Raw genomic sequence first — 57,671 nt, forward strand, 5'->3', positions numbered from 1 at the left:
TGGAACATCGAAAAATGTACGCCATTGCCTACAGTTATCTGCGAACAGAGGCGGATACGCTGGAAGTGATCCAAGAAGCATCATGCAGGGCATGGATGAAACGTAAAAAATTAAAGGATGAACAGTCCTTCACACCCTGGCTGATTCGAATAACGATCAACTGCTGCATGGATGAGCTACGGCGCAAAAAGCGTGTGGTTGTAGCGGAGAAGATGGTGGAGGAAGCGGCACAGGAAATGAAGAGTAATGACCGAATTGACCTGGAGCGTGCGATGAATCGGATAAAGCCTAAATACAGGCATGTCGTAACGCTTAAATACTACCATGACATGACCACTGTCGAAATTGCCAAAGTGCTAAAAAGGCCAGAAGGTACGATTAAGACTTGGCTGCGCGAAGGACTCAAACAGCTTCGAAGTTATCTATAGCGATATTGGAGGTGAATGGAATGACAGAAAAAGAAGAACGTATTCTACGTAAGAACGTCGATGATATGCAACAGAATGTCGAAACAATACAGGAGATGAAAATCTACAACGCTATGAAAAAGGGAATTGTGGAAGGGAAGAAGCGAGAAAAACGACGCATCTATACTACAGGTATGGGCGTGGTTGCAGCTGCAGCGGTTGCGTTACTGTTTACATACTCAACAATCGGATTACCGAATAAGGGAGTGGCACAACCTTCAGTACAATCGGCAAGCACAAAAAACACGGATAATTTCAAAGCTTATCGCTCGTTCTCAAGGTTAGAGCCTGCGCTGGCCAGTGCACTTGAGCAGAATCTCGTTGTGCCAGTTGGACAGAGCGCTGAAAACAAGGGTTACCGGATAGATGTGACAGGTGCCGTTACAGATGGACGGAAGGTTTATGTTTTATACAGTGTACAGAACAATACGGACGAAGTGATTATACACGCGGATTTTGAGCTTCAATTTGAAGGGATACAGGAGTCGCCTCTTCACAAAGGCGCATCATTAAGTATGCTCGCTAGTGAGAGTAGAATTCAACCCGGACAGTCTATGGATTTTATATACTCCACTAATCTTTCATCATCGGTAAAATATCCAAAGAAAGTCAACTATAATATAATTCTTACCGAAACTTCAGATAAGGCTCTCCTATCCAGTAGTAATAAGTATCGAACTAGCCTAGATGTTGCTTTCGAGCTTGATCCTGACATGCTCAAAGCACAGGAACGTATGCTGGATACAGACGGAACACTGACAGTGGACGGGCAAAAGATTAAAGTGAATCAAGTTCAATATACTCCGCTTAGCACTTATGTAGATCTGGAGTATGATCAAAACAATGCTAAACAAATTTTTCAATTAATTAATCCAGTACTGATTAGTAAAAAAGGGGACACAGTTGAGAAGTTATATTACCCCTATATCATCAATTCTGACAATTCTGAAGTCTATACGGACAACTCCAAGTTTACGTTAGTGTTCAAGAATAGTAAGGGCAGCCAGCAGCCGGATTCTGTGACGCTGAAAGCATTCGGAATTTCGGCTGTCGAAAAGGATCAAATGAAAATTGTCGTGGATCTTAACAAATATCAGCTTATTGAAGCGCCCGGAACTGGACTTGAGTTAGTCACGCCAAAGCAAGAGAATAACGTAGAGGAAGGAGAAATCCTCCTAAGACGTAATCTTGAGAATGCTCAATATTTAGAAGGCTCTACTAGACTTGCTGAGACTTTTACTGACGCAAAAGGGAAGGTACATAATAGAGCACCTTCCACAAGCAGCTTCAGCAGCTATACGACTTCTAAGGATGGGTCAGCCGTGAACGAGTTTGGATATAATTTTGGCGCGAATGCGAAAAACTATCCTCAGCCATTAACGATTACGTTAGAGAAATATACAAATCCAATTATGGATACGCAGGCTGTGGAGTTGTACTCGATTAACCGTTGATATTTCATCAACGGTTTTTTTGTGTTCTCAGAGAATTTATTCCTTGAAATTTAAGAAATACTTAATATATACCATACTTCTTTTTAAAAAGTTTTGCTTATTCTAAGTACAGGAAGGAGGTTACTGAAAGAATGATAAACCTAATTATGAAGAAATGGCTCCGAAAGGATGTCTCAGCGGCAATAATGTTCCTGGCACCAAGCGGTATCGGATTCGCGATGTTTTACCTTATACCGTTTGTTATGGGAGTATTCTATTCTTTTATGGACAGCACGATAGAGGGCCACTTTGTAGGGTTTGATAATTACCGAGAGCTGCTAGATAGCGATTCTTTCCGTAAAGCAGCATCTAATACATTTTATTTTAGTGTGATAAGTGTTCCACTAATGCTTGTGCTCTCGTTAGGATTAGCAATGCTATTGAATAAAAATACATATCTTCGGAATTGGCTGAGGACTGGATACGTGTTGCCGCTTGTCGTACCTGTCGCCTCCATCATTCTGATCTGGCAGATGCTCTTCGATTGGAATGGCTCGCTTAACGCCTGGCTGAACAACTTCGGTATCGATCGTGTGGATTGGATGAAGACGGATGCAGCTAGAAATGTAATCATTGTTGTTTATTTATGGAAGAACATCGGTTATAACGTGATTTTATTCTTGGCGGGATTGCAGCAAATTCCAAAGGATTATTATGAAACGGCTCAAATTGAAGGTGCTGGACGATTACGGCAGTTTCGCAGTATTACGCTTGTCTATCTAACCTCTTCGATGTTTTTTGTAATCATCATGTCGATTATTAATTCATTCAAAGTGTTTCGAGAAACGTATTTAATCGCTGGTGATTATCCGCACGACAGCATTTACATGCTGCAGCATTATATGAACAATATGTTCATGTCGCTCGATGTTCAGAAGCTGACTGCCGCGGCGACCTTGATGTTTGGTTGTATTTTATTGATTGTGTTGGGATTGTTTGCATTTGAACGGAGGCATAGACAATTCATGGAATAGGGGTGAAAAGGTTGTGCCAGTTGTCAAAGTGTTGCGAAAAGGGGCATTAACACTCGTCATGGCTGTTATTGCAGTCTTGTTATTATTCCCGATTGTGATCACATTCACAAATTCGCTTATGACAGAGAAAGAAATTGAGATCAATTATGGACCTATCGGGCAGATGAATGAGGTGATTGAAGGGAGAGAAGATCCTTTTGTAAATTTAAAATTGCTGCCTGATCAAGTGTCCTTGGACCAGTACACTAAGGTTCTCCTAGACAACCCTAAATATCTGACGATGTTCTGGAACTCAGTATTCATGGTCGTACCCATCATTGCAGGACAGACTTTAGTAGCAGCACTCGCTGCCTATGCTTTCTCGAAGCTGAAATTCCGGGGGCGAGATCCTTTGTTTCTTATCTATGTCCTAACGATGCTCATGCCTTTCCAAGTGACGTTAGTGCCGAACTATATTATGGCGGATAAGCTTGGAATACTAGATAGTCCAAATGCGATTATATTACCTGGAATTTTCGCAGCTTTTGGTGTGTTTATGCTCAGGCAATTCATGCTGGATATACCATACGCCTATATCGAAGCGAGCAAAATGGATGGAGCCGGACATTTGCTGATCTTTTACAGGATTATTATTCCGATGATTAAACCTGGTCTGGCAGCACTCGTCATATTATTGTTCGTGGATTATTGGAACATGGTGGAGCAGCCGCTTATTTTTCTGGATGATCCGTTTAAGCAGCCCTTGTCAGTCTTTTTATCGAGGATCAATGAAGGGGAGCGAGGAATCGCTTTTGCTGCATCCATACTCTATATGGCTCCAATGGTGTTGCTGTTTTTGTATGCGGAATCGTATTTTATTGAAGGCGTTCAATTGTCTGGTATCAAAGGTTGATTGGAGGAGAATGACGGGATATGGAGTTAGGTATAAAGCCGACTGATCGTAGACGTAAACGAAATATTCAAGTCGTCTTCATGGTTTTTATGGGATTATTGTTGTTTTTTACATTGTTCAGTAACACGATACAAACTTTGACCTTGCCGAAAGTTAGAACCGAAAAACCAACAAAGGGAAATCTTTTATTTACGATTGAAGGTAGTGGGATATTGCAGCCACTTGCTGAAGTTAAACTTTCGAATACTTCCGGACTAAAGGTCGAACAAATTCTAGTGAAAGAAGGACAACGTGTAAAAAAGGGACAAAAGCTTATTATCTATGAGAGCAAAACGGCTGAGCAAGAATTGAAAGAAGAAATAACAAATTTAGAAAAGCAGAAAATTGATCAACAGAATAGGCAAGATCAGTACATCCAATCCGCGCTGGAGGAGGATGAATTCAAAATCAGAAATGCAAGACGTGATATCGAAAAAGGTAAGTTAGATATCTTAGCTCAGGAAAATAAGATTAACGGACTAAAAATTCGTCTAACAAGCGAAAAAAAACTATTTTCTCCTTTCGATGGTCTAATATCAAAACTGAGTGCCGTCGAAGGGTTAGCTGCAATGGGAGAACCGGATGTTATTGTATCGAACAGCAGTCGGGGTTACAGATTGGATATTATTGTGGATTCCGCGCATTTGTCCAATTTAGGGATTTCTGCTGGAGAAAAGATAGAGGTGGAGATCGATATGAATCATGGGCAAGAAGCCCGGATCCTAAGCGGCTCCATAGAAGAGGTTGCGAATTCAGAGTCGCTTGCTGATAGCCCCTCTAGTAATGAGTCCGGGAAGACTCAAACCATTCCTCAAAAGAATTTGAGAATAAAAGTCGTTGATCCAGAACTTAAAGGAGGTGAACAGGCTCGGATCAAAATCGAAAAACATTCACTCCAAGAGGGGTTACTCCTATCCAATGAAGCTATTCATGAGGATCGCGAAGGTTTGTTTATCTATAAAGTTGACGAGCAGCGGGGGGCATTAGGCAATGTCTTTGTCGCTCAAAAAGTTCGTATTCACTCCAGTGAAAAAAACGAGAAAGAAACGATGATTCAATCGGATATTCTCTATGAGGAGGATTCAATTATTCTGGAAAGTAATGAACCTCTTGAAGACGGGAACCGAGTTCGACTGCAATAAGAAATCATATAAACGAGAAAATAGGAGGAGGAAATCAAATGATTAAAAGGTCTATTTTTGTACTATTAATGGGTGCTTTGATAATGACAACGGCATGTAACTCCGGAGGTAATGAGAAAGTGGAAAGCAAGGGGGAAACGACAACTGAAGAGGGAAAGACAATCTTGACTCTATCCCTAGCAGAATCGAGTGCATTCTATCAGGCGCTAGAGAAAAAGTTTGAAGCGAAATACCCGGATATCGACCTACAAATTAAGGCATATAAAGAAGTAGGAAATGAGTGGGGGGAGAATGGTTATGTAGAATATAAAAAAACAACGAATACAGCCCTACTCTCTGGAAAAGGTGCAGATATTTTTGATGTAAGCGCCTTTTCAATCAATGATTATGTGAGTAAAAAGTTGCTTGTGAACATGAATGATATATTTGAACACGATAAAACGGTAAATAAGAGTGATTTAGAAATGAATGTTTTGGACGCAATGAAGGTAAACGACGGCCTATATTTCATTCCTACCGGGTTCGCTTTTAGAGCGTTCATAGGTGATGGGAATATGATTAAGAACTCAAATGTGAAGATTGACGATAAGAATTGGACTTGGAAAGAGTTTGGGGAGCAATCGAAGGAAATTATACAACAGGCTGGGAAGGACGCTAAAAACAAACTTTATGCCCTAACGAATTACCCGCCGGAAGTCACACTGCAAGAAATGAGCGTGGATAATTATAATTTTTTTGTTGATAGTGACGCGAAACAAGCGAAGTTCGACTCTCCTGCTTTTGTAGAATTGTTGGCACAAATCAAGAAAATGTATAAAGAACAAGTTATGACTTCGGAGCCAGCGGAAATAGGCAATCAACTATTTAACTCCATCGTTATAGGGTCACCAACAGACTTTATCGATGGTCCATATTCTTACTTTGAAAATCCGGTGTACCTTCAGAAGCCACATGCAGGGAAGACTGGTGGTATGAGAATCATACCTTCATCTTCGCTCGCCATACAAGCCAATACTCTGGTGAAAGAAGAAGCTTATAAGTTTATGACCTTCTTGTTATCTGAAGAAGCACAGTCATTGCAAGATAGAGAAGGATTCTCTCTGCTCCAATCCGTGAATGATAAGAATTTGGACGATATTCAGGAAAAGATGAAAAGTGGAGCATATAAGCTTCCAACCGGAAAAGCCGCTAAGGTTTCTGATGAAGAATTTACTAGGTTTAAAGAAATCATTCATACAGTAGATCAATATGCGGATCTGAATACTAAAGTGCTTTCTATTATTGGAGAGGAGTCCTCATCATTCTTCAGTGGACAAAAATCTGCGGAAGCTGTTGCAAAGCTGATCCAGAATCGAGTAACAACCGTTCTAAACGAATAGATGTATTGAACAGGATTTTGTATAAGGAGGGGGACTCATGCACAAATCACTAAAGACATATGCTGTAGTTCTGCTCAGCGCAATGCTATTAAGCCAACCTTTTGTAAACAGCACATATGCAGCATCGACAAGTGCTTCAGCTACAGCGGTATTCACGTTGGACAAACTTGGTACGATCGCTTTAAAAAACAATGTCAACGTGAAGCTAATAGATATGGATATTTTTGAGCAACCGAGCGGCAATATACTTATATACACACTTAGTTATAGCAATGGTAGCAGTAATAGTGTAGCTCACGTTGATTATTTCTCAAGGGTTACTACAACTGGGGGGGCTGTCATTCAAGGCAAACCTATCACGAGAGATGTCACCAAAAAATACATCCCTCCAAAGAGTAGCCAAATTGTAATTTACTATGTGAATATTGGACAGTCTACAAAATTAAACGGCACTAAAGTGACCCTGTTGAAGTGGGATTTCAGTAGCCAGGATTATCAGAAAAAGCTAGGTGAATTCTCTATTCCGGCTAGTTACGCAGTTATCATTCCTCAAGGCCAGAGTAAGAAGCTCACGATGGATAATCTACCAGTAAATATCAAGGCGGAAAGTCTGCAAAGGCTTAAGACGAATGGAAAAGTCTATATGAGAGTAGGCGTTAGTTTCACGAATTTGGGTAAAAAAGTGCTTAGCCATTCCGCTTATAAAACTTACCTGAAATCGGCAGGTGGTTCGGTGTTCGAACTTAAGCTGGAGGACGCCAGTGGCAGTTTCAATGTACAGTCCCAAGAGAAGAAGACAGTTTACTATTTAACGGAAGTTCCTTCCTATATGAAGACTGAACATATGATATTGCAATTTGCGCAAGAAGATGAAACATTGAAAATAATACTTCCAGTTAAATCTTTCAAGCTTCCTACAGTAACAACTTCTGACTTTGCTGTGGCTAATTATGCTGTTAAGAAGATTACTATTAAGAATAACACCATTGAAACGCAATTGAAGAGTGCTTCCGTATCTTCGGAAAATAACTCCGCGAAATGGAATCTTCAATTCCGTCTTAAGAATTTTGGGAATAAAGCTATCACACTACCTGCCTACGAGCTTACGGTTAAAGCTGCTGAAGGATTTAGTATTCCGGTAGATTCAAAAGCACTTGCGAATGTAACATTGAAACCGCTTGAAGAGAAGCTTATCAACCTCAGTGCGAATGTGCCATTAGAACTTAATCAAGGTAAGTTGCAGCTGCAATGGACGGAACCCGCTGTTGATGACAAGGTTGTTTTTCCAACTGCTCAGTTTAACATACCTTATTCTCTGGAAAACAATAATCTGATGGGTCAAGAGTATAGGGTCGAGAACAGGCACGGGAAATTCATGGTGAAGCTGAACTCCTATCAGCGTTTGCCTTGGGATGATGGTGATCAAATCGTAACTAAGCTCAGCATCCGCAACATCGGCTTAACCTCAGTACAGCTCCCTGTTCTAAAAGCTATAGTTAAAGCAGAAACGAGTGATCTTAGCAGCACAGCCCAGATCGTGACCACAAATGCGCAAACGTCGATAGCTCCTAATGAAACGACAGAGATCTATGTGATAGCGAGAGTCCCATATTCTTATAGTTTCAATCAGCTAAAGATAGTGCTACAAGATACCTCTGGTGATGAAATCACGAAGTTTCTCTCTATGAATACAAACTCGCTAAATAATGTGATAGATACGATTGCTGTAGGTGAATCTCATCATATGAATTCGCTAGGCAAAAAAGCAGAAGTCCGTGAGCGTCGGACAACCACATATTATGTGAACAATTCTAATTTGATCTATACTGAGCTGGAAATGATTAGCGAAGAACCACGCCAGGCGAAACCGGCTCAGCTTGTGGCTTATTACAAAACAGCTGATAACCAATTTTTCAAGGCGGTGGTTAGCCAATCTACAACTGCAACAAGCCCAAATGGTAAAAATTTGGTTACAATCTGGAGTAAGCTTCCGCAAGGTGTGAGTACGTCTGAGCTTGCGCTTTATATTGGGGAAGGGGTTGCTGAAGGTAAGCTTACAGATTTAGGGGGAGCATCAACTGGATTTATCAATAGTGTTAAATTAGCACTTACCCCTAAAGCAGTAATCCCACTAAATAATCTAACAAGTGTCGAGCTATTCCCTTACAACCTTTCGGTTGCAAATGCAGTCGGTACGATTACTGAGGAGAAGGGCACGTTAGATGTAGTAGTAAATTATAGCTTATCCGAAACAGAAGATTTTGAAGCAGGTGCCTATGAGCATAAGCTGGTATTAGAACTTATTGATCCTTACGGACAAACCATGGAGAAGACTTTGGAACTGGGGTCTGATTTACCAATGGGCAAAAATAAATCATACACAACTTCATTTAATAGTAACTTTCACAAAATATTAAGGGGAGGAAGTATTCGTGTAAATCTATATGATGAATTCCAGGGGCATAGGGTGTTGCTAGGGAGTCAGTCTTACCCGTTTACTTACATTGCTTCAGAATCGAGAACATCTAACAGTACTGGTAACACAAGCAATTAAAATAGGGTAAAGTATCAAGTCAAAAGTGTTGGCATAACTGCCAGCACTTTTTTTAGTGCGCCCAGCATGGGCGCTATCTATAGGGTTGAAGTCCCGAATGGCGAAGGCAGTAGTAGCCATTAGTCTAAGGCAAGGGTGTCCACCGTGAGGTGGAATCTGAAGGAAGCCGGCGGCAAATCTCCGGTCTGAGGAACACGAACTTCATATAAGGCTAGCGTACGTTGGGTGAGGTTGCTAAACAAACTAAAACCCTTACTGCCAAAGGTGTGCGAGAGTAAATGAAGCAGATAGATGGAGAGGAAGATAGCGTTCTTACCTGGGGAGATCTGTACGGAACGCGGAACAACTTCCGTAACCTTACCTGTGAAGGTAAGCTGAACGTACAGAAGTCAGCAGATGCCATAGTACGCCCCGTGGTGCAACACGGGCGGAAGGGCTGAACATGAAATAGGTATTTGTATATCCAGGCGTTCGAGATGAGTGATGAAAGCAGAAAAAAAAAATCCGTAAGGACCTAACTGAAGAAGGAAGCGGTGAATCCCGTGGGGGACTTCAGCAGGGCTGAATTCATCTTTGGCACAAGAGGAAGATGCAAATCACGTAAAGAGAGGTAAAAAAAAATGTTGGAGCAGTTGCTGTCACGGGAAAATCTTCTGCAAGCCTTAAAGCGTGTTGAAGCCAATAAAGGAAGCCATGGCGTAGATGGCATGTCCGTAAAATCCTTACGAAAACACATCGTACAAAACTGGCAAACCCTACGGCATGCGATAGAAGAAGGAACCTATGAACCGAGCCCCGTACGACGGGTCGAAATCCCGAAACCGAACGGCGGAGGTGTCCGGATGTTAGGGATACCTACCGTGACAGACCGAATGCTTCAGCAAGCCATTTCGCAGGTGGTAACCCCATTGTTCGATCCACAGTTTTCCGAGCACAGTTATGGATTTCGTCCCAAAAGGCGGGGACATGATGCGGTGAGGAAAGCTAGAGAATTCATGAAAGAAGGATATCGATTCGTAGTCGACCTAGACTTGGAGAAATTCTTTGACCGCGTCCACCATGACCGTCTTATGTTGAAGATTGCGGAGAAAGTGAAGGACAAGAAGGTCCTCTTACTTATTCGTAAATATCTTCAATCGGGCGTGATGGAGAATGGATTAGTAAAGCCGACATTAGAAGGAACGCCGCAAGGGGGGCCCTTGAGTCCGTTATTAACTAATATTGTACTGGACGAACTGGATAAGGAACTGGAGAAACGTGGACACCGATTTGTGCGCTATGCGGACGACTGTAATATCTACGTGAAAACTCCGAGAGCAGGTGAACGAGTCAAAGCATCCGTCACTGGGTTCATTGAGGGAAAGCTAAAACTCAAGGTAAACCAAGGCAAGAGTGCGGTAGACCGCCCCTGGAAACGGAAGTTTCTGGGTTTTATTTTTAGTGTGGACCAAGTGCCAAAGGTGAGGATAGCACAGCAATCCTTGCAGAAAGCGAAGGTTAGAATTCGAGAGATAACCTCTCGAAAGAAGCCGATGAAGATGGAAGAGCAAATCCAGAAACTAAACCAATATCTTATGGGATGGTGTGGGTACTTCTCGCTAGCGGATACACCAAGTAGCTTTCGAGACATGGATAAGTGGATACGAAGAAGGCTAAGAATGTGCCTATGGAAGCAATGGAAGAACCCGAGAACCAAAGTCAAAAGACTAATATCCTTAGGCGTACGCAAGGATAAAGCGGATGAGTGGGGAAATACCCGAAAAGGGTACTGGCGAATTGCAGGGAGTCCAATTTTGTCACGAGCATTGAATAACCGATACTGGGAAACCAATGGACTTAAGAGCTTAATGGACAGATACAACTTACTACGGAATATTTCATGAACCGCCGTATACCGAACGGTACGTACGGTGGTGTGAGAGGTCGGGGGCTCACCGCCCCCTCCTACTCGATTATAGTTATGAACTTTTTATGGAAAATCCTTCAATGTATGTTCTTTACATTGACTGTTCTCAGTCTTTTCGTTAAGATTACCTCTGCGCTTCAATGCCTAAAAGCTTAAAAGTGTGGAAGTTCTTATCAATAGGTTTACCCAATACAATGTTAAGGAGCATTATCTTCATGGAACGACAGCTTAGTTTCTCAAAAAGCATGATCATCATCGCTTTTATTCTAGCCACTTTATTTGTATCTATCTTTCTTTTAAAAGCGGAGCCACATTTACCGCTTCTTGCAACTACAGTAGGCACAGCTGCCTTATTAGGAATGTTTGGATTCTCTTGGAAAAAGATCGAATCTGCTATCATACAAGGTATACAAACTGCCATCATGCCGATTCTTATCCTCATGCTGATCGGAATTCTGATTGCTGTGTGGATGATGAGCGGTACGGTGCCGTCGCTTTTATACTATGGAATGGACTATATTAATCCAAATTATTTTGCGGTGAGCGCATTATATGTCACGATCATCGTCTCGATGTTCACTGGAAGCTCATTCACGACAGTAAGCACCATCGGCGTTGCTTTAATGGGAATTGCAGTAACTACGGGGATTTCACCAACTCTGGCTGCTGGAGCGATAATCTGCGGGGCTTGCTTTGGTGATAAAATGTCGCCACTATCGGACACAACGAATTTTGCTCCTGCAGTGGCCGGGATCTCCTTATTTACACATATTCGTAATATGGCATACACTACGGTGCCAGCCCTTGTGATTACCACAGTCTTTTTTCTGCTCGCTCCAAAGGGCAACTCGATCGACTTATCCTCAATTAAGGATATCAAGCTTGCCTTACAAGATGGATTTCATATTCACTGGCTAACGCTACTATCTCCACTAGCTGTTATTGCTTGCTCGATCAAGCGGATTCCGATCCTACCTACGTTAGTTGTAGGTATTGTCAGTGGTCTACTAGTGACGGCTTTGATTCAGCAGCAGACAGAAGTCGATGTCTGGTTTAGTGTAATGCAGAGCGGATATAACACTAATATCGCGAATGAAATGGTTGCTTCTATCGTCAATCGCGGAGGGATGCAATCGATGATGTGGTCTGTATCTCTAATCTTAATTGCCTTATCTTTAGGTGGTTTGATTCAGCATTGCGGTGTCATCGAGGCCTTTTTCCGTATACTCATTCAACCACTCAAGCGTAAAAGCAGCATTGTTCTTATGAGCGGAGCGTCATCCATTGCTGTAAATGGCATGACGGGTGAACAGTATCTGTCTATCCTTTTGCCAGGTCAAATGTTCAAAGATGAATATACTCGCCGTGGTATTCCAGCCAAGACACTGTCCCGTACATTAGAAGATTGCGGAACGCTGGTTAATCCATTGATTCCATGGGGCGTCAGTGGGGCCTTCTTCGCAGTGACTTTGGGTGTGCCCGTTATAGAGTATGCACCTTATGCAACCTTCTTATGGTTAAGTCCATTCATCACGTTTGCTTACGCGTTGATCCCTAGATTGCAAAGGAACTCACTGGGTAAAGATTAAGAAATCTCAAGATAATGGACACCTAATGCATTGATTGAACGTATATAAAGAATACTATGCGTTGAATCAATGTGATCAAGCTAGTATTCTATGCTGAAAAAGTGGACAATTTATCGGAGGTAATAACAGTGAGTCGCAGTAAGTTACAGGATCGAATCAGATTAGCCAATGTCGAGACCAAGCACGCAGAGCAATTTAATAATCTATTACGTTATGTATTTCAAGTGACCAATCGTGATTTGCAAATCTTTGGCTGGGAGAATCGTGAAATCACTCAGGCTAAGTTGCCAGTCCTTAAGTACGCTGATGTTGTAGGTTGGTTTGATGGAGACAAGCTCATCTCTCAGTTAGCTGTATACCCATTTCAGGTGAATATTTTTGGGCATATCTATGAGATGGGTGGACTAACGGGTGTTGGAACCTATCCTGAATATGCCAATTTGGGTCTAATGAATAAACTGATGCTTCATGCTTTAACTAAAATGCGGGATCGTAAACAATCGATATCTTATCTTTATCCGTATTCAATCCCTTATTATAGAAGAAAAGGTTGGGAAATCATCACCGATAAAATCTCATTTGAAGTCCCGGATACCCAGTTGCCAAAAATGAGAAATGTCCCGGGAAATGTGGAACGCGTGTCTATTGAGCATCCAGATATCAAAGTGATTTACGATCAGTTTGCCGTGCAGCATCATGGGGCGATGATTCGTAATGACCTAGCTTGGGAAGAATATTTGCGGTGGGATTTGGATGATATGACAGTGGGTATTTACTATAATAACAACGATGAACCTATGGGATACTTGTTATATTGGGTCGCCGAAGAAATATTTTATATCAAAGAAATGGTATACATTGTTGAAGAGGCTCGAACGGGTTTGTGGAATTTTATTAGTGCGCACTTTTCAATGATTAAGCTGGTTAAAGGGGATATTTATAAAGGGGAGCCGTTGTCATTCATATTAGATGATGGGGATATCAAGGAAACGATTGCTCCATACTTTATGGCTCGGATTGTGGATGTCCGTTTATTTATCGAACAGTATCCTTTTAAACGACAGGATAAGGACTGTGAGCTTATTTTTAACTTGAGTGATCCGATGCTGGAATGGAATCGAGGAACATTTACATTAACTGTAGATAAAGAAGGGAAGGGGACCCTACAAGAAGGGGGAGTGAATCCTTCACTTACGATTGATATCCCTACCTTAACAACCCTGTTAATGGGCTATAAGCGGCCAACCTACTTGGCTCGTATCGGACGTATTCAGACGAATGAAGCCACGATTCATTTGCTGGAAGGACTGATTAGACCAGAGTATCCTTATTTCTCTGATTATTTTTAAAAATATGTGAACCTTTGAAGCATACTCTAATGAGTGTGCTTTTTTGATCTTTTTATAGTAGAATAGTCTCTCAGCAACACAATATGATATGAGGTGTAAGAATGGCAATTAATTTTACTAAACCAATGATCACTAAACTACAACTAGAAATTACGGAAATCGAAAACAAAATCAAGAGCACACAGAACAAAAAAGAAAAATCTAAAATCAAAATTAATCAATTAGAAGAGGATATGAAATTTAGCAAGTCTCACACGGATTTGAGTAGTAAAATGTCACGAATCAAAAAGTTAAACGATGAGATAAAGACCTTAAATCGTATGCAAGCTGATCTTTCAAAAGAGTTAACCGCGAAGAAAAACTCGCTAAAGAAACTCCAAGTGAACGAAACCGCATCTGTTACGAATGATCCTGCAAAAGGATAAATTGATTATAGCTTATAGCATAAACGCTTAGCATCCTTATAAGGACACCGAAGGCGTTTATGCTTGTTTTATCGGCTCATCCGTTTCTCCTCGTAACAATGAAATCTCATGCTTATAGGGCGGGTTGACATATTTCTTTTCACCGATGGAGGGGGTCTCTAGGAGCTTGGGAATGGATGTTAGCTGCGGGTGATGGACTACATATCGAAGCGCCCGAAGGCCGATATATCCGTGTCCGATATTTTCATGTCTGTCTTTTCGCGAACCCATGGTATTCTTTGAATCATTTACATGAATGACCTTTAGGCGCTCTATTCCAATTAAGCGATCAAATTGATCCAATATGCCATCAAAATCTTCCTTCACATTATAACCAGCATCATGGATATGGCAAGTGTCCAGGCAAATAGACAGGCGCTCGTTATAAGTAACCCCATCAATGATCGCTGCTAATTCCTCAAATGTAATTCCGCATTCACTACCTTTTCCCGCCATGGTCTCTAATGAAACCTGAACATTTCGTTTATCGGCTAACACTTCGTTTAAACCTTCTACGATCCGAGAGATTCCGGCCTGTGGACCTGCACCAACATGGGAACCGGGATGTAGGACAATTTGTGTAGAGCCTAAAGCTTCCGTTCTAATAATCTCTGATTGAAGAAACTCAATACTATGTTCAAAGACCTGACTCGATAGCGTATTCCCTAAGTTAACAATAAATGGAGCATGTACAATGATATTTGAAATGCCGTTATCTCTCATGTGAGCCTGTCCTGCTTCAACATTCAAAGCTTCAATGGGCTTACGGCGAGTATTATGAGGAGCTCCGGTATATATTAGGAAGGTGGTCGCTCCATAAGATGCTGCCTCTTCACTGGCTCGAAGGAGCATCTTTGGTCCAGTCATAGATACATGTGACCCTAGGAGTAAAGTCATCTGGTGTAACACTTCCTTTCTTCGTCAATTAATGTTTGTAAAAGGCCCTAATAATATGTATTTCAGCGCAGGGTAGGTTGTCTCATCCTACTAGCTCTTAAGGGAGACAACCTTACCCACCAAGAATGATCGTTATTCAGTAGCGGTAATCGTTTCGCCTTGGATCGGCTTCAATCCGTTCTCCCACCTAACAGGAATTGAACGAGAGTTGAATAAATCCACTCCGTCAGAAATCTGGAAATGCAAATGGGGCTCACTAGTGTTGCCTGAGTTACCTGTCAGTCCAATGACATCGCCTTTTTTAACGTTATCGCCCGCCTTAACTGTAATCGAACCTTTCTTTAGATGAGCTAGATGGCTGTATTCACCACCATGATCAATGACCACGTTATTGCCGGTTGCCTGGTTTGGATTCATAACACCGACAGGTTCATTATCTTTAATATCGTTCACTACCGATACGATTGTACCATCCGCAGGGGCGAGAATTTTTTCCCCAAAGGCATAATAGCTTTTGTTTTTCAGCGGATCCCCTTTATAAGAATAGTTCTCCTTGGCTTGGATAAAATCATAAGCGTATCGCTGGATCTCTACTTCATAATGGTAATTTACGAGAACATTCTCTCCGCCCCAAAATACAAACCAGTCACCTTCGAAAGGCAATGCGTATTCATGCTTGCTAAGTTTCGAGTCGATTTCAGGGGAGGATATCAGTTCTTGAATCTGGATTAATGAAATGGTTCCATCCGGATCAAACATTCCGATAAGCCCTTTATTACCTGCATCACTTACCCAAGTACGACGATCAAATCCATTAAGCTGCATATCAGAAGCTTGGTTTAGTGTCTGGATATCCTTAGTGAATTCCTTAGCGGTCTCAGCTAATTCAGTTTCACTAACCTCATCTTTCAAAGGCTGGCTAAAGTGGGAGTATATTTCTTTAAAGTTCCCTTTAAGCAGAAACTTTGGCAGATCATCTGGCAGGAACATAGCTTTCTTTGATTCTTCGGCTGAACTGGATGTTTGCTTCACTTTCGCATTATTATTCATATCCGCTTTTCCTCCTCCACAAGCCGTTAATAGCAAAGTAAGTGATCCTATTGCCAAAACTGTTTTTGCTGACATTCCCGGTATGCTGATAATTTTTTTAGAGCTTTTTTTCAAGAATATCGCCTCCCAATAGTAAAATTATAGCAAATGAGTCTTAGCTCTTCTGAAACACAGTATTAACAAGCGCTTAACTTTCTTGGAAGTTGACGAATACGAATTAAGCTTCCGTTAAGGAAAGTGCGATTGATCGCGTAAAAAATCATGCTATGATGATAAAAACATCGGTTATTTGGAAAGGGAATATCACAATGAATGAAGCTTCGATTTTACTTGTGGATGATGAGCTATCGCTTTTGGAGATTATGGAGACAGTGCTGCGCAAGGAAGGTTATCTGAATATTGATACTGCGATGACGGGTGAGGAGGCTATAAGCGCCTGCGAAGCCAAAAAATATGATTTGATTGTATTGGATGTGATGTTACCAGGGCGCAGTGGAATTGAAATTTGTCCTTTTATCCGACAGACGACGGACGCACCTATCCTGTTTCTTACGGCTCGAACCTCTGATTTTGATAAGCTGACCGGATTTGCTATAGGTGGGGATGATTATATCACCAAGCCCTTTAATCCTCTTGAAGTCGTCGCTCGCATAAGAGCGCAGTTGCGGAGATACTTAAGTTCACCAGCTCAATTAGGTACTGATAAGATTACAGGGACAGTTCACAGCAAATCTGCGAACGTTTACGATTACGGTAGATTTAAACTAGATGAAACAGCAGGGGAGCTGCTGGTTGAGGGTGAGCCGGTCTCTTGTCCGGCGCTTGTATTCCAATTGCTGCTGTTCTTATGTAAACATCCCAATCAAATATTCAGCAAAAGTGAATTATATGAAAAGGTTTGGGGTGAAGAAGCCTTAAGTGATGATAATACGGTCATGGTGCACATTCACCGCATAAGAGAGCGTATAGAAGCTGACCCTTCCGATCCGAAGTTTATCGTTAATGTTAGAGGTCTTGGGTACAAATTGGTTAAAGTAGAACGCCAAGAGTTGTCTGCGCCATGAATATTAAGCGCCGGTTAACGTTAAAGTTTGTTCTACAGCTCGCAATTACGGGCATGGTAGTTCTCGCTATTTCTGCCATAACATTTACTTGGATTTTGCTGCGGTTTCTTGATATTAGTCTCACGCGTGATTTTGCCAATGTGGGTCTTGAACAATTGGTAGAATCTTCTAAGATTGATGAGGATGGCATACATTTTTCTCCGAGTTTACTGGAGCAAGTGAAGAAAAATAAAGGCTGGCTACAAAGTCTAAATGAAGATGGGCAAGTCGAGAGTGCCTATAATACACCTAAAGATGTACCCATTCAATACGGTCCTGGCGAAGTAGTTGCCTATTGGACGGGTACTCAACCGTTTCCTTATAATCTGGCACTATGGATTCAAGAAAAGGATGGTAAACAGCTCGCACTGGTGTATGGTGCACCTAATGTATTAGGTCCACTGTTAAAGAAAGTGAGTGAGGGGACATTCGCTGCTGCGAAAGGGGAGCCAGTACTTCCTGATGAACTTGAAAAAGAAATTAAATCAGCCCAAGCTTTTGTTCAACTTATAGATTCATCAGGCAATGAAGTGGTTTCTTATAACAGACCTAATATGATACCCACTCAGTACTCTGTTCAAGAGCTTGCTCTTCGCACCATGTACAGTGAGCGATATGGGTACCATGTTCTTTCTTCTTTTGATAAGGAGTCAGGTCGTACTTGGATCGTGGGAGAACCCAATATCAAAGGGACAGATCCAGGTAAAAAAGTGTGGATACCAGAGGAAGTCAAGGTCGTGATCATCGGCTCATTTGCCATGCTTATTGCTTTATTGATCGCGTTTGTGTTGCTCTCCTTATGGCAAGCACATCGTTTTGGTGCGCCAATGCTGCATATGCTCGTGTGGCTCGATTCCATCGGAAATGCCATCTATACAGAGCCAATGGATCGTAAAGGACTTCGTCGCAGTCGAACAGCCGTGGGTAAATGGAGGAGAAGATACCGTGTTTTTGCTGATGTGATGGTTTCAATTGAGAAATTATCAGCAACCTTGAAGAGAGATCAAGTACTGCGGGAAGAGACGGAGAGCTTACGCGAGGAATGGATCGCCGGTGTTACCCATGATTTGAAAACCCCATTATCCTCTATCACAGGATATGCTCATTTACTGGCAGAACCCAAATATGATTGGTCGAAAGAGGAAGTCCGTAAGTTTACAACGACTATGCTAGATAAATCGGCCCATATGGACATGCTGATCAGTGATCTTGCAATGACCTATCGTCTAAAGTCAGGAATTAAACCACCTGAGACGATGGAAGTTGAATTGAACGCTTGGCTGCAACAAGCTCTCGAACAAGCTGCTGCCAATCCTGCCTACGGGAAGGCGCGAATTGTATTTCTCGCTGCACAAACCGAAGTTAGAGCTCAACTGTATACACCTTGGTTAGAGAGAGTTGTCAACAATTTAACTGCGAATGCGCTGCTCCATAATCCACCGGATACGAAGTTAACGGTCTCCCTTATTCATAAAGAAAGGGATAGCGGATATATCATTCAATTTGCTGATGACGGTGATGGAATGGATGAAGAAACAAAGATTCGATTGTTTGAGCGGTATTATCGAGGAACGGATACAGCCTCTACCACCAACGGTTCTGGTCTCGGCATGGCGATCTCTAAAGGATTGATCGAATGCATGGGTGGTCAGATTACTGTCGAGAGTCAAGTAGGTAAAGGGACAGTTATTAAGTTAATATGGAGCTGATATTTTCATTCAAGCCCTCGCTGTATTCCAACCGGAATTAGCGAGGGTTATTTGTATTTATAATGCTGAGTCGAGGTTAGGAATCATAAAGGAGTTGACATCTTATTTAATTGTAACTATTATAGTTACAGGTAAACAATTATTAAAAGGATGAAATTAATCCTAAATTGAGGAGGATTTTAAATGAAAATAGCTATAACAGGAGCAACAGGTCAATTCGGATCATTGGCGATAGAATCTCTACTAAAAACTGTACCCGCAGGGGACCTTGTAGTTAGTGTCCGGAATCCAGATAAAGCAAGAGATCTTAAAGCGCGTGGTGTGGAAGTCCGTCATGGTGACTTTGATAAGCCGGAAACATTGGATGTAGCGTTTGCCGGTGTGGATCGACTGCTAATTGTATCTTCAGATGGAGATAACGAGACTCGGATTCGCCAGCATAAAGCAGCTATTGATGCAGCCGCTAAAGCTGGTGTTGGATTCATTGCCTATACAAGCGTAGGACATGCAGAGAAGAGTGAGCTGTTCCTTGCTGAAGTACACCGTGTAACCGAAGAAGCCATTCGAGCTACCGGAATTCCTTACAGCTTCCTTCGCAACAACTGGTATATGGAGAACGAGATTGGATCTATTCAAGGAGCAGTAGCAGGTGCCCCATGGGTAACTTCTGCTGGTAGTGGTAAAGTTGGCTGGGCAGCACGAGGAGATTATGCAGAAGCTGCTGCTAATGTTCTAACTGGGGAAGGACATGAGAATACGATTTATGAATTGTCTGGCAAGCCTTTAACACAAGAGGAATTGACTGGAATTATAAGTGGCGTAATTGGAAAAGAAATTAAAGTGCTGCAAGTTGACGACGAAGCTTATGCGAAAATCATGGCTGAGGTTGGTGTACCAGAAGCTGCTCTGCCATTCGTTGTTGCGATTCAACGTGGTATTCGCGAAGGATGGCTGGATATTGAAAGTGGCGATCTAGAGAAAGTACTCAATCGTCCAGTCACTCCGTTAGCCGAAGTTATCAGTGATCTAGTAAATAATTTGCAAGCTTAAATAATATATCAAGATTCAAGGCTTCTTCTCGGTGAATAACGAGAGGAAGCCTTTTTTATTGCTCCTTAAACATCAATGATAAAGATTTCGCGAATATTCAATATTTTTAGCAAGGCTATTGTCCGATCATATGTTAATGTATTAATAATGATATAGTAGAAAACATATGTGAACTGTTGGTGTAATAAAAGTGTTTGAAATGAAGCGTGCGATATGAAAGCCTTGAGGTCAGTAGACGAAGAGAAGGGGATGATTATCAATGAGGACAAAAATCTGGATGGCTTCTGGAGCAGTTGTTGTAGTTGCTTTAGGGGCGTATTTGTTTGTGGGGGGGAACGATAAAGAGACACCTGCAGCAAGCGATACATCTAACGTTAAACAATTAGTGCAGGAATATAGTTCAAGCAGCATGAAAGACCTGTCTGCTTCCATCACTTCAGAGCAGCTCATTGTGACTGACAGCAACAATAAATCAACAAAATATGACTTACCCAAAGATGAGTTTTTTGTTTCCATCGCTCCATATGTTAAGAATACACACCCTTGTGCAACACATAGCTTGACCGGATGCCAAGGGGAATTAACGGAACAAGCGTTTAATGTATATGTTGAGGACACTGAGGGCAACGTGATTGTGGATCAAACGATAAAGTCCCAATCTAACGGGTTCATTGATCTTTGGCTACCTCGTGATAAGAAATACAATGTAACGATTGAACATAATGGAGTAAAAGCGAAAGCCGAGTTATCCACGTTTAAGAGTGATAATACTTGTGTAACAACCATGCAACTAGTAGAGAGTATCTAAGCATCAGAGACAGCGAAGTCGCTTTTATGATCGAATTCGCTTCTTCCTCTAAATATCCCGTATCGGACCCTATTGCAGCTATTTTAGCTTTTTTGATCATTTTGTGGACTTATCGGACTGTATAGCTCTTATTGCCTTGTAATGAGGCAGAATCGGAGCGTTTTAAAGGGAATAACTGCATCTGAGTCCGATAGGACGGTGAAAAGCTATAAATAATAGAAATAAGGTCATCCCAGTCCGAACCATTTTAAACCCTTCCATTTCTTGCAACCTTGATCTAATAGGTTCAAATTATGGGAGGGTTTTTCTTTGTAATTGTAAGAATAAGAAGGTTCTCAGGTATAGTTTATTTATAGTCATTTTCCACCTCTTGGAAATGGTATAATCTGATGGATATCAAGAATCGAGCTTCAATAGGGAGTGCTGTTATGCTTAGTTTTAAGAATACGACACTGGAATTGTCTAATAGTGGGATGGATACAGTTGTTCTATCAGTTGGAGCAACGGAGCAATTTGGGCCTAACTTACCTATGCATTTGGATACGCTTATTGCAGAGTTATATGCAGATGCTTATGGGAGAGAATTAAATGCTTACGTGTTACCTACTTTACCGTTCAATACCTCTGAAGAACATGCCAATTTCAAAGGAACAGTTACAGTAAGTCCAAATATTTTAACAAGTATGTTAGAAGAAATTATTTGTAATTTAATAAGACAAGGCTTTAAAAAGTTTTTGGTATGTACAGGACATGGTGGATCCTATTGGGAGGGAGCTTTCGTTAAACATATCAACTATAAGTACCCTCAGATTATTTTAATTACTGCAAATCATAATAATCATAATGCGTGGGATGAGGCCGTTGAAGCGGTAGGTTTAGAGAATTTAAATGAAATGCATGGAGGATTATTGTCCGTTTGTACTGGTATGTGGCTCTGTCCTGAGTTGGTTAAGATCAATTCAATGGGTTCAGATATCCCTACAGAAAACCGGATGTATGCAGATTATTTTGGATGGGAAAAGTTAACCCAGGATGGTTGTTGGGGTAAGTTTGAAGAAGGAAATTATACTAACGAAGAACTAGCTGAAAAAGGAAGAGTATTTTGGAATACATTCATTCAAAAAAGAACTCAAGGCTTAAAAGAAATTCTAGAAGAAGGGTATCGTCGAAAAACTCAAGGATGATTTTCTATGATAAACTTTAGTTGGCACTTCATTTTTGAGAGGAGATAGAGGAATGGATAAAGATCTGATTATCGGGGACGTTTTGCAGGAGTTAGCGGGTACACGTCGTATGCTGGAGAAGCTTCCGCAGGAGCATATGACATGGAAGCCACACGAAAAGTCAATGAGTCTTGGTGGTTTGTCCACACACCTAGTCAATCTGTTAAACTGGCAATCAGCCATTCTTCTTCACTCGGAGTTTGATTTGGCATCTGTGGCATATCGACGAGAAGCGCTGGAGAGTCCCGCCGCGGTTCTGCAAGAATTCGACATGAGCGCTCGTGAGATTGAACAATTAATTGCTGAAAGTAATGTGGAGTCGCTTGGTGCGGAGTGGACGTTACGTAATGGCGCAGTGGTCATCCGCCGTCAGTCACGGGCAGCCGCGCTTCGTACCATCGGATTAAATCATATGATTCACCACCGGGCACAGCTTGGGGTATACTTTCGCCTTCTTAATATACCAGTGCCGGGCTTGTATGGTCCCTCGGCAGATGAATTAGCAAACACTTAATAATTGCTTTCATTTCTTAACGATTTAAAGATCGTAAAGTTGAAAAAAACAAATGAGCATGATAACATTAGTTCAAATTGATGATCGGAGTTGAAAAGTATAGTGAAGTAATTATTCTTGCGACCTATGATGAATAAAACAACAAAAGCGGTTTATTTCGTTTGTTTTATTTTTTGTATGCAAGAAAGTTACTTCTTCTTTTCACTCGAACAATATATCCTTATCTAACTCCATTTGGGGCTAGATTTGCTGTATTTATTTGAGTCACAAGAAAGTAACTTTCTTGTGGCTTTTATTTTTTTCATACAGGAGGATACTTATATGTCATTAATAAATGTTACAAATCTAACCTTTGCCTATGAAGGCAGTTACGATAACATCTTTGAGAATGTAAACTTTCAAATCGATACCGATTGGAAATTAGGTTTTACCGGAAGAAACGGTAGAGGAAAGACCACTTTTATGAGTTTATTGCTTGGTAAATATGAATACAGCGGAAATATTTCTGCTCATGTCACTTTTGAATATTTTCCTTTCCAGGTGGATAACAAGGCGCTTAATACCATTGATGTGATCAGCGGGATTTTTCCGGATTATATTCATTGGAAATTAATGCGTGAACTTTCATTATTAAAGGTTTCTGAAGATGTGCTGTATCGCCCCTTTGATTCATTGTCTAACGGAGAGCAGACGAAAGTACTGTTAGCCACACTATTCATTAAGGAAAATAGTTTTCTATTGATCGATGAACCTACCAATCATCTGGATATGACGGCAAGAAAGCTGGTCAGTGATTATCTCAACACGAAAAGTGGATATATTCTGGTATCGCATGATAGATCTTTTCTTGATAATTGTGTAGACCATATTTTGTCCATCAATAAGACCAATATTGAGATTCAAAAAGGTAATTTTTCCAGCTGGTGGGAGAATAAAGTCAGACAGGATAATTTTGAGCTAGCAGAGGACGAGAAACTCAGAAGAGATATTAAACGCTTATCTGCTTCTTCTAAACGGACAGGCAACTGGTCACATGAAGTAGAAAAAACAAAAAACGGAACGAGAAATTCCGGCTTAAAGGTAGATAAAGGCTATATTGGACACAAGGCTGCTAAAATGATGAAACGCTCTAAAGCCATTGAGCAAAGACAAAATTCTGCGATCAACGAAAAGTCTAAGCTTCTTAAAAATATCGAGAATTCTGAGAATCTAGAGATTACACAGCTTGACTATCATAAACGTCAACTTGCTGAGCTAGACAATATTTCGATTTTTTACGGTGAAAAAAAGGTATGTTCAGACGTAAGCTTCACTATCGAGCAGGGTGAGCGAATTTCGCTTTCGGGTAAAAACGGCTCAGGCAAATCTAGCATCATCAAATTGATGTGTGGTGAGGATATAGATTTCACAGGCACTCTTACTAAGGATAGCCAGCTTATCATTTCCTATGTATCCCAAGACACTTCTAATCTTAAGGGGAATCTAACGGATTATGCCAGAGATAATGGAATCGATGAGAGTCTGTTTAAATCTATTCTACGAAAGCTTGATTTTTCTAGAATCCAATTTGATAAGGACATATCCACTTACAGTGGTGGTCAAAAGAAAAAAGTGCTGATTGCCAAAAGTCTTAGTGAGAAAGCTCATTTGTATATTTGGGATGAACCGCTTAATTTTATTGATGTCATTTCACGTATGCAGATAGAAGAGCTGTTGCTTGAATACATGCCAACTCTTGTTTTTGTGGAGCATGATCGGGAATTTTGCAACAATGTTGCTACGAAGATCGTTGAACTCCGCTAAGAATTTTATCCAAAGATAGTTAATGTCAAATCCTCTAGACCAATATTATTATATTAATAAAGTTAATTATTATATATATTCCAGTTTTCCAATGTACTATAATAAGATAGATGCATTGTTAGCATGTTATTAAAGAAATGAAGATTTCAAGAAACAACCTATAGAATTGAACAACAGGAGGAAATAAGTTGAGCACACAGAATGTGGGAATTCCATTAGAAGGTTTTGCAGAATTTAGCCGGACAGTAGCCGCTGAAGGTGCGGTGCTGGTAAAGAATGATAATCAGGTACTTCCGCTTGGCGAAGGTGATAATGTTGCGATTTTTGGCAGATCCCAAGTGAATTATTATCGCAGTGGTACAGGCTCCGGCGGTAGTGTCCATGTTACTTATACGACTAATTTATTGGATGGTCTTCGCACTAAGAAGAACCTTACAGTTAACGAAGAATTGGCAGCTGTCTATGAAAAGTGGATTGAACAGAATCCATTTGATAATGGTGGAGGTGCATGGGCTGCAGAACCTTGGCATCAGAAGGAAATGTCTTTGAGCGATGAACTGGTTTCCGAAGCTAGAAACAAATCCAATAAAGCCATTCTTGTAATTGGACGCACGGCAGGGGAAGATCAGGATAATGCTGATGCACCGGGCAGCTACCAATTAACAAATGATGAACAGGCGATGCTGAAGCAGGTAACTACATATTTTGAGCAAACAATCGTTGTCCTCAATGTCTCGAACATTATCGATATGAACTGGATGAACGATGATAGCTACAAATATCCGATTTCAACTGTGATTTATTCTTGGCAGGGTGGTATGGAAGGTGGGAATGCGATTGCAGATGTGCTGTCTGGTGAGGTAACTCCAAGCGGTAAACTGACAGATACAATTGCTTATTCCATCAATGATTACCCATCAACACAAAATTACGGCAATGAATTTACGAACTTGTATCAGGAAGATATCTATGTAGGATATCGTTATTTCGAAACATTTTGCCCAGATAAGGTTCAATTTGAATTTGGATATGGGTTATCTTATACAACTTTTAGTATCGAGCCAGAAGAAGCTAAATCGATTACCAGAGAAGGCGAGTCTTACATTGAAGTCGGCGTAACCGTTACCAATACAGGAACTACCTTTGCTGGTAAAGAGGTTGTTCAGGTCTATTATGAAGCTCCACAAGGTAAACTCGGTAAACCAGCTAAAGCTCTGGTATCATTTGGCAAGACAAAAGTTCTTGAACCGGGTGAAGCGCAGCGCCTTATCGTGAGTTTCCCTGTACATTCGATGGCTTCTTATGATGACGCAGGTGTGACAGGACATGCTTCTGCCTATGTTCTTGAAGAAGGTACTTACCGATTGTATGTAGGAACTAGTGTTAAACAAGTGGTGGCAGTCGGCGTTGAGGGTAAAGACGGCTACGTCGTAGAAGCTCTTCAAGTTGTAGAACAGTTGCAAGAAGCTCTTGCACCAACGGAAAGCTTTACAAGAATGACGCCCGGCGCTCGGAAAGCAGACGGTTCGTATGAAATTGTTTATGTAGAGGTTCCTAAACGTAAGATTTCGTTAGCGGAGCGGATCGAGAACAATCTTCCGGTGACGATTTCACAAACAGGAAATAAAGGATATAAATTAAGAGATGTACATGAACAGAAGATAAGTATGGAAGCCTTTATTGCACAGCTCAGTGATGAGGATTTGGCTGCAATTGTACGTGGTGAAGGGATGAGTAGTCCTTTAGTTACACCGGGTACAGCTTCTGCATTTGGTGGAGTAAGTGACAGCTTATTTAATTACGGAATTCCAGTTGCATGTACGGCTGATGGTCCTTCAGGAATTCGTATGGATAGCGGAGCTAAGGCTACTCAAGTTGCTATCGGAACACTTCTTGCAGCGACTTGGAATGCGGAATTGGTAGAAGAGCTTTATGTTATGGAAGGTCAAGAGTTGTTAAGAAATAACGTGGATTCCTTGCTTGGACCTGGCCTTAATATCCGCCGCAGTCCGCTTAATGGACGTAACTTTGAGTATTTCTCAGAAGATCCTTTGATCTCTGGGGTGTTTGCAGCTGCATGTACCCGCGGTATTTTGAAAGGCGGATCAACCGCAACGATGAAGCATTTCGCCTGCAATAATCAGGAGAAACATCGTAGTAAAGTAAACGCCGTGGTGTCTGAACGTGCGCTTCGTGAGATTTATTTGAAAGGCTTTGAAATCGCGGTGAAGCAGGGCGGTTCGAATTCTATAATGACCTCCTACAATCCAGTTAATGGACATTGGGCGGCTTCTAATTATGATTTGAACACCACGATTCTTCGCGGAGAGTGGGGCTTTAAAGGGATTGTAATGACTGACTGGTGGGCAATCATGAATGATGTTGTTAATGCCGGACCAGCAGACCGGAAATTTACAAATTGGATGGTTCGTGCACAAAACGACCTCTATATGGTTGTAGCTAACTATGGTGCAGAAATTAACGGATGGAATGACAACACCATTGAGTCCTTGGAAAATGGTACGTTAACCCGTGGAGAGCTCCAACGTTCTGCCATTAACATTTGTGAGTTTATCATGAATGCACCTGTGTTCTCGAGAAAACAGGAAATTGTAGAAACAGTTGAGTCCTTCAAAGCTAATCCATCTCTTACTGGAGACCAAGCTCAATCTTTATCTCAGAATCCACAGGTAAAACCTGTCGTAGAAGGATCGACAAGCTTTAAAGTGGAACAGGCTGGTCAATACCGTATCCTAGTGCATATCATGTCAACAGAGCCTGAACTGGCTCAAAGCGCATGTAATGTGTCAGTAAATGATCAATTGATGACAACTATTCAAACGAATGGTACGGAAGGTCAATGGATCAGACAAAAGCTTGTAAAAGTTGAACTTGAAGCAGGCCTGTATGAAATGAAATTGGAGTTCATCAAACCAGGTTTGCAGATCGATTGGATTGAATTTAATAAAATCGACTAGGTGTTATGCATTACTGTTGAATAGATCGTTAATATCATTCTTTTCTAAAAACCGCGATATTTCTCGCGGTTTTTTTGTTGTACTACTCGGATACTAAAATATGTGAAAAATTGCCCGGTACATCTACAATGGTGTGTCGGGCTTTTTGCAGTTTAAATTACTTTAGACATACTTGTCTGCATGTCCTTGCGTTTGTTCGAATAAGTTAGAAAGTAGGACAGGACAAACCATAGGTGGAGATGCGTAGAAATGGCGATGCGTAAACAAAGCTTTATTCGTGGAACGTTCATTTTAACCGTGTCGGCATTTTTTACAAAAGGGCTCGGATTTTTGAACGGAGTCTTGCTGGCACGTTTTTTGGGAGCCGAAGGGGTAGGGCTGCTCATGATTGCTCATCCACTGCTGCCCTTGTTTATTACGCTGACAGAGCTGGGGCTTCCTGTTGCGATTTCAAAGCTTGTGTCGGAAGCTGAGGTTAAGCAGGATGAAGCACGAGTGAAGCGTATTCTCAGAGTATCCTTAAGCATTACGGGTACGTTGAGTATTATACTAACTTTAGTGGCTCTATTTGGTTCTAAATGGATCGCATCGGTTTTTTTGGCCGATCAGAGGGCTTATTATGCTATGGTCGCTATTACGCCGATCATTCCAATTATTGCGATGTCAGCTGTATTGAAAGGTTATTTTCGAGGAAAACAGAACATGAATCCGCTGGCTTTTTCCGATATTATTGAGAATTTGGCGCAAATCATTGTCATTATCGGTGTCGTCAACGTTTTGCTGCCCTATGGGATTGCCTATGCAGCTGCTGGCGCTATGGCGGCTTCCGTGATCGGCGAAGGTTTTGGGTTGCTCTATCTGTTTTCTGTCTTCAAATGGGCAAATCGAGGAAAAAACAAAACTTCCCCACCGCCTACATCAAGTATTTCACCCAAAGGAGACAGTACGTTGAGAGATCTGCTGCGCATCGGCTTACCGATGACAGGCAGCGGTTTTATTCATTCCCTCTATCATGCGTTTCTCCCACTGCTGATTACGAAAAGTCTAGTCCTGTTTGGTGTAGGTGTTGAGATGGCGACTAAGCAATTCGGACTTCTGGCTGGATATGCTCTCCCAATGTTGTTTCTTCCCAGCTTCTTCACACAATCGTTGTCAACTGCATTAATACCGGCAATCAGCGAAGCAAGTGTGAGCAATAATAGCAAGCTTATGCATAGTCGGATGGATATGGCTATGCGATCCGCGCTTATTGTAGGTTTCCCATGTACAATCATCTTGTACTTATGGGCTGTACCATTAACGACTATGATCTATCATTCGCCAGAAGCGGGTGAGCTGCTAAGGCTGATTGCACCCTTGTTTTTACTTTATTATTTTGGAGCGCCACTGCAAGCGATTCTGCTTGGTTTGGGGAAAGCCTCAACCGTCATGTGGAACCATATTCTTACGAATATTTTTGAAGTGATTACGATCTTTGTTCTCGGTTCTAATATTGGAATCCAAGGGGTTGCTATAGGGTTCGGACTGGGACTCATGCTGCTGACAGTGCTGAATTTTTTATCTGTGGCAGGAACGATCGGATTTTATTTTGACTTTCGCATTGTATTCAAGGTGGGCGCGGGAGGAATTGTCATGACGATCTGCGGGTTGACGGCTCACGGTATTCTGGAACGAATGGCTCTGGGGCAGTTCCTTGAACTGTTCGGAGCGCTATTCGTTTCGTTGATCACCTACGCAGCAACATTGCAAGTTACCCATGCTTGGGAAAGAGCAGCGAAGCCTCCAACGATTACACCTGTTTCTTGAAAGAGATATAGTTAGATTAACTTTATTTATAAAGAGTCACATTAGATTAAATCTAATGTGACTTTTTTTGTGGTGAATCATTAAACCTCTACTGTTACCCAAGCCTGTTGTATTCGGAACCGAATCATCTTGCTCTATTTAGAACATACCTTTATGATGTGTTAGATAAAAGTAGATTTTATGAGAGGGGGAGCCACCTTGCTGGAGCCGTTATCTGATGAGATATTGCTGCAGAAGATTGCCATTCGCGACACGGATGCACTGGAGCAGTTATATGATAGATACGAGAGGTCTATTTATTCGTTTGCACTACGTATTGTAAAAGATGCTATGGAAGCGGAAGAAATTGTGCAAGAGCTATTCGTGCGGATTTGGAATGCAGCCAGTCGAATCGAAATAGAGAGCAATAAAGGAAAAATAAGTACCTGGATGTTTGCAATTACTCGCAACTTGGCAATTGACCGGCTTCGCAAGCAAGGGAGGCAACCGGAAGATCCCGTGGAAGACGTTGTATGGGAGCGGCTCCGGAGTGATGAGGAGTCAACCGAACTCACAGTTGAACATAATCTGCTAGGACAGCAGCTGAAGAAAGAAATAGAGGGTTTACAATCGGACCAAAAACAAGTGCTGGAATGGATTTATTACATGGGATACACACAGCAGGAGGTTGCGGATCAGCATAAAATTCCGTTGGGAACCGTAAAGAGCAGGGTAAGATTAGCGCTTAAAGCGTTGCGAGGTCGATTCGATATGTGGAAGGAGGAGATGCAGTATGAGCGCAGATCGTAAGGAGATGTGTGAGGATTTGAGCATGTATGTGCTAGGAGGATTGGACAAAAAGGAACGCGAAGCCTTTGAAGAGCATTTGAAGCTTTGTCCTGATTGCCAACAGGAAGCTGCTGAAATGACGGAACTTGTGAATTATTTTCCTCTTACCACAGAAGAGGTTGAGCCTCCTAAGGGAATGAAATCCCGCATCCTTACTCATGTCCTCCAATCTTCTATAGAGCCGAAACAGGAAGGAAATGAAACAGAAGTCTCTGACCTTACGGTAAATCATGAGCCTGAGAGAAGCGTTCGTCAACGTAAAGGGAGAATATACACTATATTAAGCGTGGCTTCTATCGTTCTTTTAATCACAACAAGTGTACTGGCTGTAAGGTTAAATGTGCTAAATGAGGATAAAAGCAATCTGCTTGCTGAGGTAGAGAAGCTGCGAGGTCAACTTGCGTTAAGTAATGAACCTGCGACCGGTCTTCAAGTCCATAATGTGGTGTCATTAAAACCAACGGTAAAGGATTTGGTTGCCCAAGGGACAGCGATGATCGTTATCGATAGCAAAGGAACGCATCTGATTGTGCAGGCGGAGAAGCTGCCTGAGCTGAAGGATGATGAAGCTTTTCAGGTATGGCTGCTCAAAGGTGGCAAACCGGTTAATGCGGGCACATTTCTCACTCGGGATGGAACAGGAGCACTTTATTATACGTTCTCACCTGATGATTATGATACCATTGCGATCACGCAAGAGCCTGACGCGAACGGTAAGGAACCTCGTGGAAACATAGTGCTAGCTGCGGAAATTTAAAGGTAAAATGTAAGAAAATGATTCACAACGAATGTCCTGAGATCTCTATCCGGGGCATTCGTTTTTTTATTTTTTAAATATTTTTCTGAAATAGTGATCCAGATCCTACTGACCAGCGTGTAACTGTATGAAAGCAATAATACTTTGGTCATACCATAACAAATAAGGGAGATGGAAAAGAATGAAGTTGAAGAAAATTGTTGCAACAGCAATAGTCACAGTACTACTGGTTCCGTCCATGGCGATGGCAGCGAATAATGGGGCAGTGAATCCAAATGTTAAAACACCAGCCTCGGATCTGAGAGCGACTCTTAGTCAGCTCCTCTCGACTCATTTTGAATACCAGGCGCTGACTACGTTAAAAGAATATCAAGGGACAATGGATGCAGAAACAGCAAAGGATATGCTGGAAAAGAATGCGGATGAAATGAAGGCAGCTGTGAAATCGATCTACGGTCAAGCGGGTGCCGATCAATTCGCGGAAATCTTTTCTTCTCAGTATAATGACAGTGCCAATTTGGGCACAGCTGTGAAGAATGGGAATGCAACACAAGAAGCAGAAGTGAAAAAGGATTTGTTACAGGAGTTTCCGACTGAGCTTGGTAATTTTCTAGGTACGGCAACTGCTGGTAATCTGCCTGCGGCTACGGCAACACAAGTGTTGAGCGCTCATGAGAAGGACGTTCAAGATTTCTTCTACAGCTACATTAAAGGGGACTACGATGCCGCATACGAACATTTCACTGTTGGATTCAAACGGATGTCCGATATTGGCTCGGCACTTGCCGGAGCCATCGTTAAGCAATTTCCAGATAAGTTCGACAATACAGTTGTAGTAACGCCCGCAAATGATTTAAGAGCGACGCTCGATCAACTGTTAGCCATTCATTTCTTCTATCAATCCATGACCACACTTGAGCAGTATAAAGGTGCGCCAGATGCGGAGACCGTTAGAGAACAGCTCGAAAAAAATGCGAATGAAATGAGCGCTGCTGTTAAATCATTATACGGTCAAGCGGGTGCCGATCAATTCGCACAAATCTTCTCATCGCAATACAGCAACAGCGCTGACTTGGGCATAGCCGTGAAAAACAACGACATGACCCAGGAAGGAAAAGTGAAAATGCAGCTTCTGCAAGACTTCCCAACTGCGCTTGGTAATTTCCTTGGTACGGCAACGGGTGGTAAACTACCTGCTGCGACTGCAACGCAAGTACTGCAAGCGCATGAACAAGATGTGCAGGACTATTTCTACAATTACATTAAAGGCGCCTATGAGAAAGCCTATAATGTTTTCGCTGCTGGGGATAAAAGAATGTATGTGATCGGCACAGCACTGGCTGATGCCATCGTTCAACAAATGCCAGAAAAGTTCACTACCCAGGTAACTCCATCACAACCAGCTTCATCTAACAACATGACAACAATCTGGATGAAGGTCGGAAGCAAGCAGCTGATCATCAATGATAAGACCACACAAATGGATACAACTCCTTTCCTGTGGAACAACTGGACGTTTATCCCTCTTCGTTATCTGAGTGAAGGAATCGGAGCGCAAGTTGGTTGGGATGCAAGTACTGATACGATCACGGTCAAAGCAGGGGATGATACGTTGACTTTCTGGGTCGGCAAAGATTATATGATGGTTAACAATGTGAAAAAAGAAATTGGTACACCAGTGATTATAAAAGATGGCCGCACCGCCGTTCCACTACGTTTTATTACTGAACTGCTTGGCTGGCATGTTGATTTCCAAAAAGCAGATGGGTCGATTACGCTGACTAAGGCAATGAAGTAAGAGGCGGTCAAAGATGTAAGAGCCCCAAATCCAAAGTAACAGGCAGTGATTCTCCATAACTGGGGTGTCGCTGCCTGTTAATCTTATTATTTTTTAAAGTACGCTCTATTGACACCTCTATACTTGGAAGCTATACTCTGAACATAACGTTAACGTCATGTTTTTGTGAGGTGATGAATATAAATAATCGCATGAGAATCGGAGAGCTAACCAAACGAGCCGGGGTAACTCCGCGTACGATTCGATACTATGAGAGTATAGGGCTTATGCCGCCTGGTGAACGTGAAGGCAATGGACAACACTATTACAGTGAAGAGACGCTTGAACGCTTACGAAAAATTGATCAGTTAAAAAAGTTAGGGCTCAGCTTGGAAGAAATACGTGGTGTAGTTGACCTTTATTTTATTGACCCTAGTGGTGTACAAACCAAACAGAAAGTACTCACAATTTTACGCCAGCATCTGACTGAGACGGATCAGAAAATGAGTGAACTACAGTTATTTCGAAATGAATTACAGACTCAAATAGAATACTTTGAACGCTGGTTTTCTGAAAGAGAAGAGAGCTAGCTCTTTTTTTACCCTAAACATGACGTTAACGTTATATTAGGGGGGACAACAAATAGAAATCGGAGGAATTAACAATGGAAAATCAAACAAACGGGATGGGATTATCCAGACTTGGGCTCGGCTGCGGTCGGATGTCAAATGCTACCGGAGACGCTGACCGAAAAGAAAGCATAGCAACGATCCACGCCGCACTTGATGCAGGAATCTCATTTATTAACACAGCCGATTTCTATAGCTCTGGTCACAACGAAATGCTGATTGGTGAAGCACTCAAAGGTTACAGAAGAGAGCAGGCTTATATATCTGTAAAGTTTGGAGGGTTATTAGCACCTAATGGTTCAATGTATGGATTAGATGTCAGACCGCTAACGGTAAAAAACTATCTTACTTATACATTAAAGAGATTGAATCTAGACTATATAGATCTTTATCAGCCGGCAAGAATTGATCTAAGCATCCCCGTTGAAGAAACTATAGGAGCGATTTCCGATATGGTTAAGGCAGGGTATGTCAGACATATAGGGCTTACACAAGTTGGAGCGGAGACTTTAAGAAAAGCTCAGGCAATACATCCGATTGCTATGGTAGAATCCGAATATTCTCTTTTCAATCGAAAAATTGAACAAGATATTCTACCGACAGCTAGAGAGTTAGGAATCGGCGTTGTAGCGTTTGGGACTTTGGCTCATGGGCTGCTTGGTGGCAACTGGTCAAAAAATAAAGTGGATGTGAACAACACCAGAATTCCGTTATATTTCAAAGAAAACATAGATAGCAATCTATCGCTTGTTGAAGCATTAAGTGAAATAGCTATAGAAAAACAAGTTACTGTATCACAGCTTGCTTTGGCTTGGATGTTATCTAAAGGAGAAGATATCATGCCTCAGATTGGGGCTAGACGGGTAAATCAGCTTCAAGAATCCATGAAATCGCTGGAGGTTAAGCTGAGTGATCATGATATTAAAAGAATTGAAGAGGCTATCCCAGAACATGCGATTGCTGGGGGAAGCTTTCCTGAGATCCATTTTAAAAATGGAGTCATCCCCCGCTAGTAATTTTAATGGAGGTGATCTAAACAACATACGGCAAACGGCAATTAATTAGATATTTTTTGTGCGTGAAATTGCTATCGGACACAGCTGACCTTAAAAGGAACTTTATCCCGCATTTCTAACTTCAACGGACCCCATCGCCGCTATTGGCCTGAAAAACACCAATTATGATCCTCTTTTTTAGGTATAGCTGCACTGTTGTCCGTAAACAAACGTAAAAGGCTAAAAACAAGCAAATAGCGTCAACTCGGTCCGAAAAGCTCAGAGGATGATCATGACTGGGCGATTTAGCAGTAGGTGTAATTGATTATAAACAGCCAAACATCGGTCCAAAATGCAGAGCAGCTATTCTCCGATAACGGAGGATCGTTGCTCTGCTGTTTTACGAAGCGTGTTGATTCCTACCTAGAAGGAATTTCTGAATTTCCTTCTAATTCTTTATAGATAGAAAAAGGAGGCGACTTATTTGAAAAGAAGACATGAAGTTTTGTTTGAACAGCTGAATACATACCGGAGTGAGTTACTGGAAATGGTGGCTGAGGTATCTGAGACAGAGGCTGATATTATCCCTCAAGGTTTTAATAATAACATCCGATGGAATTTAGGTCATATCTATGTAGATCAATATTTATGGATACAAGCACTGACCAAAGAAGATATCCCATTTCCAATGGGATTCAATGAATGGTTCGGTTACGGTACAAGTCCTTACCGATTCACGGATGAGACGCCGACATTCTCTGAGCTAATTCCGATTTTACAGCTACAGCCACAGGTCATTCAGGAGTTGTATCAAGATCGCCTGGAGGAAGAGTTCACCCCGACTGAAATGGGGATGCATACTATTGAGCAGATGTTGATAAGAACGATTTTTCATGAAGGGCTACATATGGGTGCGATTCAAGCATTGATGAGACAGTTACGAAAAGAAGTAGGAGAAAGTTTGACATATTAATCGTTATAATACTTTCCCGTACTTCTTTCTGTAATGACTTAATGTGAGTAAAGGCCAGATATACCGATAACTGTGATAATTAGAATAGAAATTCCCAGGGAGACCAGCGCCTGTCGGATAGGAGCTCTTCCAATCGATTTCGTTCATAGATGATATTAGTCTTTGAATTCCTCGATCTACCGCAGGTGTAGGTTCTGCTTGAACAGCGATGAGTGCATCAAGCGCCCATGCCGTTTGGGAAGGCGTACTTTCACCTAATGGCACATACTTCAAAAGACGATCACTATGACAAGATTCCCCCCAACCCCCATCTGAGTTCTGTATGCTTAGGAGCCAATTCGTTCCTTTTTGCAATGTATCATGATCTGTTGGCATACCAACTGCTTGTAAACCTGTTATTGCAGCCCATGTCCCATAGATATAACAAACGCCCCATCTTCCGTACCAAGAGCCATCGTGCTCCTGATGCTGAATCAGCCATTTCACACCTCGCTCGATGAATTCATTCCGCGTATCAAGTCCGGCAAAGTTTCCGAGATACTCCAAAGTTCGCCCGGTAAGATCTGCCTCCGAGGGATCAATAGCAGCAGATTTAGCGCCATCGATTGCGAGCCAAGTAAGCGTTTCTTTATTGGTGTTTTTTTCAAAAGCTGGCCAGCCACCGTCTTTATTCTGCATCGATAAAACCCAGTTCAGTCCACGATTCCATGACTCTAGAAAGGATGGCTGAGTCTTCGATAAACTTCGTATGGCTCGTAAAGCAGCGGTCGTGTCATCCACATCCGGATTTATTGTATTAGATTCTGAGAATCCCCATCCTCCGGGAGCCGTATCCGGATTATGAATGCTCCAATCAGCAGTTTTATCCTGCTGTCTGGACAGTAGATACGAAGCAGCACGTTTCATCGTGAGATGATGATCGGTAATTTGTGCCTCCTGCAAAGCATAGGCAATTAGAGCCGTGTCCCATATCGTAGACGGAGAGTTTTGAATTGTTGTTTTGTATTCAGAGCGGCATTGCATGGCGATAAGCCCATCTATAGCATTCTTAATTAGTGGATGCTGCTGATCATAGTCTAGGGCTAGCAGTGCAAACACCATAAGAATTGTACTAGTTGCGTAACTGTATAGAGTTCCATCAGATTCAATTCGCTGGAGCATGAACTGCTCTGCTTTCGCTTGGGAGACTTCGTGAATGTGACGAGGACTTCCAAGAAGTCTTTTTAGGCCAGATTGCAAAACGTCCTGCAGCTCTAGATATCCACGGGAAGCGTGTTCATCTTCTTCAAAGCGTGTGTCTATGAGATCAGACAGATCAGGAGCATTAGCTGTTGAGATCGTGAAGCGCCGATCGGCCATAATGAGCATTGGAGTGAGGTGTACCCTAGAGTAGCCGGAGAACTCAAAATAGTTAATAGGAAAGTAGGACGGGAACAATAGTACCTCTAATGGGATCGAAGAAATCGCCAAAGGCCATTTGCTCTGTCCCGTAGCTGCAAGAATGACTCTAGTTAAGATGCTAGTAACTTTTCCAATCCCACCTTTGGATTGAATATAATGCTTAGCGCGCAATATCGGCGCATCTTTTACCTTACTGTACCCGGAGTAGAGAAGGGCGTAGTAGGCTTCAACCGAGGTAGATAAGTTTCCATCTTCTTCATCTCTATATAATTGCCAGAATCCAGCGGACTGTTGCTCAGCAAGAATACGATCATGTAGCTGTCGGATCAGAGCTTCATTCTGCACATTCAATATCCGAAAGAGGATGATGATATACGCATCGATAACGATCCCATTCTCAAAACAAAAATGCCAAGATCCATCTTGCTGCTGTTGATCAATCAGGAATGCTGTTAAACGCTCGATCTCATGATCTACTGTGCTCAGTATAGGATTCATTCCATAGGTACCTCCGAAGTCCTTCATTTTTAGTATTATATGATGGAAGAGAGGTTGAAAGAAGCTAAAATGCCTTCGGCGTCCTTTTAAGGACGGTACGTGTTAATGTGAGAAATGCAAGGAGAAAGTGTAAAGTGAAACTTATACTTTCTTGTATTTTGAAAAAGGACTGTAAAGTTGCTTTATGCAACCTCACAGCCCTATAGATTATGTTAGCTAATTAATAGTTTAATTAATTTTCAATCACGATACGATTCAGCTTGAGATTCACCGGAGCGGCAATGGTGTCACCCACAGGGCATTTGCTCTCTAGAAATTGTACGAATGCTTCGACCTTCTCGGCTGGCGATGGGGTCTTTATGTAGAATGTATAGCGAATATCGGAGTAGCCAGGGCGTACTTCAGAGCGGTTGAAAAATCCATCGAGGTCCAGATCACCTTCAACGTCTACTCTGAAATCTTCAAGCTCTACCTCAAATTTGGAGGCATAGACTCTAGCTACTATGGATTGGCAGGCCCCTAAAGAAGCAAGCAAAGCTTCAACAGGATTCATTCCTGTATCCGTACCCCCAAGACTTTGTGGTTCATCGATGACAAGCTCGAATTGTCTTGCTTTAGTAATGACCTTAACCCCATCTTGTAAATGGGCAGTTGCTTTGAAAGTTTGAACATTAGGCATGTGTTTACACTCCTTCTTCTGGACAACCCAAGTTTGATTTGATATTTCAGAATGGATTAATTCATAGTAATTTTCTAGGAATTGTTTAGATTATAGTTCGTTTCTTTATACCCTGTCAATACTTGATTAGTTTTATTGGATTTTTATACATGAACTGTAATCTATACAAAAGTAATAGCATATATGAAAACAAGTCATTTTACGACAAAATCCTGCGTTGTGAAAATTATTTAAAAGTTGTAGTATTGTAACCGATTACATTTTAGCTGGATAAAATGGAGGGAGCGACGATCTTTTTACTTAATAGGCCTATTTCCATCCGAACGATGTTGCTTACTGTATTTTTGCTCCTGATGCTGTTTCCTTTGGTTGTCATCACCTATATCATTTACGAGAAAGAGAACGAAATCTATCAGAAGCAAGTCAGTCAATACTTACTACAAACGGTTAGTCAGACCCAGCGTGTGCTTGAGTCGGATCTTACGGAAATTGATAGACTCACCTGGCCGCTGCTTTATCAGCATTCGCTCGATTTTCTGGATGCCTCATACAATACCCCTTATCTGCTTATGGAAGCGAATCAGAAATTCAAAGAACTGGTTTACTCGGACCTATTCAGAGGTCGATTGGATCTTATTCGCGCCGTATATTTGATTACCCCCAACAAAACCGTATTTTCATCCGACAGTGCTTTTCAGAATTACTCCCAAATGAATATCGATAACTATCAGCATATTGTAGAGGAAGTTCAGAAGAATCCCTTGCAAATGAGCTGGTACAGTGATGAATGGGCCATCTACAGGGGAAAAAACGGCTTCGATACGCCGGTACGAAACTCAGTCACTGCAGCACGACAGATTATTGACAGCAATACATCCGAAGTGCGGGGATACCTTTTTATTCAACTAAATGATCGTTTTATAGAGGAGAATTTAGATAATATCCAGATTGGCTCAACTGGGACCTTAATTGTATCCGATGCCAGCGGAGATGAGATCTATCAGCAGCGTTCACCTTTGCTTGATGAGCCAGATATTGCTGAAGCTGTAAATTTTTCTTCCTTGCAAGGGACGGGAGTCGTGAAATTTTCGCAAAAATGGTTGATGGCCTATGATACGTCTACAGTTAGTGGATGGAAGATGACTGCGGTTGTTCCACTCGAAGAGCTGATGCGACCCAATCTTAAAATTCTACAATATTTGCTGGTCATGGGTGGGCTTGGTGCAGTTATCTTCACGATTATTTCTATTCTGATGGCCACTGCGATCTCAAGACCGGTAATTAAGCTGGCCAAGCTGATGCCGTTTCTTTCCTTTGATCAACTGCATGTTGAAGAGATTCAGGGCTCCATTCAGGAAATCAGCATTCTGCAACGGAATTTCAACCGGTTGATGCATAGGATTCAACAGCTTATTCAAGAGAATGAACAGCAGGAGAAGGAAAAACGTGAGGCTCTACTTCAAGCATTGCAAATGCAGATTCAACCCCACTTTCTGTACAATACCTTGGATACGATTTATTGGATGTCAAAAAAGTATAAAGCAGATTCCATCAGCAAGCTTGTCACCGCACTGGGCCGATTTTTCCGGTTCACTTTAAATGCGGAGGCGGAATGGACGACAGTGCAAAAAGAGATGGATCATATTGAAAACTATTTGTTGATCCAATCCTTCCGTTACCGAGACAAGCTGCTATACGAGATCACATTAGATCCTGAGACTCTAAATAGCCGGATTATGCCGTTAATTTTACAGCCAATTGTTGAGAATGCCCTTGAGCATGGCATTGCCAAGATTGGAGGAGGCGGGAAAGTGACGATCAGGACATTCAAGCAGGATAACCGGGTATATATTGCGATACACAATACAGGTGAAAAAATCGATTTGGAGCATGTGAAGCTGCAATTTGACAATGCAAACAGTGAACATTTAGGGCTACGGAATGTACAGAAGCGAATCTCGTTGGCATTTGGCCCTGAATTTGGATTACAAATAGAAGCAGATGAGGTTGAAGGAACAGTGGTGACCATATGTATTCCTTTCGAAGAATATCATTAAGTCTGACACAAGGGAGGTGGAAACATGAGCCGCTGGAAATTTAATAGATTAATTATCATTTCTTTTGTATTGCTGCTTGTCTGGGCGTTTAGTGGATTAATTCTTCTGGACTTGGATACGGATGTTGCAGCATTGCCTCCAGAACCATCCAAAAGAATCAAAGTGTTGATCCGTACCGGCACTGAGTCCGCAGCATTACGCCAGCTACTTGCACCGTTTGAGAAAGAAACGGGCATTCAGGTTGATTTTATTGAACTGGGGCGAGAAGGTTATTTCACTTTTGTAGGAACTCAATTGCTTGCAGGCTCGGACGACTTCGATATCGTATTCATGCCTAATACTTCAATTGCCCAGTTTGCTTCAGCTAAAGCGATCGTACCGCTGGATAATTATATTTATCAAGCTCAGAGAACAGATCCGGTAGGGATGGACCTGAATGATTTTTTGGCTGTATATAAATATCAAGACTCTATCTATGCTTTGCCTACGGATATCAGTACGCATTTTTTATATTACCGCAGTGATCTGATCCCTAACCCTCCTGAAACTTGGGATGAAGTATATAAGCTTGCGCGGAACTTCTCACAGCAAGAGAATAAACAATCACCGACCAAATGGGGACTGGTCATGCCTGCGATTGTGCCGGAGGAGCGATCTAAAATATTCGCCTCTCTGTTATGGTCATTCGGTGGTGATTTTCTGGATGAGGATAGTGGTGAAGTGCTGCTAGATTCGAAAGCTTCGATCCAGGCTGGTGATTATTTGGCACGTCTCATTCGCGAGAAAATTATACCGGACGACTTGTTATCATGGGATTTTGTTAAAACAAGAGACTCGCTGTTATCAGGAGAAGTTGCAATGGCCGCTCCATATTGGAATTCGTCTTATCCTATGATCAAGTCAAGCGATAGCCGCTATAAAGATGTGATTAAGGTAGCTTTACTTCCAGGAATGAGGGGTGAGAACGGGGCAGTAGAGCATATTCCTTTTCAGCATGGTTGGACTATGGCTATTAATGCTAGCTCCAACAACAAGGATCTTGCTTGGAAGTTCATCGATTATTCAACTGGTAAACGGGGTGGAAGAATCTATACTCTTGCCGGGGGTGTGCCTGCCAGACGTTCACTGCTCAGTGATCCTAAGCTCCAAGAGAAACGTCCGGATTTCGCATTGATTCTAGATTCGATGAAATGGGCTAAGAACGAACCTTCGATTACATATTATCCAGCTATGGTGGATACGGTGGAAAGGGCGCTGGCCAAAATTGTAACGCTTTATGAGGAGCCAAAGGATGCTTTTCGGGAGGCAGCTATTGAATTGCGTCGGTTGGGCGCACGGACCAATAAATAAGTAGAGGTGAAGTTTAAATGACTAATCAAAAGTGTCGGGCGATGATTATAGATGATGAAGCTTGGATTCGAGAAGGATTAAGTGAGCATATTGAATGGGAGAAGCTCGGTATTGCGTTGGTCAAGGTTTTTCAAGATGGCAATGAAGCGCTTGCGTATCTGGAAGAAGATTCGACCGATATCATTCTGTCCGATATACGTATGCCCAATATGACAGGTCTCGAGCTGGTTGCTCGGTTACGTGAGATGGGGAGAAACGATACCACCAGAAACCTATCTCAGATTAAGGTTATTTTCCTCAGTGGTTATGGAGATTTTAAATATGCTCAGGAAGCTTTGCGCCTGGGAGCTGTGGATTACCTACTTAAGCCTGCGGATGTGGAAGAAATTGAAATCGCCCTTTTGAAAGCTAAAGCACTGTGCAACAGGGATGGTGAGGAATCCTCTGTACTCACGGGTCTAGAACCGGTAGAGGAACCAAGCTCTTATCTGATCAAAAAAGCTCTTCAATTTATCCAAGTACATTATGCGGAAGATATTTCACTGGCACATATTGCGGGAGAGCTGTTTGTGACCCCCAATTACCTAAGTCGTTTATTCCGTCAAGAAACGGGGCAAGTATTCAGCGACTATTTATCCCGTATTAGAATAGACAAAGCTTATACTATGCTGGTCGACAGCAATTTGAAGATTTATCAGATTGGAGAAGCCGTTGGTTACCCCAATCCGCGTTACTTCAGTGAATGGTTTCAGAAGAATGCAGGCATGTCACCAGGAGATTACAGAAAAAGAAATGCATAGAGTCGGAGCCACTTAGGGAGAAAAAGCGGAAGAAAAGATAGATTCACCACATTATTTCAATCCTTTCAATCCATTAATATGAGTAGTGTAAAGCGTTTACAATACGGTGGATTGAAAGGGGTAATCAAGTGAAACGCAAATTGGGTCTAATGCTTACGACGGTAGCCATGGGCGGTATGCTGCTGTCAGGTTGTGGCGGCAATTCGAATCAATCTTCTTCCGCTTCACCATCTCCATCTCCAGAATCAACCTCTACTAAAGTGGAATCCACAAGTACACCGGCTAAAACTGAAGAAAAAAAGCAGGTTGAAATCTTCAGCTGGTGGACCGGAGCGGGAGAAGAAGCGGGTCTTAAAGGTCTCATCAAAGAGTTTCAAGGCAAGCAGCCCGATATTGAAGTGATTAACTCAGCAGTATCTGGTGGAGCAGGAACCAATGCCAAAGCAGTTCTCGCCAGTCGAATGCAAGGGGGAGATCCACCCGATGCATTCCAGGTTCATGGCGGTTCGGAGCTAAACTCTGGTTGGGTTGCGGCCGACAAAGTAATCCCTCTTAACGATTTGTACGAGTCAGAAGGCTGGATGGATAAGTTCCCGAAAGATCTAATTGACCTTGTCAGCCATGAGGGCAATATCTACTCTGTACCCGTTAATATCCATAGGGGCAATGTAGTGTTCTACAACAAAAAAATATTTGATGACAACAATTTGAAAGCGCCAACTACCTTTGAGGAGTTCTTTGCAGTTGCGGATGCGCTTAAAGCAAAAGGAATTGTGCCGCTTGCACTAGGTGATAAAGAACCGTGGACAGCAACGATGGTGTTCGAGAATATCCTGCTTGGAGAGCTCGGTGCAGACGGCTACAAAAAGCTGTGGACTGGAGAACTTTCCTTTGATGACGCTAAGGTTAAGAGCTCGTTAGAAACTTTCAAGAAAATGATGACCTATATCAATAACGATCATGCTGCACGGAATTGGCAGGATGCCGCCCAATTGGTTGCTAAAGGGGATGCTGCCATGAACATTATGGGTGACTGGGCAAAAGGATACTTCACCACGGATCTTCAATTAACAGCAAACAAAGATTTTGGCTGGGCGCCAACGCCTAATACATCTGGAATGTTTATGGTCATCACGGATACTTTCGCGATCCCTAAGGGTGCTAAAAATGAAGCGTCGGCGAAAGAGTGGTTAAAGGTTCTAGGTTCTGTCGAAGGGCAGGACGTATTCAACCCGCTAAAGGGCTCCATACCCGCACGCATCGATGCTGACAAAAACAAATATGATGTTTATGGACAACAGACGATTGAGGACTTTAAAGTTAGCAAGCTCGCTCCTAGTATGGCGCACGGTTCTGCTGCTCCAGAAGGCTTCACCACACAAGCCAATCAGGTCGTTAATATTTTCGTAACTAATGGAGATGTGGATCAAGCATTAAAAGCTCTGAAGCAGGCGCAAAGTACAGAAATCAAGTAGAACAGTAAGGGTCAGGACGTTCTGCTTGCGTTCCTGGCCCTCCTTCTTAGGAGTGAAAATATGAGTGACATAACAACTGCCGAGCTTCCTATTCAGCCTTCCCCCAAGCCACGCAGAGGCTGGAATCTTACGAAAAGTATTCCAATTCTAATGATTTTACCTTCATTGATTGTTATTGGCATCTTTGTATACGGCTTTATCGGCAGGACGGCATTTGTGTCTCTGACCGACTGGAATACATTGGTGAAGTCTAATCATTTCATTGGACTTGATAATTATCGTTTCTTATTTCAGGATTTCCGCTTTCAGTCTGATTTACGAAATACATTGGCATTCACTGTACTATTTATCGCTTTATCCATGTTCGCGGGTCTTTTTCTTGCTAGAATGGTGGATTCAAAAATTAAAGGAGAAACTTTTTTCCGTAATGTATTCATTTTTCCAATGTCCTTATCTTTTATCGTCACAGGCGTTGTCTGGCAATGGATCCTCTCACCCAAAACGGGAGTCAATCTTCTCCTTAGTGGGCTAGGGCTTAAAGATGTGCCCAATTGGTATGTAAGTACAACAATCATTCCGTCATTACATCTGGGACAAATTCAATTCGGACTGCCGCTCGCAGTGATCGCTGTTGTTATCGCCGCCGTCTGGCAAATGACGGGATTTGCAATGGCTATGTATTTGGCTGGTCTACGAGCGATCTCTGATGACTTACGCGAAGCCGCACGGGTGGATGGCGCCACTGAAGGCCAGATTTTCCGAAAAGTGATTATCCCTCAGCTTAAACCGATCTCTATGAGCTTGATCATTATTTTGGCACATATCTCTTTGAAAATATTTGACTTAATCTATGCGATGACAGGCCCTGGAGCTATGTTCGTTACCGATGTTCCCGGCATGTATATGTTCGAGACCACCTTCAGAGGGAATCATTACGCTCAGGGTGCAGGAATCGCCATTATTATGCTGCTGTTTGTCTCTCTCTTTATTGTCCCTTATTTAATTACTAGTTTCAGAAAGGAGAGACCTTAACCATGGCCAAGTCACGGTTCAATCAAATCATGAAATATATCCTATTAACTGTGCTTGCTGCGGTCTTTCTGGTTCCCGTTTATGTCATGCTCGTTACAAGTATTAAAAGCTTGAATGAAATTACATTGGATCAAATGTGGAGGTTACCTTCTGAACTGAATTTCTCGGGTTACCGGGAGGCTTACAATAAGCTCATTCCGAACCTGATCAACAGCTTCTATCTGGCCATTCCCGCCACATTAATTTCCTCTTTACTGGGTTCAATGAACGGTTATGTGCTTTCTAAGTGGCGTTTTAAAGGTTCGGATGTTCTCTTCGCGTTCATGCTATTCGGCATGTTTATTCCCTATCAAAGTATTCTCATTCCATTAATTCAGTTTTTGCAATCCATTGAGCTTTACAATACAATTCCGGGTTTGATTCTCGTACATGTGGTATACGGGCTGCCGATTTGTACATTGATGTTTCGCAATTTCTACGTCGGGATTCCGAACGAATTATTGGAAGCTGCACAAATTGATGGCAATGGCTTTTTCGGAATTTATAAAAATGTAATCTTTCCGTTGTCGATTTCTGGTTTCGTAGTGGTGGGAATATGGCAGTTTACGAGTGTGTGGAACGAGTTTCTGTTTGCGGTCACGCTCACCTCACAGAAGCAGCAACCCATTATGGTGGCTCTGCAAAACTTGTCCGGAAGCCAGATTGTGGAGTGGAATGTGCAGATGGCAGGCGCGTTGCTTGCCGCGTTGCCGACGTTGCTCGTTTATATTTTCCTAGGAAGATACTTTATTAAGGGATTGCTTGCGGGTTCAATTAAAGGCTGATATTTCTCCATTGGAGGGTTGTGTACATGAATAAACGCCGATTGAGGGTTTTGTTCACTATTGCTTCTACAGTCTCTTTACTGATAGGGAGCATCCCCATTTCACCGATCGAAATAGCGAATGCTGCACCGACGGTTGATGCAACTGATTTCTTCACTTCTTTTGAAGCCAGTGACTTGAAGCCCATTGAGAATACCACAGAACTAAACGCAAATAAGGAAAAGATGACTTTTGGTGTGGACGGAAATCTACCTTTTACAGGAATTCAAGGGGATATTACAAAAAATATAGTAGATGTTCAGGTTAACAGTGATAATCCTCCCAACGAAACTAAAGATAAATTGATAGATGGTACAGAAACAACCAAGTGGCTAACCAGAACCTCAACCGGTTGGATCAAGTTCAAATTGCAGGCGGCGGATACCGTTACAAAGTATGCCTTAACCTCAGCTAACGATGCGAATGGAAGAGACCCGAAAGATTGGAAGCTCTATGGCTCTAATGATGATGCAACATGGACAGTAATAGATACGCGGACTGATGAGAGCTTTCCTAATCGTTTTCAACGTCAAATCTATGATATTCCAAACCATACTACTCCTTATTTATATTACAAGTTTGATATTACTAAAAATAATGGCGAGAGCTTATTGCAGCTAGCGGAAATCGCTTTATCTAATGGAATAGACCAGCCAGAACCGGTTTCCGTAGATATGAAAGCTTCTGTCACTAATGGTCCGACAAATCTATATACCTCAAAAACAAGTGTGGGTTGGACGGGTTCAAAGGCTCTAACTATTTCCGGCACGAATACCGTGAGCGGAAGAGCTTATGCGTACAATAAAATTTATGATACGGATATTCTAGTAACTCCGTCTACAGAACTTTCCTATTATATTGCGCCGGAGTTTACAGATAAGGATCAGACCTTATATACGAGCACCTATACATCGGTAGATTTATACTTCGCAGACGGAACCTATTTGCATGAGCTGGGTGCGGTAGACCAGCATGGAATCAAGGTCAATCCTCAAGATCAAGGAAATTCTAAAACGTTATATAATAACCAGTGGAATTTCAAAAGCTCTAAAATTGGTGATGTAGCTGCCGGGAAAACCATCAAACGAATCCTAATCGCCTACGACAATCCCGCTGTCATTAAAGGTACAGGGTTTAAAGGCACCATCGACGATATTAAGATCGAAGCCAATCCCGTTGAGAGCTCCCAATCACGTCTATCAGAATATGTAAATATTCTTAGAGGGACACAATCGAACGGTTCCTTCTCTAGAGGCAATAATATTCCGGCTGTTGCTGTTCCGCACGGCTTTAACTTTTGGATTCCAAAAACAGATGCCGGATCAGATTGGGCATATGCCTATAACCTGAATAATAGTGCTAACAATTTACCTGTTATTCAAGCCTTTGCGATGAGTCATGAGCCAAGTCCTTGGATGGGCGATCGTCAGACCTTCCAGGTTATGCCTTCGGATACGGCAGGAACACCTAGCGCGAATCGTACAACTAGGCAACTGGAATTTAAACATGCCAATGAAACAGCAAAACCATACTATTACGGAGTCACTTTTGAAAACGGTATCAAAACGGAATTTACACCTACCGATCACGCAGCGATGTTCCGGTTTACTTTTACAGGTAACAGCTCTAACCTGATCTTTGACAATCAAGGCAATAGTGGTGGAATTACTCTGAATGCGGATGGATCGATCCAAGGTTATACAGATCAAAAGAGTGGTAACTCCAATGGGGCTACACGTATGTTTTATTATGCAACGTTCAATAAGCCTGTAGTAGCCAAAGGAAATCCTACTGCAAACGGCGGAGGAGCAAACGTTTCTCGTTACTATAAATTTGATACTACAACCGATAAAGTAGTGGAGATGAGAATCGCCTCTTCATTAATTAGCGTAGAACAAGCAAAAAATAACTTGAATCAAGAAATTACAGCCCAAGACACATTTGACAGGATTAAAGAGAAAGCACAAACGCAGTGGGATCAACTCCTTGGAATCATACAGGTTGAAGGCGCAACGGAGGATCAGTTAGTAACTTTATACTCCAATCTGTATCGACTGTACTTATGGCCTAACTCGGCTTATGAGAACGTTGGCAGTACTGGGAATCCGATTTACAAGCATGCTAACCAATCTGCAACAGGAACCTGTAGTGGAAGCACAGAGACGGAAACCTGTGCTCCGTTGGTTGAAGGGAAAGCTTTTGTAAATAATGGCTTCTGGGATACTTACCGAACGACTTGGCCAGCTTACGCTTTGCTGACTCCATCCAAGGATAGCGAGCTCATAGATGGATTCGTTCAGCAATATAAAGACGGTGGCTGGATCTCCAGATGGTCGTCTCCTGGTTACGCTAATATCATGGTGGGAACAAGTGCAGATGTTGCTTTTGCGGATTCCTATTTGAAAGGTGCTACAGATTTTGACGTACAGAGCTTCTATCAGGCTGCGCTTAGGGATGCGGCAACCAACGCTCCTAATGCCAATGTAGGACGAAAAGGTATGAGTACATCTGTATTTAATGGATATACAAGTTATAACAATCTGGGAGAAGCCATGTCCTGGGCGATGGATGGATATATCAATGATTTCGGGATTGCTAATCTGGCTAAGGCCTTAGCCGAGAAAAATGACACCTCTGATCCCTATAACGATCATTACAAAGACGATTATCAATATTACATCAATCGTGCGCAAAATTATGTGAACATGTTTAATCCTAATCTAGGCTTTTTTAATGGACGCTCCAGTAATGGAGAATGGAGAGAAACGGCAGCTAACTTCAATCCGGAAGCTTGGGGTGGGGGTTCGGGGGACTACACGGAAACGAATGGCTGGAATATGGCCTTTCATGTGCCGCAAGATGGGCAAGGATTAGCCAATTTATATGGAGGTAAAGAAGAACTAAGCAACAAGCTGGATGAATTCTTCAGTACTCCGGAAACAGCGAAATACCCTGGAACATACGGCGGCTTAATACATGAAATGAGAGAAGCAAGAGATGTAAGAATGGGGCAGTATGGACACAGTAATCAACCATCTCATCATATTCCTTATATGTACAATGATGCCGGAGAGCCATGGAAGACGCAGGAGAAGGTTCGAGAAGTTCTAGACCGCTTATATATCGGCAGTGAAATCGGCCAAGGATATGCCGGAGATGAAGATAATGGTGAGATGTCGGCATGGTATATTTTTAGTGCGATGGGCTTCTATCCACTGAAGATGGGAAGTCCAGAATATGCGATTGGAGCGCCTTTATTTAAAAAAGCAACGATCAATCTGGAAAACGGCAAGAAAATCGTTATTAATGCTCCAAACAATAGTAATACCAATAAATATGTGCAGAGCTTAAAGATCAACGGAGTCGATTATGGCAAGAACTATCTTCTCCATTCAGACCTAACAAATGGAGCAACACTTGATTTCGAAATGGGCGCAAATCCTTCGAAGTGGGGAAGTGGAGATGATAATGCTTCACCATCTCTCACCACTGGCACTGAGGTACCACGACCTATTCGTGATCGTACTGATAAGTTGATTTCCCAAGGCTTAGGGAAGGTCACGGATAATGCTGGAAGCTCTACGGTCTCTCTTAAGAATTTGTTTGACAATAATTCAGCCAGTACTGTATTGATAAATAGCACAAACCCTACGATTCAATATCAATTCACCGCAGGTGCAGAGAAGATTAGTATGTATACCTTGACTTCTTCCGGTCTGGGAACCGAAAAGAGCGATCCTAAGAGCTGGGTGCTAAAAGGTTCAAATGATGGGATCACTTGGGATACCCTTGATTCTAGAAAGGATGAGAGCTTCCAGTGGCGACAATATACGCGCGCTTTTGCAATCACTGGTGAAGCCGAGTATTCTCGTTACCAGTTGGAGGTTACAGAAACGAACGGTGGGACCAGTACTGCATTGGCCGAAATCGAGCTTTTAGGCAGTGATGTAAGTGATGAGAACGCGGTTGCTATCGCGATGACCTCACTACAGCTCGGGGATGTAAGTCATATCACAACAGGAGTCGAGCTACCGAAATTCGGTATGCAGGGAACGACGCTTACCTGGAGCAGCTCTGACACTTCGGTATTAAGCGATAAGGGGGAAGTCGTAAGCCGTCCGGATGTCGGTCAGCCAGATCGGAAGATCACCTTAACCGTGACGATAAACAAGGGAGCAGTTAGTCAGACCAAAACCTTTGATGTTGTTGTGAAAGCCTGGAGCAGAAACGATCTGCCACATGAAGTAGATTTTTCGACAGGGCTGGAAACAGGGGACATTCTACCGGCATGGAACAATTTCAGGCTAGAAACGCAAAATGTTAATGGATGGTGCTGCAATATCGGTGGCATGGAATCAAAAGCTGGCAGCGTGGATATCGATCAAGAACAAGGAATAACGAATACTGCCTTATTGTATTCAGGCAACGTAACGGTAACAGAAGCTAGTTATTCTTATAATCCAGTATTTGAAGCAGGATTTGTGATTGAGCCATCAACGGTGCTCACTTACAGAATTCATCCGGAAGGGCCTGATGCCATTACACAACTAGAGCATAAAAGAGAGATCAGTGCCTATATTTCGATGGACATTTTGTTTGATGACGGAACTTATCTGCATAATCTAAACGCAGTGGATCAGAATGGAGCCCCTCTGAACCCTCTGGCTCAGGGTGATTTATTAAAGCTGGATGCCTGGAACACTGTATCTGCAAAGATCGGAGAGGTTGCCGCAGGTAAAGTTGCCGAGAAAATCCTCATATCATTTGATGTCACAGGACATACCGGTGATTTCCGAGGGTACGTCGACGATATTCAGATTTATCATTTAGCGGATGTACCATTTGGAACAGAAGCTACGCTTAGCGGTATTTCAGTTAATGGAACGAGTTTAGAAGAGTTCGACAGCAACAAGGATTCTTATGACGTTATTCTGCCAGTTGGTACAGAAATCGTTCCAACGGTAATCGCTACAGCAACCGATCCAAATGCGACGATAATCGTGACTGCTGCGGATCACTTACCGGGTACGACAACGATTGAGGTGACAGCGGAAGACGGCATCACAAAGCTCAGCTACAGAATTAACTTTACTGTACAGGAGAAAGAACCAGAGCCTTCCAAAAACAGTGATGCAACGTTAAGCAGTATTATTATCGAGGGTACAGCTTTAGCAGGATTCGATAGCAGCGTGGATACCTATGAAGTTGTTCTGCCTGCGGGCACAGTAAACGTACCTACGTTAACGGCGACTCCGAGCGATTCAAAGGCAACGGTGATTGTGACAGCCCCGGATCGTCTGCCGGGAGCTACGGTGATTGAAGTAACGGCAGAAGACGGCAGTACGAAGTTCTTTTATAAAGTAAGCTTTTCGGTTCAATCCAGTCCTTCAAATCCAGAACCTGCAAACCCAGATCCTACAAACCCTAATTCAGGAGGGAATAGCAATCCTACACCTCCAGCCGAAGAAAAAGGCAAGGTGGGTGAGGTGACAATCAAGCCAGCACAAATTGTACCCGTCGGCGGAACTGCAACGCTTGAGGTGCCAGCCGGTACTAAGGAATTGAAGCTTCCATCCAATACATTTAACCTACTGGGAGATAGCAATTTGGAAGTGAAGCTGGAGAATATCACCCTCGTGATTCCTGCCAAACTATTTAAGCAGCTAAGCGGCAATTTGAGTGCCGCCGATCTGCAAAATAGCAGTATATCATTAAAGTTGACGTCACTTACACAATCTGAAGTGAATGGAGCGATTGCTGCAGGCAAAGATTCGATGAATGCAGATATCCTTTCTGCAGGTCAAGGGTATGAATTGAGCCTAGCGTTGATCGGCAAAGCTGGAGTAATAACAACGCTGGATAAATTCGATCCACTCATCTCGATTCGCTTCCATCTTGATCCTTCGATCCATTCACCGCTGACAGGCATTTACTTCATTGGGGCTGATGGATTACTGAAATATATCGGTGGGGCAAGCGCGGATAACTACATTGTTAGTGAAGTTAATCACCCTGGCAAATACCTTGCTCTTGAGCTAACAAAGAAATTTGCTGATGTACCTTCCACCCATTGGGCTGCTAACATCATTAAAGAATTGGCCGCGAAGCAAATCATTACAGGTACATCACCGACCAGCTTCCAGCCGCAGCGCAGTGTGACTCGTGCCGAATTCACTGCACTGATTGTTAGAGCGCTCCAGTTAAAGGTGAAAAATGAAGCTAGCGAATCAACATTTACTGATGTCAAGGCAAGCGATTGGTATGCGGAAGCGATTTCCGCCGCTGTAGCAAAGGGGATTGTAAAAGGTAAAGGTACTTCCACATTCGAACCAACGGCTCAAATTACGCGTGAGGAAATGGTTGTCATGATCATACGCGCATATGAGGCTGTTAAAGGGATCAAGGCCGAAGGTTCAAGCAGTTTGTTTACAGATGCAGCGCAAATTGCGGCATGGGCTGCCGATGATGTGAATGCGGCTGTATCCCTGCAATTAATCCAAGGGCGCGATTCAGGTAAATTTGATCCGAAAGGCATTACGACTCGTGCGGAAGCGGCTCAAGTGATTTATAATTTGTTGAAAAAATAATCGTTGTAAGTTAAAGGGGCTGCGTTATCGGCGGAATTATTCGCCGCATAACGCAGCCCTTATTAAGTTTTGTTGCTGTTGAAGTGTAGACACTGAATCCGTTATGGGATCAGTGTTATTTTATTCCAAAATAAACTTGACAGATCTAATTTAAATCGTATACATTTGTATACAAGAGCGCAACGTATACATATGTATACACAGAAAAGGAGGAATAACTATGCGTGATGGAAATTTCGGAAAACGCGGTCATAGAGAACATGGGGAACACAAAGACCGTGGAGAGCATAGAGATCGTGAGCACATGGGCAGACATGGGATGGATTCTATGGATGGTCCCCCAAAAAGTGCTCAAACTTTTCGTCGCGGCAGAGCTTTAGCATTTTTGGAAAAGCTTAATGTGAATCGAGCCACATTACAGCGGCAGCTGCAAGCACCGGAGCTGGATTCGATCAAGCAAGTGATTAGCGGTGAATTGAAGGCAACAGAAGCGATCATTGAAGAGTTTATCCATATTTTTCAGATTCATGAAGTAACGCCGGAAGATAAGACTGTTGGAGAAATTAAAAAAGAGGAGAATGATCAAAAAAATGAAAACCATTGATCTTATTAAAACCCGTAGAAGTATTAAGCAATTTAAGACGGACTCGATACATGAGGACGAATTCTTGAATTGGCTGGAAGCAGCTAGTTATGCTCCTAATCATCGGATGAACGAACCTTGGGAACTCCTATTTATCGGCCCTGATACTAGAGCTAAATTAAAGCATAAGACGGATTTCGGTAGCGCTCCTGTCGTTCTTGCTATCTTATCTAAACCGGGCGCAACAGCGTTTGAACGTGACGAGAATGTTATGGCTGCTGCTTGTTTTGCACAAAACTTCTTATTAGCTGCACATGAAGCAGGGGTTGGAGCCTATTGGGCTTCTTTAGGTGCTTTGCCTCATAATCGTGAGATTCTGAGTGTCCCGCAAGATTACGATGTGATTGGTGTATTTGGTATTGGATATCCGCAGGAAGTTCCAAATGCTAAGCCGAGAACACCGATGAAGTCAAAAATCACATATTTATCTTAAAAGGTGATGGAATGTGGAAACTTAAGAGTTACTTAAGGCCATATTGGGTGTGGTCTGTGTTAGCACCACTTATGATGATGCTCGAAGTGTTTATGGATTTGCTTCAGCCTACTCTAATGGCAAGCATTGTGGATCATGGGATTATGACGAATGATTTATCCCATATTTATTCGACGGGATTGACCATGCTTGGAGTGGCAATTATCGGTCTAATTGGTGGGGTGGGCTGCACCGTTTTTTCGAGCATCGCCTCTCAAAATTTCGGTAATGATCTTCGGATTAATCTGTTTGAACATATTCAGAAATTCTCAAACAAGAATCTGGATCAATTGAAGACGGGCTCGTTGATTACTCGTTTAACAAATGATGTGGTCCAGCTACAAACCTTTGTTCAGATGATTTTGCGAAATATTCGATCTCCACTACTATTAATCGGTAGCTTGATAATGGCCATTCGAATTAGTCCTTCGCTGACCCTCATCCTTGTCGTTGCTGTGCCATTGCTGGTTGCAATATTATATGGGTTAATTCGACTTTCTTTCCCTTTGTTCGAGAAAATGCAGGTCAAATTAGACGGCGTGAACACAGTATTGCAGGAAAATTTATCGGGTATTCGTGTAGTCAAAGCCTTCGTTCGTGCTAAGCATGAACAGAAACGGTTTAATACAGCAAATAAGGATTACACAGAGACTGCGATAAAAGCGGTGCGATTAATGTCGTTGAATATGCCGCTCATGATGCTTGTGCTCAATGCCAGTATCGTAGCTGTACTTTGGTTTGGGGGGCTGCAGAGCTGGAACGGCTCTCTGCCGGTTGGTCAGTTAATCGCCTTCATTAACTATATCACCCAATTGTTGATGTCTATGCTGATGTTGAGCAATATGCTCACGTTCTTCTCGCGTGCAAAGGTCTCCGCAGATCGGGAGAGTGAAGTGTTTTCCACGATCAGCGAGATTACAGATGTAACCGAAGCTAAAAAAGATGCGATACCAAACGGTCGAATTGTATTTGACAACGTTTCATTCGCCTATGATCCTACGGATGAGAATCTCGTGTTAGATGGCATCAATTTCACTGCTGAGCCAGGTGAAACCGTAGCCATACTTGGAGCCACCGGTGCTGGTAAATCAACCTTGGTGAGCCTCATTCCTCGCCTTTACGATGTATCTTCTGGATCAATCACAATTGATGGTTCCGACACTAGGCAGATCTCTTTGGAACATTTACGCCGCAAGATCGGTTACGTTATGCAGCAGGCCATTCTGTTCAGCGGAACGATCCGTGATAATATCCGATATGGCAGACCGGAGGCTACGGATGAAGAAGTGGAACAAGCAGCAATAGCTGCGGAAGCTCACCCTTTTATTTTAGAGCTTCCACAGGGATACGATACAGTGCTTGGCCAACGAGGCATCAACTTGTCCGGTGGGCAGAAGCAACGGCTTTCGATTGCAAGGGCGTTGTTAATTCAGCCAACAATTCTTATCATGGATGACAGTACTAGCGCGCTTGATGCGGCGACAGAGTCGCGAATTCGGCTAATGTTAAAAAAACGGCTAAGTAGTAGCACTAATATTATGATTGCTCAGCGTGTCACATCTGTGATTGATGCGGACCGCATTTTAATTCTAGAAAACGGGCGAATCGCTGTTCAAGGTACACATGATGGACTTATGAGCAGCAGTGAAATTTACCGAGACATCTGGAAATCACAGATGAAAGGGGAGGAGGTTCCTTATGTCAAAGCATGACAACGGCATGAACACTCCCCCTATCCATAGACCAGGCGGATTCGGACCAGGAATAGGACCGGGATCTGGCCCCGGACGCGGCGGCGCTGTGCCAATCGTGCGCGCCAAAAATCAAGCGAGCACGCTTAAACGCATCTGGACTTATTTGAATCGTCAGCGGTTCGGGTTAATCATTGTATATGTATTTACTGTGTTGAATGCACTTCTTTCATTGATCGGACCTTATCTCATCGGTAAAGCGATTGATACTGCGGTTATTCCACACGATTATCAGGGTCTTATTCGGTTTTGCATACTCCTTATTGGCATTTATGGGCTAGGCAGTGTAGTTGCCTGGGTGCAAGCATACGTCATGACATCTGTTTCGCAGAATACTGTTTTTGAGCTGCGCCGTGATTTGTTCAGCAAGTATCAGCAGCTGCCCATTAAGTTTTTTGACACTCGGGCTAATGGAGAATTGATGAGCCGGGCAACTAACGATATAGAAAGCGTATCTAGCACACTCAATCAGAGTGTAACCCAATTGTTAAATAGTTTGATTACACTAAGCGGCTCCCTCGTTATTATGTTAATGCTGAACGTTCCGTTGACTGTAGTCTCATTAATCACGATCCCGCTCGTATTATTGGCTAGCCGTAAAATCATAGGTTTAAGTCGTACTTATTTTAGAAATCAGCAGCGTCATTTAGGTGAGCTGGGCGGGTTTATTGAAGAAACCATCAGCGGGCAAAAGGTGGTCAAACAATACAGTAGGGAAGAAGCAGAAGTTAAACGATTCCGCAAAATCAGCGGAGAACTAAATAAGGTCAGCATTAAGGCACAAATCGTATCTGGACTAGTGGGACCTGTAATGAACATGATTAATAACCTTGGATTTGCGATCATTGCCGGGGTTGGTGGCTGGATGGCATTCCATAACATGGCTACAGTTGGAATAATCGTTAGCTTCTTAACCTATTCTAAACAGTTCGGTCGACCTATTTCTGATCTTGCTAATCAGTACAATTTAATTCAATCTGCAATCGCCGGTGCGGAACGTGTATTTGAGGTTTTGGAGATGCCGTCCGAATACGAAGATGAACAAATTGATGATCTGCCAAGGTTAAAAGGGGAAGTTATTTTCCAGGACGTTTCTTTTGCTTACAAAGCGGATTCTCCGATTCTGTCTAGCGTAACGTTTGAAGCAAAACCAGGAGAGAAAATTGCGCTCGTTGGCCCAACAGGAGCAGGTAAAACAACTATTGTTAACTTGTTGATCCGATTCTATGATTTGAGCGGAGGCTCCATAGTCATTGATGGTCGCGATATCCGAGAGCTTGACAAAAACGCACTTCGTAGTCAATTAGGGATGGTGCTGCAAGATGCGCATGTATTCTCGGGAACGATTCGTGAGAATATTCGGTTTGGCCGACTTGATGCGACCGATCAAGAAATTGAGCAAGCGGCGCAGCTAGCCAATGCGGATGCTTTTATCAAAAGATTGCCGCATGGTTACGAGACCCTCCTCAATGCAGAAGGCAGTAATCTAAGTCATGGCCAGCGCCAATTGTTAACGATTGCTCGCGCAATTCTAGCTGATCCTGCCATATTAATTCTTGACGAAGCAACCAGTAGCGTGGACACGCGTACGGAAATGCACATTCAACAAGCGATGAAGAATTTGATGAAGGGTCGAACAAGCTTTGTAATCGCCCACAGGCTTAGTACGATCCAGGACGCCGATCGTATACTCGTGATTCAGGGTGGAGGAATTGCCGAGCAAGGAAGTCATGAGGAGCTGCTTGCAATGCAAGGCGCCTATTACGAGTTATATAATACCCAGTTCAAACGAGCGATTTAAAGAAACGTTCATATTGCTGGTGAAAAACACTGACTTGGATCAGTGTTTTTTTGTTAGAGAGGTGATCACAGACCATCGAATTGACCGCCGAAACGCGACATTGTATGCTACTACAAGATAATGTAAACAAGGAAGTGATTATGTGAGCCATTCCAGCTATGAGCAGCTTGAGACCGAAGGCAAACTACCGTTTGATGTTTCTTTACATAGCGTCAACTTTGTGCCGAATCACTGGCATATGAGTGTGGAGCTGATTTTTGTGCTGTCTGGTAATCTAGAGGTTTCGACCGGAAACCGTCAATATAGGCTTAAAGAAGGGGATATGCTACTCATTAACCAGTGTTACGTGCATGAAGTTATCGGTTTAGATCAGAATATCATCGCTACCTTTCAAATCCCTACAACCTATCTTAAGCAGCACATCCACAATGTGGAGAAGATTAGTTTTGAATGTTATTCTGCTGAAGTTGACCCTGAGAAGCAAAACGGCTTAGATAACATGCGTCAGCTCATGGCTGAAATGGTACAGCTGAAGTATAAAGGTGGAGAAGCCTATGAGCTGGAGATGGAAGCGCGTATGCTTGGGTTATTCTCTATTTTGGTCAAACAGTTCAAGCTGCCAAATTCCGGCGAAGCGATGAATATAAAATATATGGAACGAATGATGAGCATCATCACTTATATAGATGAACATTATAAAGACCCGGTGTCACTGCAGACAATCGCAGAACGAGAGTATTTGTCGGTGCCGTATTTGTCCAAATTTTTTAGCGAGAACATTGGGGTCAACTTCCAGACTTACTTAACCAGCATTCGTTTAAAAAATACAGTAGAAGCCCTTTTAAGAGATCAAGAGCATTCGCTTGCCGAGCTGGCACTTGAGCAAGGCTTTCCAAACGCGAAATCTTTTTACGCTGCATTCAAAAGCCGATATCATATTACACCACATGAGTACCGCAAAAAATACCGGCCTCAAACTCATGCGAAACAGGAAGGTTCTGCTTCCGGCTACTTAGCATTTAATCAAGCCAGCGCACTGGGCATTATTCGACAATTCCTCCGGCGCAGTCAGTCGCACCAGCTTGAACCCGTGCATGCGGTTGTTCAGCTGTCT

Annotated in this window: 43 protein-coding genes (2 of these 43 running past the window's edge); 39 read left to right on the forward strand and 4 right to left on the reverse strand. The window is 42.5% G+C overall.

Going from position 1 to position 57,671, the window contains the following annotated elements; genetic code table 11:
• From QNH28_RS14260 to QNH28_RS14315, 12 genes are all read left to right on the forward strand, one after another.
• Nucleotides 1-428, forward strand: the 3' portion of a protein-coding gene (locus tag QNH28_RS14260; RefSeq protein ID WP_283911927.1) for an RNA polymerase sigma factor. Its footprint begins 67 nt before the window's first position; only the last 428 of its 495 coding nucleotides appear in the window; the start codon falls outside the window, past its left edge; the stop codon is at nt 426-428.
• Nucleotides 429-448: 20 nt separating this feature from the next.
• Complete coding sequence (locus QNH28_RS14265; protein WP_283911928.1) at nt 449-1,921, forward strand: DUF4179 domain-containing protein; 1,473 nt, start codon at nt 449-451, stop codon at nt 1,919-1,921.
• Between the two features lie 146 nt (nt 1,922-2,067).
• Complete coding sequence (locus tag QNH28_RS14270) at nt 2,068-2,934, forward strand: carbohydrate ABC transporter permease (RefSeq protein WP_076299069.1); 867 nt, start codon at nt 2,068-2,070, stop codon at nt 2,932-2,934.
• A gap of 58 nt (nt 2,935-2,992) precedes the next feature.
• Nucleotides 2,993-3,826, forward strand: a complete 834-nt coding sequence (locus QNH28_RS14275; protein ID WP_481858387.1) for a carbohydrate ABC transporter permease — start codon at nt 2,993-2,995, stop codon at nt 3,824-3,826.
• A 20-nt stretch (nt 3,827-3,846) separates the two neighbouring features.
• Nucleotides 3,847-5,007: an efflux RND transporter periplasmic adaptor subunit gene (locus QNH28_RS14280; protein WP_283911930.1), complete on the forward strand. Its 1,161-nt coding sequence runs from the start codon at nt 3,847-3,849 to the stop codon at nt 5,005-5,007.
• A gap of 38 nt (nt 5,008-5,045) precedes the next feature.
• Complete coding sequence (locus QNH28_RS14285) at nt 5,046-6,386, forward strand: ABC transporter substrate-binding protein (protein ID WP_349655053.1); 1,341 nt, start codon at nt 5,046-5,048, stop codon at nt 6,384-6,386.
• 37 nt (nt 6,387-6,423) lie between these two features.
• The gene (locus QNH28_RS14290; protein WP_283911931.1) at nt 6,424-8,940 is read left to right on the forward strand and encodes a hypothetical protein; all 2,517 of its coding nucleotides are present in this window, start codon (nt 6,424-6,426) and stop codon (nt 8,938-8,940) included.
• Nucleotides 8,941-9,218: 278 nt separating this feature from the next.
• Nucleotides 9,219-9,380 (forward strand): hypothetical protein, encoded by a 162-nt coding sequence (locus tag QNH28_RS14295; RefSeq protein WP_179085742.1) that lies wholly within the window; start codon nt 9,219-9,221, stop codon nt 9,378-9,380.
• A gap of 180 nt (nt 9,381-9,560) precedes the next feature.
• Complete coding sequence (gene ltrA, locus QNH28_RS14300; protein WP_283911680.1) at nt 9,561-10,823, forward strand: group II intron reverse transcriptase/maturase; 1,263 nt, start codon at nt 9,561-9,563, stop codon at nt 10,821-10,823.
• Nucleotides 10,824-11,061: 238 nt separating this feature from the next.
• Nucleotides 11,062-12,435: a Na+/H+ antiporter NhaC gene (gene nhaC, locus QNH28_RS14305; protein ID WP_283911932.1), complete on the forward strand. Its 1,374-nt coding sequence runs from the start codon at nt 11,062-11,064 to the stop codon at nt 12,433-12,435.
• Between the two features lie 128 nt (nt 12,436-12,563).
• Entirely contained in the window at nt 12,564-13,784 is a 1,221-nt protein-coding gene (locus tag QNH28_RS14310) for a GNAT family N-acetyltransferase (RefSeq protein ID WP_283911933.1), read from the forward strand.
• A 101-nt stretch (nt 13,785-13,885) separates the two neighbouring features.
• On the forward strand, nt 13,886-14,209 hold the full coding sequence (locus QNH28_RS14315) for a hypothetical protein (protein WP_283911934.1): 324 nt from the start codon (nt 13,886-13,888) through the stop codon (nt 14,207-14,209).
• A gap of 57 nt (nt 14,210-14,266) precedes the next feature.
• On the opposite strand, the gene QNH28_RS14320 is transcribed toward QNH28_RS14315, so the two are convergent.
• On the reverse strand, nt 14,267-15,145 hold the full coding sequence (locus QNH28_RS14320) for a deoxyribonuclease IV (protein WP_283911935.1): 879 nt from the start codon (nt 15,143-15,145) through the stop codon (nt 14,267-14,269).
• 132 nt (nt 15,146-15,277) lie between these two features.
• Entirely contained in the window at nt 15,278-16,195 is a 918-nt protein-coding gene (locus QNH28_RS14325) for a M23 family metallopeptidase (protein WP_283911936.1), read from the reverse strand.
• A gap of 308 nt (nt 16,196-16,503) precedes the next feature.
• Here QNH28_RS14325 and QNH28_RS14330 point away from each other — a divergent pair, with 308 nt between their 5' ends.
• The 15 genes from QNH28_RS14330 to QNH28_RS14400 all read left to right on the forward strand — a co-directional run bounded on the left by QNH28_RS14330 (nt 16,504) and on the right by QNH28_RS14400 (nt 35,148).
• Nucleotides 16,504-17,259 carry a response regulator transcription factor gene (locus tag QNH28_RS14330; RefSeq protein WP_283912153.1) on the forward strand — a complete coding sequence of 252 codons (756 nt, stop codon included), beginning with the start codon at nt 16,504-16,506 and terminating at the stop codon, nt 17,257-17,259.
• Entirely contained in the window at nt 17,256-19,007 is a 1,752-nt protein-coding gene (locus QNH28_RS14335; protein ID WP_283911937.1) for a sensor histidine kinase, read from the forward strand. The genes QNH28_RS14330 and QNH28_RS14335 overlap by 4 nt, the downstream gene beginning before the upstream one ends.
• A 183-nt stretch (nt 19,008-19,190) precedes the next feature.
• A complete protein-coding gene (locus QNH28_RS14340) occupies nt 19,191-20,057 on the forward strand; it encodes an SDR family oxidoreductase (protein ID WP_283911938.1) in 867 nt (288 codons plus the stop codon).
• Nucleotides 20,058-20,316: 259 nt separating this feature from the next.
• Nucleotides 20,317-20,865, forward strand: coding sequence for a CueP family metal-binding protein (locus QNH28_RS14345; protein ID WP_283911939.1), 549 nt, complete (start codon nt 20,317-20,319; stop codon nt 20,863-20,865).
• 389 nt (nt 20,866-21,254) lie between these two features.
• Nucleotides 21,255-22,049, forward strand: a complete 795-nt coding sequence (locus tag QNH28_RS14350) for a creatininase family protein (RefSeq protein WP_283911940.1) — start codon at nt 21,255-21,257, stop codon at nt 22,047-22,049.
• A 52-nt stretch (nt 22,050-22,101) separates the two neighbouring features.
• Nucleotides 22,102-22,602, forward strand: a complete 501-nt coding sequence (locus tag QNH28_RS14355; RefSeq protein ID WP_283911941.1) for a DinB family protein — start codon at nt 22,102-22,104, stop codon at nt 22,600-22,602.
• Between the two features lie 321 nt (nt 22,603-22,923).
• Nucleotides 22,924-24,405, forward strand: coding sequence for an Lsa family ABC-F type ribosomal protection protein (locus QNH28_RS14360; RefSeq protein ID WP_283911942.1), 1,482 nt, complete (start codon nt 22,924-22,926; stop codon nt 24,403-24,405).
• A gap of 188 nt (nt 24,406-24,593) precedes the next feature.
• Entirely contained in the window at nt 24,594-27,383 is a 2,790-nt protein-coding gene (locus QNH28_RS14365) for a glycoside hydrolase family 3 C-terminal domain-containing protein (protein WP_283911943.1), read from the forward strand.
• A gap of 249 nt (nt 27,384-27,632) precedes the next feature.
• Nucleotides 27,633-29,189, forward strand: a complete 1,557-nt coding sequence (gene spoVB, locus QNH28_RS14370; protein WP_283911944.1) for a stage V sporulation protein B — start codon at nt 27,633-27,635, stop codon at nt 29,187-29,189.
• A 198-nt stretch (nt 29,190-29,387) separates the two neighbouring features.
• Nucleotides 29,388-29,978 (forward strand): RNA polymerase sigma factor, encoded by a 591-nt coding sequence (locus tag QNH28_RS14375; RefSeq protein ID WP_283911945.1) that lies wholly within the window; start codon nt 29,388-29,390, stop codon nt 29,976-29,978.
• Nucleotides 29,962-30,774, forward strand: a complete 813-nt coding sequence (locus tag QNH28_RS14380) for an anti-sigma factor (protein ID WP_283911946.1) — start codon at nt 29,962-29,964, stop codon at nt 30,772-30,774. The genes QNH28_RS14375 and QNH28_RS14380 overlap by 17 nt, the downstream gene beginning before the upstream one ends.
• A 181-nt stretch (nt 30,775-30,955) precedes the next feature.
• Nucleotides 30,956-32,572 (forward strand): copper amine oxidase N-terminal domain-containing protein, encoded by a 1,617-nt coding sequence (locus QNH28_RS14385; protein WP_283911947.1) that lies wholly within the window; start codon nt 30,956-30,958, stop codon nt 32,570-32,572.
• A gap of 191 nt (nt 32,573-32,763) precedes the next feature.
• Nucleotides 32,764-33,141 (forward strand): MerR family transcriptional regulator, encoded by a 378-nt coding sequence (locus tag QNH28_RS14390; RefSeq protein WP_283911948.1) that lies wholly within the window; start codon nt 32,764-32,766, stop codon nt 33,139-33,141.
• Nucleotides 33,142-33,215: 74 nt separating this feature from the next.
• Nucleotides 33,216-34,193, forward strand: a complete 978-nt coding sequence (locus QNH28_RS14395; protein WP_283911949.1) for an aldo/keto reductase — start codon at nt 33,216-33,218, stop codon at nt 34,191-34,193.
• 466 nt (nt 34,194-34,659) lie between these two features.
• Nucleotides 34,660-35,148 (forward strand): DinB family protein, encoded by a 489-nt coding sequence (locus tag QNH28_RS14400; RefSeq protein ID WP_283911950.1) that lies wholly within the window; start codon nt 34,660-34,662, stop codon nt 35,146-35,148.
• A 3-nt stretch (nt 35,149-35,151) separates the two neighbouring features.
• Here the strand turns inward: QNH28_RS14400 and shc are convergent, their stop codons facing one another.
• On the reverse strand, nt 35,152-37,047 hold the full coding sequence (gene shc, locus QNH28_RS14405) for a squalene--hopene cyclase (protein ID WP_283911951.1): 1,896 nt from the start codon (nt 37,045-37,047) through the stop codon (nt 35,152-35,154).
• Between the two features lie 232 nt (nt 37,048-37,279).
• Nucleotides 37,280-37,726: an OsmC family protein gene (locus QNH28_RS14410; protein WP_283911952.1), complete on the reverse strand. Its 447-nt coding sequence runs from the start codon at nt 37,724-37,726 to the stop codon at nt 37,280-37,282.
• Nucleotides 37,727-38,079: 353 nt separating this feature from the next.
• On the opposite strand from QNH28_RS14410, the gene QNH28_RS14415 reads away from it, so the two are divergent.
• From QNH28_RS14415 to QNH28_RS14470, 12 genes are all read left to right on the forward strand, one after another.
• Nucleotides 38,080-39,783 (forward strand): sensor histidine kinase, encoded by a 1,704-nt coding sequence (locus QNH28_RS14415; protein ID WP_283911953.1) that lies wholly within the window; start codon nt 38,080-38,082, stop codon nt 39,781-39,783.
• A gap of 24 nt (nt 39,784-39,807) precedes the next feature.
• Complete coding sequence (locus QNH28_RS14420) at nt 39,808-41,133, forward strand: extracellular solute-binding protein (protein ID WP_283911954.1); 1,326 nt, start codon at nt 39,808-39,810, stop codon at nt 41,131-41,133.
• A gap of 17 nt (nt 41,134-41,150) precedes the next feature.
• On the forward strand, nt 41,151-41,933 hold the full coding sequence (locus QNH28_RS14425; RefSeq protein ID WP_283911955.1) for a response regulator transcription factor: 783 nt from the start codon (nt 41,151-41,153) through the stop codon (nt 41,931-41,933).
• A 167-nt stretch (nt 41,934-42,100) separates the two neighbouring features.
• On the forward strand, nt 42,101-43,408 hold the full coding sequence (locus tag QNH28_RS14430; RefSeq protein ID WP_481858388.1) for an ABC transporter substrate-binding protein: 1,308 nt from the start codon (nt 42,101-42,103) through the stop codon (nt 43,406-43,408).
• Between the two features lie 60 nt (nt 43,409-43,468).
• Entirely contained in the window at nt 43,469-44,440 is a 972-nt protein-coding gene (locus QNH28_RS14435; protein ID WP_283911956.1) for a carbohydrate ABC transporter permease, read from the forward strand.
• A gap of 29 nt (nt 44,441-44,469) precedes the next feature.
• Complete coding sequence (locus QNH28_RS14440; protein WP_481858389.1) at nt 44,470-45,264, forward strand: carbohydrate ABC transporter permease; 795 nt, start codon at nt 44,470-44,472, stop codon at nt 45,262-45,264.
• 26 nt (nt 45,265-45,290) lie between these two features.
• Nucleotides 45,291-51,890 carry a GH92 family glycosyl hydrolase gene (locus tag QNH28_RS14445; protein WP_283911958.1) on the forward strand — a complete coding sequence of 2,200 codons (6,600 nt, stop codon included), beginning with the start codon at nt 45,291-45,293 and terminating at the stop codon, nt 51,888-51,890.
• A gap of 220 nt (nt 51,891-52,110) precedes the next feature.
• A complete protein-coding gene (locus QNH28_RS14450; protein ID WP_283911959.1) occupies nt 52,111-52,494 on the forward strand; it encodes a hypothetical protein in 384 nt (127 codons plus the stop codon).
• Entirely contained in the window at nt 52,481-52,966 is a 486-nt protein-coding gene (locus tag QNH28_RS14455) for a nitroreductase family protein (RefSeq protein ID WP_283911960.1), read from the forward strand. The genes QNH28_RS14450 and QNH28_RS14455 overlap by 14 nt, the downstream gene beginning before the upstream one ends.
• Nucleotides 52,967-52,977: 11 nt before the next feature.
• Nucleotides 52,978-54,717: an ABC transporter ATP-binding protein gene (locus QNH28_RS14460; RefSeq protein WP_283911961.1), complete on the forward strand. Its 1,740-nt coding sequence runs from the start codon at nt 52,978-52,980 to the stop codon at nt 54,715-54,717.
• Complete coding sequence (locus QNH28_RS14465; RefSeq protein ID WP_283911962.1) at nt 54,704-56,557, forward strand: ABC transporter ATP-binding protein; 1,854 nt, start codon at nt 54,704-54,706, stop codon at nt 56,555-56,557. Before QNH28_RS14460 ends, QNH28_RS14465 begins: the two co-directional genes overlap by 14 nt.
• Nucleotides 56,558-56,699: 142 nt before the next feature.
• Nucleotides 56,700-57,671: the start of a GH39 family glycosyl hydrolase gene (locus tag QNH28_RS14470; protein WP_283911963.1), read on the forward strand. 1,560 nt of this gene lie beyond the right edge of the window; 972 of the gene's 2,532 nt are visible here — the first part of the coding sequence; its start codon is at nt 56,700-56,702; the stop codon falls past the right edge of the window.

The sequence above is a fragment of the Paenibacillus sp. G2S3 genome, assembly GCF_030123105.1.
GTDB lineage: Bacteria > Bacillota > Bacilli > Paenibacillales > Paenibacillaceae > Paenibacillus_AQ.

Bases quoted from the DNA above. Each gene is read 5' to 3' on its own strand.
- QNH28_RS14265 (WP_283911928.1), top strand. From the start codon at position 449: ATGACAGAAAAAGAAGAACGTATTCTACGTAAGAACGTCGATGATATG.
- QNH28_RS14270 (WP_076299069.1), top strand. From the start codon at position 2,068: ATGAAGAAATGGCTCCGAAAGGATGTCTCAGCGGCAATAATGTTCCTG.
- QNH28_RS14275 (WP_481858387.1), top strand. From the start codon at position 2,993: ATGGCTGTTATTGCAGTCTTGTTATTATTCCCGATTGTGATCACATTC.
- QNH28_RS14280 (WP_283911930.1), top strand. From the start codon at position 3,847: ATGGAGTTAGGTATAAAGCCGACTGATCGTAGACGTAAACGAAATATT.
- QNH28_RS14285 (WP_349655053.1), top strand. From the start codon at position 5,046: ATGATTAAAAGGTCTATTTTTGTACTATTAATGGGTGCTTTGATAATG.
- QNH28_RS14290 (WP_283911931.1), top strand. From the start codon at position 6,424: ATGCACAAATCACTAAAGACATATGCTGTAGTTCTGCTCAGCGCAATG.
- QNH28_RS14295 (WP_179085742.1), top strand. From the start codon at position 9,219: ATGAAGCAGATAGATGGAGAGGAAGATAGCGTTCTTACCTGGGGAGAT.
- ltrA (WP_283911680.1), top strand. From the start codon at position 9,561: ATGTTGGAGCAGTTGCTGTCACGGGAAAATCTTCTGCAAGCCTTAAAG.
- nhaC (WP_283911932.1), top strand. From the start codon at position 11,062: ATGGAACGACAGCTTAGTTTCTCAAAAAGCATGATCATCATCGCTTTT.
- QNH28_RS14315 (WP_283911934.1), top strand. From the start codon at position 13,886: ATGGCAATTAATTTTACTAAACCAATGATCACTAAACTACAACTAGAA.
- QNH28_RS14320 (WP_283911935.1), bottom strand. From the start codon at position 15,145: ATGACTTTACTCCTAGGGTCACATGTATCTATGACTGGACCAAAGATG.
- QNH28_RS14325 (WP_283911936.1), bottom strand. From the start codon at position 16,195: ATGAATAATAATGCGAAAGTGAAGCAAACATCCAGTTCAGCCGAAGAA.
- QNH28_RS14330 (WP_283912153.1), top strand. From the start codon at position 16,504: ATGAATGAAGCTTCGATTTTACTTGTGGATGATGAGCTATCGCTTTTG.
- QNH28_RS14335 (WP_283911937.1), top strand. From the start codon at position 17,256: ATGAATATTAAGCGCCGGTTAACGTTAAAGTTTGTTCTACAGCTCGCA.
- QNH28_RS14340 (WP_283911938.1), top strand. From the start codon at position 19,191: ATGAAAATAGCTATAACAGGAGCAACAGGTCAATTCGGATCATTGGCG.
- QNH28_RS14345 (WP_283911939.1), top strand. From the start codon at position 20,317: ATGAGGACAAAAATCTGGATGGCTTCTGGAGCAGTTGTTGTAGTTGCT.
- QNH28_RS14350 (WP_283911940.1), top strand. From the start codon at position 21,255: ATGGATATCAAGAATCGAGCTTCAATAGGGAGTGCTGTTATGCTTAGT.
- QNH28_RS14355 (WP_283911941.1), top strand. From the start codon at position 22,102: ATGGATAAAGATCTGATTATCGGGGACGTTTTGCAGGAGTTAGCGGGT.
- QNH28_RS14360 (WP_283911942.1), top strand. From the start codon at position 22,924: ATGTCATTAATAAATGTTACAAATCTAACCTTTGCCTATGAAGGCAGT.
- spoVB (WP_283911944.1), top strand. From the start codon at position 27,633: ATGGCGATGCGTAAACAAAGCTTTATTCGTGGAACGTTCATTTTAACC.
- QNH28_RS14380 (WP_283911946.1), top strand. From the start codon at position 29,962: ATGAGCGCAGATCGTAAGGAGATGTGTGAGGATTTGAGCATGTATGTG.
- QNH28_RS14385 (WP_283911947.1), top strand. From the start codon at position 30,956: ATGAAGTTGAAGAAAATTGTTGCAACAGCAATAGTCACAGTACTACTG.
- QNH28_RS14390 (WP_283911948.1), top strand. From the start codon at position 32,764: ATGAGAATCGGAGAGCTAACCAAACGAGCCGGGGTAACTCCGCGTACG.
- QNH28_RS14395 (WP_283911949.1), top strand. From the start codon at position 33,216: ATGGAAAATCAAACAAACGGGATGGGATTATCCAGACTTGGGCTCGGC.
- shc (WP_283911951.1), bottom strand. From the start codon at position 37,047: ATGAATCCTATACTGAGCACAGTAGATCATGAGATCGAGCGTTTAACA.
- QNH28_RS14410 (WP_283911952.1), bottom strand. From the start codon at position 37,726: ATGCCTAATGTTCAAACTTTCAAAGCAACTGCCCATTTACAAGATGGG.
- QNH28_RS14415 (WP_283911953.1), top strand. From the start codon at position 38,080: ATGCTGTTTCCTTTGGTTGTCATCACCTATATCATTTACGAGAAAGAG.
- QNH28_RS14420 (WP_283911954.1), top strand. From the start codon at position 39,808: ATGAGCCGCTGGAAATTTAATAGATTAATTATCATTTCTTTTGTATTG.
- QNH28_RS14425 (WP_283911955.1), top strand. From the start codon at position 41,151: ATGACTAATCAAAAGTGTCGGGCGATGATTATAGATGATGAAGCTTGG.
- QNH28_RS14430 (WP_481858388.1), top strand. From the start codon at position 42,101: ATGGGCGGTATGCTGCTGTCAGGTTGTGGCGGCAATTCGAATCAATCT.
- QNH28_RS14435 (WP_283911956.1), top strand. From the start codon at position 43,469: ATGAGTGACATAACAACTGCCGAGCTTCCTATTCAGCCTTCCCCCAAG.
- QNH28_RS14440 (WP_481858389.1), top strand. From the start codon at position 44,470: ATGAAATATATCCTATTAACTGTGCTTGCTGCGGTCTTTCTGGTTCCC.
- QNH28_RS14445 (WP_283911958.1), top strand. From the start codon at position 45,291: ATGAATAAACGCCGATTGAGGGTTTTGTTCACTATTGCTTCTACAGTC.
- QNH28_RS14450 (WP_283911959.1), top strand. From the start codon at position 52,111: ATGCGTGATGGAAATTTCGGAAAACGCGGTCATAGAGAACATGGGGAA.
- QNH28_RS14455 (WP_283911960.1), top strand. From the start codon at position 52,481: ATGAAAACCATTGATCTTATTAAAACCCGTAGAAGTATTAAGCAATTT.
- QNH28_RS14460 (WP_283911961.1), top strand. From the start codon at position 52,978: ATGTGGAAACTTAAGAGTTACTTAAGGCCATATTGGGTGTGGTCTGTG.
- QNH28_RS14465 (WP_283911962.1), top strand. From the start codon at position 54,704: ATGTCAAAGCATGACAACGGCATGAACACTCCCCCTATCCATAGACCA.